Origin of the sequence: Sphingobium bisphenolivorans (assembly GCF_000412635.1) — a bacterium.
GTDB lineage: Bacteria > Pseudomonadota > Alphaproteobacteria > Sphingomonadales > Sphingomonadaceae > Sphingobium > Sphingobium bisphenolivorans.
The window spans coordinates 1-57,169 of sequence record NZ_ASTG01000008.1 but is presented as its reverse complement, the minus strand read 5'-3'; the positions used below and the strand labels follow the sequence as shown (position 1 = coordinate 57,169).

Below are 57,169 nucleotides of genomic sequence, written 5' to 3'. Positions count from 1 at the left end.
GCTCACCCCATGCCGATGACGTTTCTCTTGGGCTATCGGGCAGCTTCGCGGTTCTTCAAGCGCCAAAAGGCACTCCTGTCTGTGAACTGCAAGCCGCCCATCACGCGGTAGCCTGAGCGTTCGTAAATTTGCCCGGCGGCTACGCGCCACTCCCGGTCGTTCCCGCCTTGAAATGACGAGCCTGAAACCTGCCGCTCGTTCCGGCCCGATACAAGTGCCGGCATGGCAAGCAGGCCGCATTATTCCAACCGCATTGGCTCGCTGAATCTATCCACGCAGGACGGGCAAACGCTCCAAAGGCGGTGTTCCCCGGATCTGTCGTTACTCAGCCGCCTGCAATTCCGGCTGGAGGGCCGGATCATTTGCATGGGCCTCCCATTTATGAAGAGGAGGCTTTTTGACGGATTTTCTGGCCTTGGGAGATCGCGAGCCCAGCCAGACATGGCTGCTGATTGTGGCGATGCTGGTGAGGCCGCCGATCCAGTGAATGGTGCTGGCCCAGCCACGGATGATGTCATCGGGAATATAATAGAGCCCATAGCCGGTCAGCGCCATGAACAGCACGATCGCGGCCGTGGCATAGCCGCTCTTCCGGCTTCGCTTGCCCAAAAGGCCAAGACGCACATGGACCGGGAGCATCGCGCCGATCGACACCAGGAAAGCAAAGCAGGCAAATCCATGAATCATCAGCACCTTGGCTTGCCAGGGGCTGTGCTCAGGGCCGAACTCTCCCTCGATGCGGACGAAATATTCGAAGACCAGCCAGCAGATCCCGGCGGTCGCGAGTAGTGTGAAGCTCGTGTAAAGAGCCCGTTTTTGCCACATCGGAAGGCGGGTGGAAAATTGGGGTGCGCGCCTGCTCATGGTGCCGGATGCCTCGAATCATAGGGGATGATGCGCCCGTCGCGGAATATGCGAAGGGCCGTTGCGTCAGCCTGACGCAGGCAATGGCGAGCATGGGGACTGTCCGCCATAAGGATCTTTGTCAACGCGTCGGCGTCCATTGCGGAACTTGCCTCAACGCTGATCGATGCCAGCATGGGTGAAGCGCCCGCCAGATGCTTCGAACCGATAGCTGTGGCTTCACCATGGTCGGCGCTTGTGGCCAGGGCGGCATTGAGCAGCTCAACCGTGCCCAGCGGCAACCGCGATCCGGGAGCGGCAATGGTGATGCTCCAGGGCGACGAACCAAAGGCCCTGATGTCGCCTCCTGCATTGACGAGCCCGCAAGAGGCGCCCGCTGTGCGCATCGCGATGACCGCACGGTCCACGGCAAAGCCCTTGGCGATGCCTCCCAGATCAAGGCGAAGGGGACGCGCCAGACGCACGGATCGCTCGTCCAGCTCGACATCGCGCCAGTTCGCGTGGTGGTCGGCCGATGGCAGGCTGTCGTCTTGCGGCAGCAATCCGCGCGCTGCCATGAGCCTGCCCAGCGTCGGATCGAAGGAGCCTGCGCTTTCCTTTGCCCAGAACAGGGCCCGGTCGAGTACCGTCGCGGTCAGCGCGCTTATGGCAACCGGCTGTCGGTGAGCGAGCCGACTGATGGCGGCAAGTTCGCTGCTGTCATCATGCGCGCTCAGCAACTGTTGTACTTCAGCGATTGCCGCGAAACCTGCGGCAATCGCGTCCATGCAGGGCGCGCTGATCTCGACATAGGTCCCGAGCAGCGGCCGACAGCGCCGGACAAGCTTATCCCTGATGGGCAAGGACAACATTATAGGTCGCCAACAGACGCTTCACTCCGTCCGTGACATGCCGGCAGGAAAGCGTCGCTCCCGAGATATTCTTGATGTCCTTGTCGAGTTGCAGCGTGGCGCCATTGCGCTTGCCGGCGAACTGGGCGCGCCATTTGGGATTGCGGATCTGATCGCCATAGCTTTCCCGATAGTCCATGATCTCGACCGAACGCACGGCGCCCGAAGCGTCGAGCGCGACGGCGAAGGTGATATATTCATGCTTGCCGACCACCTGATCGACGATCAGCCAGCCACCGCGGGCGGACCGCCAGGCCTTCAGCTGGCGGTTGAGCGGTGATACGCCGCTGGCCTTACGGATCGCGACAACGTCCGTGTTGCTCAGCGTGCGGAACGCGGGCGTCAGCGTCTCGCCGGGGAACATCAGGGCCTGCGCCTGCTCGACGGTGAGATAGGTGGCCGCATGGGCCGGCGGCGCGACCAGCGCCACCGGAACCAGCGCCAGCAAAGATGCGCGGGGTGCCGACATCAAAACACCCTCCCGACCTTCAGGCGGATGCCATCCCACCTTGTATGTTCGTCGCCATAGATGCGGCCATTGACGATATTGTCGCGCTGCTCGTCATTATAGCCCTTGGCATGGATCTGGTAGAGCGCGGAGAGGGTGAAGAACCATTTCTGGTTCGCATAATGGATGTTCGGGCCTACGAAATGGGCCGTATGCTCCTGGCTGCCATGGCCGAGCGTGTAGCCGACAAATTCATTATGGTTGCGATATTCGAGGCCAAAGGACCAGTTCGGGCGGAAGCGGTAGGAAGCGCCCGCATCGAATTCCAGCTGGGTCGCCTTTTCGGTTTCCCCGTCCTGATGCTCACGCTCGAACTCGACAAAGGCGTTGGCGGCGAGCACCAGACGGTCATCGAGGAAATTCTTCTGCGCGATCACCTTCAATTCGATCGCTCGTTCGTGCGGGCCGATCTCCGGCTCGACATAGAAGGCGAGGCCGAAGGGCTTCTTATAGGGGCTCATCACCCGCCAGATCATCTCGGCCGATACGGTGTCGAAGCGGAACCGATTGTAAGGGCGCGCCGGATCATGGGCGGGCGGAATGTCCAGACCCTCGGTGGTTCCGGCGACGCTGTTCCGGTTCGCGGAGATGTAGCTGCTGTTCAGATAACCGGCGATCTGGAAATTGTCGGTGATGCCATGCTCGACCTCGGTGCGCAGCTTGACGTCATGGAAATGGCCATTGGCCTGTCCCTCGCGCAGGGTGACCCACTGTTCGATCTCGGTCTTGCCCTTGGGCATGACATCGGTCGTGTAAACATAGCCGAAGAGTGGTTCACCAGCCATGGCCGGGCCTGAAAAAGCCATGGCCCCGACCAAGGCAGCGGCACTTCCTATCCTCTTTCCCATCATATGCGACCCCTTTGATGCAAATGCTAACAGTTCTCATTTGCGCCGCTAACGCTTTGCTATAGAGTCGGTCCATCACGGAATGGCAACATTGGGAAATTGTATAGAAATGGTAATCCATGCGTCATCCCGATGGGGACATCCGTGCGGCGTCGGGGGCAGGCCATGAAAATGCTGCTGGTGGAGGATGATCGGCAACAACGCGACTATGTGGCGCGGGGCCTGCGGGAAATGGGGCATCAGGTTGCATGTTTCGGCGACGGGACGGAGGCGATCAGCGTGGTTCTGACGGGCGGTTTCGATGTGCTGATCTTCGACAGGATGCTACCCAGCCTGGACGGTCTTACCCTGTTGCGCATGATACGGTCACAGGGATGCCAGACGCCCACGCTACTGCTGACGGCCATGTCGGCCATCGAGGATCGAGTTGACGGGCTGGAGGCGGGAGCGGACGATTACCTCGTCAAACCCTTTGCCTTTGTGGAACTGGTCGCGCGCCTCAACGCGCTGGGCCGGCGTTCCCCATCCTGCGAAACCGTGACGATGCTGGAGGCGGGCGGCATCAGCATGAACCTGCTGCGCCGCGAGGTGCGCCGGGGCAACCGGACCATCGACCTTCAACCTCGCGAATATAGCCTGTTGGAGCAGTTGCTCCGCAACGCCGATCGGGTCGTGACGCGGACGATGCTGCTCGACCGAGTCTGGAATTTCGGCTTCGATCCGAAGACCAACATCGTCGAGACGCATATGAGCAGGCTGAGAGCCAAGCTCAACGAAGGTTTCGGCAATGATGCGATCCGAACCATTCGCGGCGCCGGCTATATGATCGACAGCAGTGCCTCCTAGGTTCATGCCCCGATCCATCAGGGGATTGTCATTGAGTGTGGCACTGGCGTCTGGGTTGATAGTCACACTGCTGGGTCTCGCCACCTACGTCTTCGTGCATGAGGAGATCGAACGCCAGATCAACCAGCGGATCAGGATCGAGGCCGATGTCCTGCTTGCCCATCACCGGCAGCACGGCTTTGCCGCGCTGGTCGATCTGGTCAATACCCTCGATCATCGTCCCGGGCCGGAAGATGAAAGCTATCTGGAGGGGGCCGACAGCAGGGGGCGAGATATGGGCTATATCGTGACCGATGCCTCCGGACGGCGCAGAGCGGGATCGCTGAAAGCCAGCGTGCCGCGGTCTGGATGGAGCGAGTTCGTTCCCTTTCGCGCTGCCGATGGGACGTCCGCCATGGCCCAGGCCATCAACACCCCGCTGCCCGGCGGCGGGCGCCTCGTTGTCGCGGCCGACCGGGCGATAGTCGATCAGATGGACCTTCAACTGCTTGCGCTGTTTCTTTGCGCCTTTGCACTGATATTGGCGGTGGGCACCGCAGCTGTGGTCGGCTTGGGCCGGCTTGTCGGGGCGCGTCTTTCGACCATGGAGGATTCGGCGGAAGCGATCATGGCCGGAGATCTGTCGCGCCGCATGCCCCACAATGGATCGGGCGAGGAATTTGATCGGCTGGCCATGATCCTGAACAGCATGCTCGATCGCATCCAGTCGCTGATGGATAATCTGAGGCAGGTGTCTTGTGACATAGCCCATGATCTGCGGACGCCGCTCAGCCGCCTGCGCGGGCGGTTGGAAGAGGTGGAGCGAACAGCCGCAGAGCCGTTGCAGCAGGAACGACTCATCCTGGCCATCAGGGAAGCCGATGATCTGCTCAATCTCTTCTCATCCATCCTTGCCATATCCGAGATTGAAGGCCGGTCGGTTCGCAGCCGCTTTCAGGCGGTGGATCTGGCCGAAACGATCAGGGAAATAGCGGAGGCATTTCGCCCGGCCTTCGATCAGGCAGGCAAGTCGCTCATGCTGGAGATTGCCCCGGCGACTATTCTCGGAGATCGGCAACTCATCCAGCGATGTCTAGCCAATCTACTGGACAATGTGCTGGCTCACACTTCGCCCGGCACGGCAGCGACGATTGCGATGGAAAAACGCGATAAAGGGATCGCGCTGCTCATCACCGACAATGGACCGGGCATTCCCGATGAGGATCGCGAACGGGTTTTTCGCCGCTTTGCGCGGCTTGACCGAAGCCGATCAACATCGGGCTACGGCCTAGGTCTCAATATGGTGGCGGCCATTGCCGTCGCCCACGATGCGCATGTCCGGATTCTGCCCACGGCTGCTGGCATGACCGTCGAAATCGTCTTTCCAGCCGGAGAGCGCAGAGCCTGAGATTTATCCGTTTAACTGTCTATCAATCGTCGTCGTCATCATCATGGTGGTGACGCCAATGCCGGTCATAATCGCGATACCCGCGATAGCCGCGTCTGTCATAATAACGCGGGTAGCCATCATAATAGTAATAATATGACCGATAATGAGGCCGATAATATCTCTCTCGGTAATAATAATCGTCGTCATAATAATGGCGCGACCGATCGGAAGCTATGGCCGCACCAATCGCGAGGCCGACAATCCCTGCGCTCAAGGCAACCGCCGTGTCATCGTCATAGTGACGGGAATAATAGCGATGATGGTCGCGCGCCTCGGCGGGCGTCGCGCTGATCGGCATGGACGCCGCTAGCACCAGGCCCAAGGCTGCATTGCGGAGGATTTTCATCTCCAGCCTCCTACTCCTTGCTCAGTCTACTTTCCGCGGAAGGGATCGTTTGTCATTCAAGCACAGGCGCGCTGAACTCGATCTGAACCCTGCCTGTGTTGCGGGGACGTGGATGGCCTGCGGCCCCACGCCCCCATATCCTCCCGCCACTGGAGGAAAATGCCGATATTATTCAGCAGCCGGAGTTCCGGTCGACCTCTCGGCCCAGCAATGCGCCCGCGCCCGCGCCGATGATGGTTCCCGGCGCGCGATCGCCATAACGATCGACCGAACGGCCCAGCAGCGCACCGGCCGCGCCACCGATCAACAAGCCCGTCGTCCCGCTGCCGCCACAGCGACGGCGCCGATCATCGCGATAATAGCGCCGTGGTTCGGAATAGCGCGGGCGACGATAGTCCCGTTCCTCATAATAGCTGCGGCGGTAACGGGGACGATCATCGTCGTCATCGTCGTCGCCTTCCTCATGATATTCTTCACGATACCAGCTGCGCCCGCCATCGTGGGCATGGGCCAGAGAAGGCAATCCGGCCAGCATCGAAGCGGCCAAGGATAGTGCCAACAGGGGCTTGCGTATCATTTTTATCTCCTCCTCAGACGACCCTTCGTCTCCACGGGAGAGGTTATTGCTGCAGATGTCTGGCGCGTTTCTGAACAGCAAAGTCAGCCATTGTTCAGCAAGACAGCTTGTTGACAGCTCGCAGGGTCGCAATTATGCGACCGCCTCGCAATATCATCTTTATCGCAAATTGTATCAGCAGGGGTTCTGAATGGTTCGGGAGAGGTCCATATTTCCGCGATTTTTGGCGGGTCGCTTGCATGCTGCCGTGGCGCTTGGCGCGGTGGCTCTGTCCTCGCAGGCCCATGCCGATGAAGCGGAGCGATCCGACATCATCGTCACGGCAGACCGCCTTGATTATACGCCGAAACAGGTCAGCGCGGTGAAGATCGACGCGCCGCTGAAGGATATTCCCCAGACCGTCGATGTCGTGACGGAAGCGGTCATGCGCGACCAGCGCGCCCTCTCCATGCAGGATGTGCTCAAGAATGTCCCCGGCGTCGGCTTCTCGCATGGCGATGGTCAGCGCGACCAGGTATCGATCCGTGGCTTTTCCGCCATCGCCGACCAGTTCGTGGACGGGCTGCGCGATGACGCGCTCTATTTCCGCGACCTTTCGAATATCGAGCGAGTGGAGGTCATCAAGGGGCCCGCGTCGGTCCTATTCGGCCGGGGGTCTTCGGGCGGCCTCATCAACCGTGTGACCAAGAAGCCGGGCGTCAATCTGGGCGAGATCGGCATCAGCTATGGCAGCTGGGACGACCGTCGCGCCGAAGCCGACATCGGCATCGCGCCCGAAGGCAGCATCGCAGCCTTTCGCCTGACCGGCGCCATCGAGCGCGCCGATGGTTTCCGCAGCCAGCAGTTCCTGCGCCGCGAGACGATTGCGCCGTCGGTATCGCTCAAGCTCAGCGATCGGACGCAATTGCTGGTCCAGGGCGACTATCTGCGCGACCGGCGCGTGACAGACTTCGGTATCCCCGCTTTTCAGGGGCGCCCGGTCGATGTGCCACGCTCCACTTATTATGGTTCGGCCAACGCACGGAAGGATGATTACAGCCAGTCGAAAGTCTATTCGGGCACGGTCACGCTGACCCACCGGATCGATGACGATACCAGTATCCGCAATGCCTTGCGCTATTATGACTATCGGCTCGACCGGCAGAACACGCTGGTCGGCTCGGTCAACGAGGTAGCGCGGACCGCGTCGCTCAACCGCTCGGCCCTGGATCGCAACGAACATGGCTGGTTCGATCAGTTGGAACTGATGCGTAAGGTGCGCTTCGCCGGCATGGAGCATCAACTGCTCTTCGGTGTCGAGGTCGGGCGGCAGATCAAGGATGTCGCGACCTATTCTCGCAACGGCATCGCGACCGTCGATCTGTTCAACCCGGTCCTGCCTGTCATCACGACCAACGGCAGCCTGACTGCCGACAATCGCGGCACCTTCGATACGCTGGGCTATTATGTGCAGGATCTGGTGTCGATCGGCGAACATCTGAAGGCGCTGGTCGGCGCACGCTATGACCGGTTCAAGCAGGCCACGGACGATCATCTGCCCGGCCGTTCCGACCTGTCCCGCACCGACACCAAGGGCAGCCCGCGCGCTGGTCTCGTCTGGCAGCCGACGGAGAGCCAGTCCTACTATGTCTCCTGGAGCCGTTCCTTTCAGCCGTCGGGCGAAGCCTTCTCCATTGCGGCCAACAATGCCGACATCGCGCCGGAAAAGACCGAGAACAAGGAAGCGGGCGCCAAGTTCAATTTCCTCGACGGCCGGATCGTAACCACCATTTCGGCGTTCAATCTGCGCCGTTCGGGGATCAAGGCTGCCAATCCTGCCGCTCCGACCGTGCTCATCCCTATCGGTGTACAGCGCACGCGCGGCATCGAACTGTCGGGCACGGTCAATCTGGAAAATGGCTGGCGGGCGATCCTGGGCTATGCCTATCTGGATGCCAAGATCGCGGACTCGGCCAATGCGGCGCTGATCGGCAAGCGCGCCACCATTACGCCACGCCATGCCGCCAATGCGTGGATTGCCAAGGATTTCAGTGACAGCTTCGGCCTGGGCGCGGGCGGCAACTATGTCAGCAACCGTTTCGCTGATCCGGCCAACACCGTGACGCTGCCGAGCTATTTCACGGCGGATGCGATGGCATGGTATCGGCTGGGTCCGATCACCGCGCAGGTCAACGTGACCAATATCTTCGATAAACATTATATTGTGTCGGGCCATGGCACGAGCGCCAACCTCAACCTGCCCGGTGCGCCACGTGCCGCCATGCTGACGCTGCGCTATAATTTCATGGGCGGGAGGGATTAGGCTCTCGGCGGCATTTCCGAAAAATAGGGCCGGCCATCTGGCCGGCCCAGTGAAGAAACTTGGAGATGCCAAGCCTCTCGGGTCGCACTCACCATTTCCTCCAACATGTCCAATTCGGATTGGATGAACTGGACATTAACTCTCATTTTCGAGCGGGCGCTGGCGGTGCTGCTGCTCGTCCTTTTGCATCCTGTCGTACCGACATGGACTATCTCGCCTGGTACGGGCAGCCATGCAGATGTTTTTTGTCTATGTGGGAGCGCCTTGGCGGAGATCGCTGGCTCACGACCATATCTGTCGTAGCTAAGCCTCGCGACAGCTCACTCTCCGGTTTCAATGGCGCGCGAAGACCCTCGTGCCGCCCGCGCCAAAGGCGGTGACGACATAGTGTTGGGGGGGCTGGCCCGGCACTTCCATTCCGGGAGAGCCAAGGGGCATTCCGGAGACAGCAAGACCGGACACACCCCTGGGGCGCTGAGCAAGGACGCGCTTCATGTCTGTGATCGGAACATGGCCTTCGAACACCATGCCGTCGATCACGGCGGTGTGGCAGGACACGAGCGTTGTCGGAACCCCACGCGCCTTCTGAAAAGCGCCTCTCGCCTGATCGTCGATCATGGTTACGCGGCGGCCGAACTGGGCCTGGACCTGCGCAGCCCATTTCTCGCAGCAGCCGCAGCCCGGATCGCGATGCACGATGATCGGCGTGGCCGCGCTGGCTGCGGTCGAAAGCAGCATCACTGTCGCTGCAATCAGCTGACGTTTCATAGTTCGAACTTTCCTTGCCTGATTCTCCATACGCGCATGATCACGCGACCCCTCAATCTGACACTTTTACGGGTTTGAATTTCTGACGAAACCTTTGGATATGGCCGTTGAAATCTGAACATCACTGGCACTTCGTCGCAGCGAGGGGCCAGACCGGCATCATCGACAATTGTGTAACCGCGCCAGTCATTAGGATATAGTGGATAGTCAGGGCTTGGGTGTCCCTCCATCACCATGGTTATTATGATGCCCGTGGCCGTGGTGCATGAAGAGATGCATTGCGGGGCAGGCCAGAAAGAGAAGATAGGGAGCCAGTCCAAAAATATGTCCCGAATGCTCGCGCGCCGCGTAGGACAGCAGTCCGGCCAGAACGGCAACCGCGAACATGACCGCCATATTGCTGGTTTTTGACATCATATCGCCTCTTGCACCAGCAAACAGCGTGAATCACATCAGCGCTGCAAAGGGAACGCGCATGAAATTATCTTCGCGCACGACAACCGACAGATTGGCGAAAAGGCGCAGCCAAGCGTCGCGGAATGCAAGGATGCGTGCATGTCTGCAAAGGCCGCGAAGCTGGCAGTAGCGCTAGTTATACCTTTCCGCACGAACCAGCGCGAGGCGATTGCCCTCTTGTGGCGAGCCATCGGCAATGAACTTGATGTCGGAAACCAGTACTGCAGTGTTTCGGAGATCATCCCATCGACTTTGCTCCTCCACGCCTGGGATCCGCCTTGCGACAGATCAAGAATGGCGCAAGGTTATTTTTCCCCAGATCTCGTGGTCTGGCGGTCGATGATCGGTTTCTCCCCTTTTTCCTTATAGATCGACATCGACCGGGATCGAACCTGTCCGTCGTTGCGTACATGCGTGTTCGTCATGGAACGGGCCCGTTCGTCTTCATCCCGTGCCGTCGCTACGGAGCGTTGACGCGCCATGTTATCGTTGAATTTAGCCCGGGAATCCGTCGTTGCGGTGCCGCCATCTGCCGCCGTCGCGTTGCCGCCACCCGATACGCCGACACTATTCGGATCAGTGTTGCCGGAGCCGTAAGTTCCTGCCGAAACATCCCCCGTGGAAGGCGTCGAGGACTGCGAGCCGGCCGTCGTAGTCTGCGACGATGCAGCGGTCGCGCTGACAAGAAGTGACGCTCCGATCAAAAATGCTGAAAATGGTTTCATTATTCTTTCCTTTCCGGCCGTTCGTCGATCATTATCCGGCATCCTTCCGGGCCATTTGTCACCTGCACAGAGCGGCGATTGCCGTCTGCTTCGGTTGAAGTGCTGGCAGAGGATGATGCTGCGGAATGACCGCCCGATGAAGAGGAGGCGTAGACATGCGAAGATGCGCGCTCGCCTGATGATAAGCTGCTGGCGGAGGCGCCCTGCCCAACCTCGCGGACGGTTGAGGTTTCGACATGACCATCAGCGAAGATATGGGTCTGAAGACAGGTTTCTCGCCCCGGTTGGATGCTTGAAGCAGCAGCGACTATCATAATGATTGGTGCCATGATGGCCTCTCTTGGGGAGGAGACCTCTCCTCCCCGACAATCAATATCAGCGGGAAGGGTTGACGGAGTCCGCCGTTGAATCGCCGTAAACCTCGCCCGTCGAACCGTTGCGGTCGGTCGATCCATAGGCGTCGATCGAAGTGGAGGTGCTTTGCGATCCGGTGCCGCTGGCGGAACCACCTGCCGATACGCCGCCGGTTGCTCGGTTGCGGTCGGTATAAATGGTTCCAGAGCCATAGGTCGACGCCGAGTTTGACGTGGCGGAACCACGGCGGTCTTCATGTTTATGGCGCCTTTTCTCCTGCTTGTCGCTAACGCGATCATTTGTTCCGGCGGTGGTCCCGCCGGCCACCGATCCGTCGCGCGTCGAAGCAGCGGTGCCGCCGCCGGCCGTCGTCTGTGCAATGGCGCTCGTTCCGAGCATGCCGGCAGCAGCCAGCGATGCGATGATAACTCCATGTCGCATGATCGTCTCTCCTATAGTCGTTGAACGTTTCCAAGTGCATTGCACATGGTGGGGACCTAACAGCGGTGAGACCAAAGAAGTTCAACGCCTTATCGCGCGTAGTGCATCGGTCTGACTTTTCTAAATCCAGGATGAACGGGTGCTATGGCGCAGTTCGCGTGCGCTTCGCTTGAGGACAGGGAAACGGAGTGCCGGACAGAAAAGGTCCGCACATGACAGCTCATCGGCACTCGGGCGTAGGAACAAGGGGTTGAAACGGATCGTTTAGCGCGCTGCAACGAATGGAGGATCAGATGGTGGATGTTCGGACAGACCGCGACGGTGACAGGGTTGTGGTGAAGCGTGGCGGCGGCGGCAGAACGATCGCCATCGTCTTGATCTTGGTGTTGGCTGTGGTCGGCATTCTGTTCGCAACCGGCTTCTGGAAAGCGGATGTGTCAGGCGGTGATATGCCTGAAGTGAGCGTAAAGGGCGGGGAAGTGCCTAAGGTCGATGTCGACTCCAAGGAGGTGGTCGTCGGCACTAAGAAGGAGCAGATTGACGTTCCTACGGTCGGGGTCAAGGATAACGGCGAAGACTGACCGTTGATCGAGGAGGGCATCCGCCGATCGCCTCTATTTCATTCGCTCGCTGTGAACGCGCGAATTGCAAGAATTCCAGACAGAGACCGAGGCCGTTGAGGCTTACAGCATCGCGGTTGAACATAGCCGCGATTGCGCCATCGTGCAGAAGAAGCTGGGCGCACTCTGAACATATCCGCTCAACCTTTCTTCTCTGGGCGAATGAACTAATTGTGAAATCAAGCATTTACCTCGTCGCAGATACCGCTGCATGACTTGATGACCTCGCCTAGATAGCCTAGGCGAGGTCATCCTTGTATCGATGGCCACATGTTAACTAACTGAGGTTACTCAATTTTTCTCCAAATGATTACTTTAGTTATATGGTCGAGCTAGCTGATCGATGGTTTAGTGGCTCTGCAGGTTCGCCTGCATTGCGACCCAAACTGGCCCCGCCTTCTCTGAGGCGGGGCTTTTTGCATTTCCGGTCGATTCAATTTGACGCCGATGGATGGACCTCGCGGTGCCTCAGCGGGGGAAGCGAGGCACCGCGAGCGCGGCCGCAAGGGCCCCTCTCCAGCAAGGAGACGGGGCGAGTTTGGGTCGCACTTCTCAGATGTGTATCGTGAGCGACGCATTCAATTGCCCGAAAGCAGTAGCCGAAAAAGGAACCGAAAAGAGAGTCAGGAGTATATCGGACGCTGCTTTCAGCAGCATTGCGACGCCGCCTCAACAAGCTTCGGTCTTTTGCCCCCCCCCGCGAATAGAAGCATGTTGAGGCGGCTCATCCATTTTCGGCATCGGTGCACTGCATGAGCAGCAACCCTGTGTAGTTGTGATGACCGGATCATCTCGCATCCGATCCAACAAAGCGTGACCTGCCATTCCATCTGTCGCGCAGCCTGCAACCTGGAGCTAGCAGCACGACATTCATCGGAGCATGGCAGCTTTCCTGAGTCCCTTGCCGCTAAGCCGCCATTCGGGAATCGGCCAAAGCCGGTCGCCCAGAGGTGTTTGGCTACCGCAGAAAGAAGGCGAACAAGGGGTCACGATCGCTCGGAAGGATTGCTGCCGAAAGGCCTGTTGACGATGGCCAGGACTTCTTGGGCTGCAAAGATCCGGTTGCGACTGTAGCCGGTCCGCTCCGACAAGATGCCTGCCTCCATCAGTTGGTTAATTGCGGAAAGGGCCTGCGGTCGCGATACTCCAAGTTTCTGAGCCAGCCGCTTCATAGTGACGACGGGATAGTCGCTAAGGAGGTCCAGTGCCCGCAGTGCAGCGGAGTTCGATCGGAACTTCCTTCGCCCGCGCCACTGTTCCTTCAAGGCATTCAACCCATCCCGCGTTGCGAAGAGTTCTTCCACCGTTCCAGTTATGGCATCGGACAGATAGCCAACGAGCGGTCCCCATTCGAGCCGTTGTTGAGCGATTTTGAGGCCCGAATAATAGCCGTCGCGGTTTGCGGCGATATAGGGTGCGAGATAGAGCGGCACCTGCCCTTCCGCTGCCATCATCATCGGCAGCAAAAGGCGGCCAACACGACCGTTGCCGTCTCGGAAGGGGTGTACCGCTTCGAAATGCGCATGGGCAATCGCCATGCGGGTGATCAGGCTCTGCGTCATCGCCTGCATGCCTTCGCAGCGCATATAGGCGGCCGTATCCTCAAGGCAGGCCCCCACCTGCCCAGGTGGCGCCGGATTATAGGTCGATGTCGAAATATGACCCGTACCGCCGATCCAGACCACGATATTGCGCAGCGCCCCTGCCGAATCAGGATATTCCGGGTCGTGCTGCATCGCCTCGTGGTGGAGTTCCTGGATCATCTGCACTGTAAAGATGTCGATGCCCTCGGCTGCAGCACGAGGCAGGAGGCGATCGAGGGTCAGCGCATAGTCCCGTACCTGACGGGCGGCGTCGCGCGCGTCGTCATCCTCTTCCTCGATTGTCAGGAGTTCGTCGAGCGTGCTGTTCGTGCCTTCAATGGCCGAGCTGTCGACTGCTTCGCGACGGCTCAGCGTACGGCTGATAATATAGGGGTCCGGCAGGCTCGCCGCGAGGGCTTCGGCACGTCCGAGCATAGCGAGCGCTCGTTCATGTGCGGGCTGCGCTGATCCCAGCGGCAGGGCTGATTCTGGAGGCGGAAGCGGCACGACACCATAGTGACTGGCATGAGGTTCAGGATAACGGACAAGCCGCTCGCGAACTGCATGCGCGAGATTGTTTCTGTTCATTAACCCTTACCATAAGACCTTAAAACATAGCCATAGTAAGTTTTAATGACAAAAACCTCAATAAGAGAAGGCGTGCAATGCGCTTAATAAGGGATTCACCCGGAAACTGCCTCAATGCCGGCACCTTTCACCTCCGACATATCCGGACGCATCACGGTCTTAGCCGCCAGGGACGTCTTCATCGTTCATCACAACATCCTTCCATCGGGAAGACTCTTATAATTTCCTTTGCCCTTTTAGACCAATAGCTGATCGTCCAGATATTGCCGAGTGACAAAAAGGTCCGCGACATTGCCCCAATGGCACCTAAACGCCTCCAGAGTGCGCGGCGCGGCCTAACATATTCATCACGCGATCTGCACCAGCCTTGCTGGAGACCGCACAAACGATTGGCGACTCGCCGCCTAGCATGGGATGGGGGTGGCGCATGAACTCATGCAAGTTCGATGCATCGGCGCAATTGGACGATGCAAATTCAAGAACCCGCAAAATTCGTTCCGCGACGATCTGTCGGCTGCCAACTTCATTTCCAACCGGAGGACCGAAATCAATCTCGTCCGGCAGTTTTCTGGGCCGATGTTGGCGATCAACTCATCGAGCAAATTCCGTTTTTCGTCAGCCATTGCGTCACTCCTCCATTCGTCCAACGTGCCTCAATGTCGCTGTTCATGCAGAAGCCGATCACTGCCCGGTAATCGCGACTTCCTCCAAAATGGCCTCGGTTAGCAGGGGCGAAGATCTGACAAGCTGCTGCAGTTCGCGTATCGCACCATCTTCTAGCCCATGCGCATATTCACCGTCTGCCCAAGGACGACCAACGTGGCCGGGAGAAGGTACGAAAAAACATATCGCACCGCTGTCGTTAGTCAAAATCTGCACACCATAATGTGCGAGCCTTTCCATAAGGAGACGGGCAAGCGTCTTATGCGTTTCTGCGCTTTGTCTAAAGTTGTTCACGTTCTGTTTACTCGTTGATTCTGAACCAATATCTTCTCCACTGGATCTGAATAGGCCGCGCGACAAATTTGGACGCAGCAGAATTCTTCCAGGCCGCTGTCCAGTGCTCGACATTCCTGTCTCACACGCCCGAGAGCAAAGCGGGCATGCAAACGAAAGGGCGCGCCGAAACCGCCGCGCCCTTCCTTTGCTAGTGCGTTGTGTCAGAAGCCGAAGCTAATGCCACCCCGAACCTGGCCGATCGAGTTGTGGCCACCGAAGCCATAACCGCCGGAGAGGAACAGGTTGACGCGCTTGTTGACCGAGGCATCGACGCCCAGTTCGATCAGGCCGTTACCGTCCGGATCAACACCCTTCAGGCGGAACGCATCGCCGCCGCCCAGATACTGGACCGTGCGGTCGCTGCCGATGTTGCCCTGGAAGCTGTACTGCACCTTGGCGTAGGGACGGTAGGCGATGCCATCGGCATCACCCAGCAGGGCTCCCGCCTTGACACCCAGCACCGGCGAGAAGACCGTCTTCGATGCGTCGTCGACACGCAGGCCGATGCCCGCGCCGCCTTCTTCGGTGAAGCCGTTCATCGACCAGCGACGCAGCGCCAGCTTACCGTAGGGCGTCACAACCAGGCTGCCGCCGGCAGCGAAGTCATAGCCCAGCTCGATGCTCGCATCCAGTTGCTTGCCCTTGAAGTCGCCCTTGATCGTGCGAGCCAGCAGGGTCAGGTCACGTTCGACTTCGAACTTCGAGAAGCCGTATGCGAACTGGAAGCTGCCGTAGAAGGGGCCGAAGCCCTGGGTCGCATAGGCACCGATCGTGTAGGTGCGAACCTGCGCTTCTTCCGGCGACCCCTGAGCGGTCACATCATGCTGGCCATAGCCAAAGCCGATGCCGAAGGCACCATCGTCCTGATAGGCGACGTCGATACCGAACGCACCACCATAGCTGTTGGTCTTGATCTTCGACGCGCCCGACTTGGTGCCGCCCGTCTTGGCGAAGTTCGCCGAGGGGTTGAACCAGAGCTGGGTGCCCAGCGCCTCACCATAGCTGCGACGAGCGGCCAGGCGGTTGACGGTGGTGTTGAAGACCGCGTTCTGATCGACAGCGGCAAGCGAACCGTAGATCTCAGCCGAGGAAAGCTCGTTGAAAACCTGCGCCGCCTGTGCGCTGTTCAGGCGCCAATCAAGCCCAGCAGCGATGTTGGCGATGTCCTGAGCATTGGCGATCTCCGTCACCGTCGCAAAGCCGTTGCCGCCAGCGGCGTCGGTCTTCACCCGGGCGATGACATCGGCCAGAGCGCTGTCAAGGCCCACTGCGGCCGAAGCCGCATTGGCATTGGTCGCGCCGGTGGCGTAGCTCTTGCGGGTCGCCTCGATCGATACCGTCTTGGCCGTCGCGTCATGCTTCAGGCCGAAGGTGACGAAGGGCGAAGCGAGCGATGAAGCGGCCGTCGCCGTGACATCCCCGGTGCCGGTGTAGGTGAAGAGCGTATAGCCGTCACCCGTCGAATAGAGGCTGTCCTTCGACACCGTCACCGCGACCTTGCCGGCCAGGTTCAGGTTGCCATCCACCGAGACCGAAGACGGGGTCGAGAAGACGCCGGCATTGGTCGGAGTGGTGAAGTAAGGGACGTTCACACCACCGGTGATCGGGCCCAACACCTCAGGCGAGGAACCGGCATTGCCGACCGACAGGTTGCCGAAACGAACCAGCGAGGGGTTGACACCCACTACCGTCGTGCCGCTGGCGCTCTGGTTGTAGTTGCCCTGCTGGTGGATTTCGATGCCCTTGATCGCTTCCGGACCCGGAGTGACGATGCTGTTACCGACGGTCTGAACGAAGGTCGGTGCACGACGCCCAAGGACAAGGGTGGCATCATTATTGATGTTGCCCTTGATGCCGAACACGGCGTCGTCCGAGCCCACGACATCCAGCTGAACTTCACCCGCCTTCACGTTGAAGTTGTTGACGTCGAGCGTCCAGGCAGCCGGGGTCGCGCCTTCCGCCGGGACATATTCGGCGCCAGTGACGACGAAAGTGCCGGTGCCGGTTTTGTTCAACTCGTTGACGCCCAGCACGCGGACGCCAGTCGGGGAGAACAGACCTTCAGCTTCTTCAGGCAATTGCGCCACGGGGCTGTAGTTCGTAACTGCCGGAGCCGTCGGCTTGAACTCGCTCGCGCCTAGGAAGCCGCTGCCGTTCAGGTTGACGGTGGTGTTGGTCAGGTAAGCGCCGCTGTCATCGCGCTGGGCGTCAATGTCGCCAAGCGTGATCGAGCCGTTGTTGAGGTTGACCGTCGCATTGATGTCAGCCGTCTTGACCGCTGCCTGCCCGTTCACCGTCAGGTTGAACGTCGCCGGGTCAACCAGCGAGGCATCGAGCGGCACCAACGGAGACAGCTGCGAGGCCAGGGCCGAGGTGACCTCATCCTGCGAGATGGTGGCACCTGTCACGACGAAGCCGCGCGACACGCCATTCTGGTCGATCGTATAGGTCTGGGAGGCCAGCACCGGATCGACGCTGACGTCGGTGGTGTTGATCGTCGCGTTGACCGTTGCCGAGCCACTGAACTGCGCTTCACCAAGGGTGGTCGTACCAGCGAGAACGCCATTGTTGGTAACCGCGCCAGTGAGGCCGGCGAGTTCGACATTACCCAGGGCCACACCGCTGTTGGTGAAGCTGGCATTGCCACCGACCGGCGAAGCATTGACCGTAGCAACGATCGTGCGCGAACCGGCATCCGTCGGATTCGTGTCGGTGATCGTGATGCTCGCTTCGGAGTCCAGAGCCGAAACACTGAACAGGTTTCCGCCCGAGCCCAGCACGCCGTTGTTGACGAGCGAAGCAGAGGTCAAGCCCTCAACTTCCACGTCGCCAATGGCAGTACCATCGTTGGTGACCGAAGCCGCGCCACCCACGGAACCGAAGCTGGTCGTGGATACCTGGCTGGCGGGCGTGAAGCCGTTAGCCGCGAAAGTGGTGACGGTCTCTTCCGAGATGCTTTCGCCAAGGCTGCTGGCGAACAGATTGCCACCGCTGCTGAGATCGGCATTGCCAACAACGCTGCCTGCACCAATGGCGATCGAGGCGCCGCCGATGCCCGAAGCGTTCACATCGCCTGCGACGCTCGGCACGCCCTTGCCTTGCAGCGCGGCCGCCGTGTCGACAACAACGCTAGCCGTACCGCCCACATCTTCCGAATTCTCGCGGAAGGTTGCAGTGGTCTGAGTGCCGATGCCACCATCAAGCGTGAACTCAGAAATATTTTCGGTGCTACCGATGGTGGTGCCGGCGAAAGCGCTTACCGAACCGCCTACGGTGCCCGTGATGGTGGCGGCGGCATTGCCGAAGCTCGCACCAACCGTGGCATCGCCGTCCACTCGTCCGGCATTGGCAAGCGTCGCGTTGCCTGCATTGGCAGCGGCTGTCGAGCTGGAGAGAGTGGAGCTGACAGCCGTGCCATCACCCGCAGCGTCTGTGGTGCTGGAGCTGGAAGAGGCGAATGACTGGTCGCCCGACACGAAGCTGTTGACGAAAACATCCTGTTCGACGGTCGCCGCCGAACCAATCGTCGCCGTGGCGGAAGTCACACCGTTGACGTCGACATTCCCGCCGACCAGGCTCGTTCCCTGGAGCGTGACCGAGGCGTCGCCGCCAGCCTGGCTCTGCGTGAACTCGAAACCGCTGGTCGAGCTGGAGCCCTGGAACACGCCGGCATCATAATTGTCGGTCGTTTCCGAGCTGAACTCAAAACCGCTGGTCAGGCCCTGGCTGGTCGAGGAGACGTTCCCCGACACCTTGCCACCGTTCAGAGCGACGCTGCTGCCAGCATTGCCGAAGGAAGTGACATTACCGTTCCGGCTGGAATCGCCAGGAGCCACCGTGCCGCTGATGTTCACCGTGCTCGTGCCGCCGGTGGCGACCGTCTGCTGCGTGTTGGTGCTGCTGCTGATGACGGAACCGGTGCCTGCGGCATCGCGCGAGTCGGTGACAACCGAGACGTTTTCGCCAGTGGTCGAGAAGCCCTGGGCGGTCGAAGAGAGATCGCCATAGACCGCTCCGCTCACCGTGGCCGTGCTGTTCCCCCCGGTGAACTGGCTGACGCTGCCGTCATTACCCGTGCCGAAGTTCAGTGAGCCGTTGATGCCGGCATAGGTCCCGTCGATATCGCCGCCGACCGTCTGCTGAGAGAAGCTCGACTGTGTCGTCGTGGTCGTGCCGGAAACCGTGGTGGTCGGGCCCGTCGAAGTGAACACCGTGTCCTGGCTCACCGCGTTGGTTTGACCGAGCACCTGACCGTTGTTGGCGATGGTGATCGCGCCCTGATCCGAACCGGCAAAGACATCGCCGCTGATGCGACCGGTGCTCGCGTTCGCGATGGAGATCGCGCCTTCTGTCGTGACGGCATCAACATCGCCCGCAATGTCGCCGTTGTTGACGATACCGACGGTGCCGGTCGAGGCCGAGCCGAACACATCATCGTCGACTGCACCATCATTGGTGATCTGCACCGTGCCCGCGCCGAGACCCTGGCCGTTCAGGCTGTCGACCTGGCCCGCGACGCCGTTGGCGAGCGTGACGCTGCCGAACGCGGAGCCGTTGATGCTGCCACCAACCAGATTGTTGTTGGTGACGGAAACTGCGCCGCCGAAGTTGGAGGCGCTGATGCTGCCTGCCACTTCGCCGTTGTTGGTCGCCGTGAAGCTGTTGGACGCACTGGCCGCGCCGACACCGCCGAAGCTCAGGCCGGTCACATTGCCATCATTGTTGACGATGACCGCGCCATCGCCCTCGCCTGCAGCAAAGCCGCCCGCAACGAAATCATAACCGATATTCGCGCCGCTGATGTCCGCGCCGTTCGCGATCGTTACCGTCAGATCAGGATTGGCCGGCGTCGTAATGGCCGTGGCAATGTCGGCGTTCACGGCCGCGCCGGTCCCTGCGCCGCTCGGTACGTTCACGGTGGCGGGAGCCGCCAACGCGCCACCGGCGTTTGCGAGCAATGCCGCCGCCGGTATGGAAGCTGACAACAGCAGCATCCGGTTGAACCTCGAATTCTTATTCATTCAAAACCCCTATTGCCTGCGCTTCTCAGGTGGATTGGGTGGTGAACGACGAGCAGCAGCGCTGTACGGACGCAATCGGCCGTGCATCGATACTGTTTGGAACGCCCCCAAACACCTGCCGTTGCGCAAATGTGCGCAACATTCGCAAACACCTATTCACTGAAAGCAAACCGCGCAAATCTTTTTTGCAGCGCAATGGCGTATAAAATGACAGAACTGGTCGTATGCAAGCTTGATCCGCTGCGCAGGTGCGCCATTTTGTAAAAGTTTGCGCAAATATGCGCTTGCTTATTTGCGCTATTATTATTTGCGCCGATGCGTCGGAAGCGCATAATGATGCAGGTGCGGCGGGAGGGCGCCCGGATCAACCGGCCGCCGTCGAATGTCGCGCTAAAAAAATGCGGGCGCAAACACATGTCTTTTGTCGATGAATGGGATCAGGATAGAGCCCGCAACCTGGTTGGCTGCCTGGTCAAGGAAACCGGGTTTTCAGCAAGCCAGATTGCACGCCGTTCTGGCCTGGCGCCCTCTACCCTAACCCGGATCTATCCTAATCCTACCGTCGGCTATTCGCTATCAGACCGAAGTGTCGCCAAGCTCAAGGCCACATTCCCAGACGCATTTTCCACCTGCGAAACTGGAGCGTTGCGGCTGCCATCTCCAGTATCCGAGATCACCGCTAAGGACGATCCCATCTTCGCCGGACTGCCGAAGAAACTCATTCCGGTCTACGCCGTCAGCCTGCACTTCCCCGAGGAAGGCGACACGGCCTTTGGCAATGAGCTTGAACTCTGGGAAGGGGATCTTTCGCGCCCTGCTGCCTATATGGCAGCACCGTTCGGATTGGGCGACGCCGAGCGCTACTTCGCAATCTATATCCCTGGCGAAGGAATGGAACCACGCTTCCGCGCCGGCGAACGTGTAATTCTCGATCGCATCAAACCCGCATCGATCAATGCGGACGTCGTAGTTCAGCTGCGAGAGGAGACGGGTCTCTCACTCTGGACCGTCGGTCGGTTGAGTGCACGAGACCGCAGCCTCATTGAGCTGATGCAATATCGCGACAGCGTGACGTCATCGATCCCACACAATAAGATCAAGCAAATTTACCCGATCATCGGGATGGTCGATGACGACGCATGATCGGCTGAAAGCGATCGACGTAGCTTCTAAGCGTCGGGATGCCCATTAGAACCGAGGGCCTGATCTGGGATCGTGATCAACTGGTGGTCCCAGCGCACATGGCCTTTTCTATTCCGGCCCACTCATGCTCATGTTTGCCGCCATGATTGTCCATGCCCGGCTTCGTCAAACATCCTTTCGGACTCGTGTAACTGTGGATGGTTCTGGCGGGCTGTTCGAACCAGGATATGTTGAAAGCCCAGTATGGGGGAAAAAATAGAGACTGGAATAGGGCAGATGATCATGGATCCACCATGCGAGCTTTTGCCAATCCCCCTCCTCCTGAAAGGCATCCCAGAAAGACGGAACGACGATACAGGCAGTCGCGCCCATCATGCCGTCCCGCCTTCGATCCCAGATATGACTGGCGTAATTGCTCTCATTCGAAGCGCAGCTGTAGCCGGCTTTGCCAGCCGCCTGCATTTCGGCGCCAAACCCATTCACCTCGGCCGACCGGAAAGCTGACCGAATAGCGATCCGGCCAAAATGATCCTGCAGCGGCTCCAGCAGATCCTGACACAAACGGCTGCCTGCCGCTATCGCAAGCTCCGGATCGTCCGGGACGTTCGCAAACCCATGGATCGATGCGATGTCCGAGAACAGAAAGTCGCGCATGAAAAACGACTTTGACAGCCTCTCCCTCCCGAACTCGCTCAGACTCGCGACGCTTACTGGCTTTTTCATGATGGCCCCCTTTGTAATTTGAGTGCCAGCCAAGCACGACATTTTCGGTCGCAAACCCTGGATGGATCGAATGAGGCAGCTTGCGCAATATGACGTAACCTCGCAATAGCGCGCACTCCTCAAGTCCGCCGGATGCTATGCGACCCCAATTCACCAACAAGGAAATTGCCCAACGCGTTTTTGCTCGAGCCGCTTGGGTTATGCATCAATCATGGGAAGAAAACTGGCGGCATTCACGCCTGTTGGATGAACCATTAATCCCCAATCACATTATCATGGCCGGTCGCTCACGGGCTGCGGCAGAACATCGTGAACATGTTGTTCCATTGGCGCTTATTCGCGACCAGTGCGAAAAGATGTTTTCTCTTGGAGCGAATGTAGCTGCCGTCACGAAATTGTTGGAACGGCATCTAAAAATAGTGATGATCTCCAAGGCTGAACGCCTGCGGCTCGACTTCGATCTTGGACTTAAGGTGAGCATGCCCAAAGGTTGGTCTTTTGACGATGAGAATGCGGACCCTTTTGCGAGATTGAAGGCTGCCGGGATCGAATGGGATCAGATCGAATCGAACGTCGCGTGAGGCTTACAGCTGCCTACAACGCGCTGGCGCTTGGCCATTGGGATGGCGCTTGCTCCGACTTCCCCATTGCTCAGGGCTCACCAAGCCTCGTGCAATCTCCTGACAGGATCACAAAGCACATCTTATAGACATTTTCAGAGATCCGCTTATATTTCGGACATCGGATAGTCCAGAGGAAGAAAGGAGATCACAGTGGCGCAAGCCTTGGCTAAGACCGCTCCTGCAAGGAAGCCGGATCTCTCCGGCTCTGGCCTCCGTACATTCTCGAACATCGCCGAGCGCTGGTCGCTAAGCGAACAACAGCAGATGAAGATTCTCGGCGTTGAAAGCCGCTCCACTCTTCACAGTTGGAAGTCGAAGGCGAAAGCGCGCCAACAGATCAAGCTCGGCCGCGATACGCTTGAGCGGATCAGCTACGTTCTGGGCATCTACAAGGCTATCAATATTCTTCTGCCGATCGCCGAGCGGGCTGACCGCTGGATGCACGCGCCCAACGACGCTCCCATCTTCGGCGGCAAAAGCGCGCTTGATCGGCTGACGTCCGGCAATGTGTCGGACCTCTTCATTGTCCGCCAGTATCTCGACGCAGAACGGGGCTAGGCATGACCAACGGTGCTGTGATGCCGCCTCTCGCGGACACGGATCAACGCGTGTATCGCCTGATCGCCTCGATTTATCCGACTATCCTTCTCTTCGAACAGGTGACCGAACCAGAGGATCTGGACGACATCTACGCCCTTGAGGCCATGACAAACGAGCGCCTACGCCAGGAGACCGGCGACATCTCACTGGTCCCCCTTGAAGATCGCGTCGTCGGACCCGGCTCCTCCCCCATCATGGCGGCCTTCACGCATCTCAATCGTGACGGCGCGCGCTTTTCCGATGCCAGCTTCGGCGCCTATTACGCCGGCTATGAACTATCGACCGCGATTGCAGAAACGAAGCACCACCGAGAAGCCTTCCTGCGCCGCACCAAGGAGGGGCCGATCGATATCGATATGCGCTGCTATGTCGCCCGGCTCCGCGCGGATCTTCATGACCTACGTCCCTGGCATGACGACCATCCCGAGCTTTTCCACCCAACCGACTATGGCGCGAGCCAAGCACTCGCGCGCGCCCTATGGGCAAAGCGTTCCATGGGGATCATCTATCCCAGCGTTCGTGCTGCCAGCGGCACTTGCGTCGCTGTCCTCCGGCCGATCTGCCTCTCCAATTGTCGCGAGAAAACCCATCTCACCTACCGATGGGACGGCAAGAGCATCACGGACGTGTACGAGAAGAAGGCTTTCACCCCAAAATGAATATAATCTGCGGCTGTGCCGAAAAGATAGCTGCCGCGATTCCATAGCGCCAAGCCGAGCTACGCTCATCCACCGAGTGTTAGACGCACTTTTCTGTTCCGCCCGTCGCGAAATATGCACCCAGCTTCATTTGGTGATGTGTTCCGTTAAGACTCTGGGAACCCATCAGCCGTAACTCACCTTTCTCTGGTAACAGCATGATAGACGGAGCTAAATTTTGTCATGAACAACGACGACGTATTCCACCGGCTGCCCGTCGGTTGCGTCTCAGAAGGTCACCACATCAATCTTCGCAATGATCCACTGGCCGATCCGAAAGGCGATAAGAACGAATTGGTTGCCCCATTGATCGTCCAGGACGTGTATGATGGACCGCCGCGAGCAGCCGACATAAACAGAGTTTATTCGATTGTTGAGGTGGCATCAGCGGGTAAGTCGACAAATGATGGAACAACGCTTCTGTTATCGGGTGGTCCTGAATGGAAAGCGGTGATGATTCACTTTCCTGACGACCAGTACGAGGTGTCCATTGATCCGAAAATGACATAATCTGATCGCAGACCTTGGATAGCGGGCACCTCGGTAAATGAGGCGCCCCTGCAGAACTGACACCAGACTGCGGATCACAAGCTACCCCGCAGTGATCTGCCCCCAGCTGGTTTTGCGCCCTTACTATTGCAAGCTCCCGATGCCGATTCGACCGGCGTCGGCCGGTAAGCGCTTCGCCGCTGTTGTAGAGTTGCCGAAGGAACGTCGCGTTCTTCCTATCCGAATCGGTTGCATCCTGAGCAATTTCGTTCCGCGACCCGAAGGCTTGGTTACCCAAGTTCTTCCACTGGGGCCGGCTAAGCCGGCCCCACTTTTTCGCATCACGCAGCCTCCCAGACCCGGTTTAGAATTTGCGCGGCCATCGCCGCTTTATCCTGCGGAAGGAACCGTCCATAATGCTTGGCGACCATGTCGGGTGTATCCTGGATGGCATAGCTTGCCTGTTCGTAGGAGCCCGTATGCTTAAGGATGTGGGTCGCTAGAACATCCCGTACATTGTGCGGCCCGTGCGGCAGCAAGCCCTTGATCGCGCCTCGTCCCGTATAAGGATTGAAGACGCCATAGCGCTGGATCACGAGCCTCCACGCCTCATAGAATGTGTTCTGGTTATATGAGGCATCCCGGCTGGTCGTCTTGACTGTTTTGACAAAAAAGGTGCCGGGGTCCGCCGCTCCGTTGAGCAGCGCAGGACGATGCCGCTCAATGTAGGCGCTGATATGCTCATATAGGCCGCCGAGATCGGGAAGGACCAGTCGGAAGGGCTTGCCAGCGAAGAACGATGAATGGGCATTTTTGAACGCAACGGCAGGCACGAACACTTCCCAGCCCTCGTCGCGCTCACTCCAGCGAATTTCGCCGCGCTTCAAAGCCTCGAGCTGCCGTTCTGAGCGCGGCAGATGCCCGCGTGGACAGACCATCAGTTGACGGAGGTTCTTCTGTCGCAATCCAAGATGTAGGCCAAGACGAATGAGGAGATAGGAGCGGGTGACTTCCGCCGCCGCACGAGGGTAACGCCGCGCGTCCGGACGAACCTTCAATATCTCGTCGGCAATCTTCAGATACTCCGCGACCGGGCTCGATGCCTCAAGGATCGGCAATATCGGCTCGAACGGATCACGATGGATTCGTGCTACCCGCTCTACTTCCTTCACACGGGCGCCTGCATGCGCATGGAGAAAATCGCAAGCGCCCGGCCAATCGGCGCGTACAGCGTCGACTTCCTCAGCCGATATGAGGCCTGCGACCGGGACAAGGCGTGAAGCGATTTCTGGGTGCTGGCGCAGCCAGCCAGTTTCGGAACGAACCAGCGCCATCGCATTGCGCAGCATGTCGCATTCCCAGCGTGTGAAGAAGCCGCGCCGCCGCTCGCGCCATTGAACATACCAGTCCCAAACGCGCGGAAAGATAAGCATGGCGAACGACATGTCCTTGAGCGGCACGCCATGCCCACATACAGCCCCTTTCGGCGAGGCCGCCAAGGCACCGAACATGAGACCAAAATGCTCAATTTTCTGGGCCGTAGTCTCCTCGTTCCAGACGCCGATGCGCTGAAAGCCGATATCGGTGAGGGTGGCGGTCTTAAAGCGGATGAGCTCAGTCAGTTCCGACACGAGTTGAGGCGGCGCGTTCACAACGCCAATATGGTCAGCCTCATCATCGAGATTGTAGGGTTCGTCGCTAGACAGCGAAGCTCTCTGCCGCTTGCCCGTCAGAGAAGGAAAGCGGATCGCATAACGCAGCTTCATGGCCTGGGCCTGAAAGCGGCGATAATCGGTAGCACCAGATATCACGACGTTCTGAACCCAATCCAGAATGTTCGCCTGCTCCTCAAGCGACCTTGCGTTGAAATCATCGGGCAGGTGCCAAGCCAGCCGCCGCTGCTCGGCTTTGGAGATGCCCTTCACCAGCAGACCTGAGGCGGCGCGCGCAGGATTTGGGAGCTTCGACTTGAAGTAGCCCAAAGGCAAATCGTAGCGCCGCTCGATACGTGTGAGCAGCTCTAGGCTGGCCGCGCTTTGGGGGGCGCGACGTCCCTCGGTCCACGATTGCAGAGTGGCGCGATCAAACTTCTCCTCAGGCCGGACGATAGATCGGTGGAGTTGATAATAGCTCTCGGAAAAGCGCCCCAGATGCAGGACGAGCGCTTCCCGAAATGAGGGAGGATCAACCCAATCTGTGAATTTTGGAACCGGGCGTTCGACGATTGGCAAAGGCTTGCGCCCCCGCTTCGACGAGGCAGATTTATCCGTGTCGCCGTTACTCCGGCGCGTTGTTTTTAGCATTGTAGAGAATTCCAGATTTGAGGGTCATGATCCAGCTTGAGCTGGGCACGCCTAGGATGCAGGCGCGCAAGCATGACGGCAGAGCCTCGATTTCAACGTACCCCGGATCAACGAGGCCCCGCCCCCATACACGAGCAGCACAGGAGACGCCGCCCAATGGGTGGATCGAGTGCGGGAACTACATGCTCACGGACCTACCCCCGATGGGCGTAGGCATGACTTACCGTGCCGATACCGTTCGCCGTTAGATGCTGAAACGGCCATTCGCCTAGATCAACGACCGATACCCGCCGTCATCCCACGCAACCTACCTTCCAGCCGCTGGCGTGACGCATGCAGCGCAGTCAATCGGTCGGCAGCATCCTCTTCGTCCAGGACTAAGGACTCGCGAACGGCTTCACCCGAGCGGAAGGTGAGCATCTTCAACACCAGATGCCACCGGCCGCGATGATCAACAGTGACCGTCGCCATTCCATGGCATAATAATGTCCGGAGCGATTGATGGACGCCCCATTCGGCAAGTGATTTGGCCACGCCCTTCCCCTCCATGGCAAAGGCACCATTTTCACTCACCAGTTCGCTCAACGCCGCAAAGCGCTGGCCCACGAGGTGCGGGAGGCTTACCGCGTCACCTCGCCCGGACACTCCCGATAATAATAGGAGCGCCTCGCTGACGGCTGCCTCGGCACGAGCAAATTCATCCATGGCGCGTCCCCGCCAAATATTGACGCTGCTCCAAAGGGACGGCCATGTGTCAGTCGCAGGTAGCGCCAAAGGGGTGATCGCATGCACGCCCCTGCGTTATTCATCATTTCTTTCAAAGCCGTTAGCTCTGATCGACGCCTGAGCTGATCAAGGCCGGCCTCACACCGAGATGCGTTTCTCCATAACGCTCCGCATGTCGAGATAATCCCGGTAATAGGCAAAATGGACGACCGCAAAAGCAGGTTTGCCACAGCGCAGGACGACGACCACATCATGCGTCGCCCTTGCGCAAATGGCGGCGGGGTGCTGCCGCAGCATGTATAAGTCGATATGTACGATCCGCCGCGGGTAGCCAACCGGGAGCTTTCGCCCCTTACGCAATCGGCTCCGCTCCAATCGCTTTTGAATCACCCATTGCTTCGATTTAACCGCCTTCGCCGCGAGCGGGCGATAAGACCTCCTCACGCCGCCTCTACTCCGTTAAAGGCCAGCCAGCTGGCAAGCGCCTCGGCGGCACCTGCGTCCGAGCAAGTGTCACGGGCATGGAGGCCAAAGCCATTAGCGGTCAGTCGCCGAGCCGGCACCAGGATGTGGACATGCGGCTCGTTTGCCGAGCCTGCCAGGAATGGCGCATGTAGGACGAGGACAGCGGCAAGCTGCAGTTCGCGCACAAAATAGCTCAGGGTCCAGGCGCGCACCAATTCCCAACCGGCATGGAGAGGCCGGTCGGCGTCGAGAATGATGTTGAACTGCGCATAGCCGTTGCGTTCGATGACCGGCTGGGTGGCATCATAGCGTTCGAGCAAATAGCGCAGATCCGCATATTCTCCAGGCGCGCTACCAGGGAGCAGAAGGTCATGCCGGGCCGCCTGATGGCCGGCAGGGTTAAGCTTACCGAGGACCGACGCAGCGATGCCGATGCTCGGCCCGTCCACCTTCCAATACCAACGCATATAGCGAAACTCTGGGTGAGCAGGCCAGTCCAGGTGGAAGCAAGACAATTCCTCTGGACCAGACTTCGATTTCTTCTGGGTCATGCCACATCCCTCCCGGTCGGCTGGAGCTCGGCCGATTTCGGATCGCCAAGTCGATAGAATGAATCGGGCAGCATCGGGGGATTGAGGAAGAGCCCCTGACTGTCCGCCCTGACGGTGGGGGATTGGTCTTCATGCGCGGGAACAAACCAAACCTGTCCTCCCAGAAGGGTTTGCCGATAATTCGATAGCCACTCGCCCTCGCCGTGGAAACGCAAATCGAAACTGCACTCGCAGGCATCGAAGCGAACGAGCAGGGTGTCCATGCCATAAAGGTCACCGATCTGGCCGAACAGTTGCTCCCCCAGAGGGCGGAACGCAGATGTGCCAAGAATCAGAAGGTTCGCCTCCTGAAGCAGGAGCGCTCCTCCCCTAAGAGCCGGATCGAAGTTGATGGGGCCACCGATTTCCCATGCGACCTTGATCATTGCGCGCTGGACCGCGTCACGGACGAACGGAATGGTCGGCGCACCCGTGCCGGGCTGCGCGTTCGTTGAGTCAAACATATCTATTATCTTCCTGTAAGGGGCGCGCTCCGCTGAGCCTGGACACGCATCACGCACAAAAATTTTCATCTCATCTGCTCAGTCACCTGAGCTCTTCTCAATCGTTTAAAACCGCTGCCGCAGGTGTCGGCAGCGTTCGTCCTCAATCGTCTTTGGGATACCGGAGGTTCAGCGATATCATTGGCCGCCCGAGCGGCTTTGTGAAACCGGCCCCGTGCTCAGCACAGAGGGTGGCAAAGAGATGGTTGCGAACCATCAGCTCACCGGCAGCGCCACAGTCTTGGCACATTCGGGTTGAACGCTGCTCAGCAGCTGCAATGAGCGGCGCTGCCGCTTGGTCAGGCCGATCAATATAGACCCTCAGCTCGCCGAACTTCTCCTTGGCCTGCGTCACTCTCACCGCAATGCCCGCCGACTCCAGATCGGACAGCAGCTGGCGAAACAGCGGTTGCCAGCCAATCGGAAGGCACGATTCCCAGCGCAAATTCTCTTCCTGGCTCATACGAAGTGTCCTCCGATTTCCGCGACCCAGCGAAGATCGGCGATCCGCAGGCCTGTCTGGACGGAGATCGGATCACCAAAGGGCGCTCCAGCTTCCTCCTTTACCCCAGTTGCCCTGATGCTGAAAAAGCAGGGATCGAGATCGCGATCCTGAGAATCGGCGATTACCCACAGCGGCGAATCAAAGTCGGCAGACCAGAGCCGCAGTCCCCTTCGGATGCGGACTTCACCTGCGCGGGCGAGGATCAGGGAGAGATAATATGTCTTCCGCCGTGAAGTGTCCCGGCCCGGCTCAAGGATAAGGATGTCCGTTCGTGTCTGCCGGACTGCCTCGAGCAATTTGCCGAATGAAATTTCGCGACGCCAGTGACCAAGGATGATTCCTGCGCGCTCGCTGTAACGATATCCGCTCAGGATCTGCGGGAGTAGCCCATCGCAGGGTTGAGTGGTCCAGCCCGCCATCTTGGCAAGCGCGCGCACGGCCTCTTCGCCGTCCGAGATCCGCTGCCGATCTTCTTCATTCACATAAACCATATCTGGTCTCTTCGACTTGGCGCGGAGGCGGCTGCCCTCCGGCGCCTGAGGAACATTTCACTTCTCAGCGACAGCCAAAATTCCTCACTCAACCTCTCAAACATTCTGCTCCTGCAGCCGCCTTGCGGGATTGATTCCAGCGACAGCGTCACCGGCCGCCTCTCCGAGCGATGAGGCGCAGCTTGGCGACACTTGGACAAGACGCCAAGGCCATGTTTTGGTTTGCCAAAAGTGTAACGACCGACATTGTCGTAGGCGCATTCATTAATGACATGACAAAGCATTTCATCTTACGGGCCAGCGATACCGGCGCTGGCGAGGTAGCTGCGGGTTGGGGGATAGTTGAGAATGAAGCTTATCTTCGGCCTTTCATGTGATGGCCCTTCCTTTCCGGATTTTCCGGGGCCGAATGAAGGCGTCTTCAATGCCGCCGTTGTAGGGCCTCAAGGCCTTATAGAGATGCTCGAAGTGCAGTTGGGCCTCACCGCTCCGCGCGTGGCACATGCTGTTCGAGTCTCGAGCTATGCTGCTAAACTGCGTGCCGCGCTGGCCACCGCCCCCGAACTTTTCTTCGCTCAGTCGTTCGCCCTTGATCCCTGGGCCACTGCCGCGTCCTTGCTTGAATGGCGAGATCAGCTGGTCGCTGGCGGCTGGTCTGGCGCCATCGTTGGCGCGGCGCGACTCGATGCTTTTGCGAAGATTGAAGGGGCAGGCCCCATGCTGCCGTTCGGCATCGCGGACCGCGCGCGTGGGCTCTGCGATGCGGTCAAAGCCCGTGCCGGCTTGCCGCTCGCCTCAATCGAACTGGTCGAACCGAGAGATTTGCTGCCACCTCTCTGGCAGGGCCTCATCGAAGCGCTCGAAACATCGGAGGTCAAAATCTCTCAGGTTTCGGCCTGTGAGACTGCCGCCAATGATCTGAGCCACGTGCAAGCGTTTCTCGCGGATGGATCGACCGCGACATTAGCAGGTGATGGGAGCTTTGTGATCGTGGAGGCGGACACCGCCCTGACGGCCGCCGAAGCAGCCGCAGAGTGGCTCGCCCATTGCTCAGAAGCTGAGCTGCATGGCACGGTCATCGTGAACCCCGACGGAGATACGGCACTCCTGGACGGCGCGCTGCAGGCTCGCGGTCTTCCGGCCCTCGGCTTGTCCGCCTCATCCCCTTGGCGTGGAGCATTACAGGTGCTGCCGCTCGCCTTTGCTGCTTCGTGGGGACCCTTCAACGCCAAGGCGATGCTGGATTTGCTCATGCTACCGCGCCCTCCGATCCCCCGAAGCGCGGCCCGCAAGCTCGCCTATGCACTTAGCCGGGAACCTGGCACGGGCGGTGCCGCGTGGCTCGACGCATGGGCATCTATCGAATCAGATCTCGCCGATCGAATGCCCGAAGAGCCGCAGGAAAAGCGCGACGCAAAACTCGCTGCGTGGAGGCAATGGACGTCCGGGACGTTATACCAGCGGCACGACGGGATGCCTGCGGAGGCAGCAAAGTCGATTGCATCTCGCGTCGCGCAATGGGCGCTTGAGACAAATGCGGGGAGCGCTGATCCGCTTTTCCTCACGCTGGTTGGTGCCGCAACGGCCCTGACGCAAGCGATCGATGTGCTTAATATCGACATTCTTTCGCCGCTGCTGCTCGGACGAATGATCGATCAGGTGCTCGCGGACGGCGCTCAAAATCCCAACCATGTCGCCACATCGGGAGGATTGCGTGCCGTGCGTCATCCGGGGGCGATCTGGGACCAAGCCAAGCATGTTCTTTGGTGGGATTTCAAAGGTCCCGGAGAACGCGTGGCGCCCCTCCCATGGAGCAGGGAGGAGATCGCCGTGCTAAAGGCTACCGGCTGCAACATCGAAGCACCGGCCGCGACGGCGGCGCGAATCGGGTGGAGCAACGCCAACGCCGTGCATCGCGCTGGCGAGCGCCTCATCCTTTTCTCACCGGCGCTTTCGGCTGGAGAAGAGACGACGAGTCATCCCCTCGCTCATCAGCTGAATCCATTGACGGCACCGGCTGGTGGCATGGTTCGATGGTCGGCAGAGCAGCTTCTGCAGGGACCAACTCATGAGCTAGCGGGACGCAGGCTTCTCCGAAAAGCCATCACTTCAACATGCCCGCCAATGCCGCGGGCACACTGGCCGCTGCCCGCATCCGTGGTCGTCAAACTCGACGATCGCGTCGAAAGTGCTACCAGCTTTGAGCACCTGGCGGATTGCCAAATGCGTTGGCTTCTTCTTGATGTCTTGCGCCTCTCCCGCGGCCGAGTTGCGGAGATACCGGGCACGAACCAGCTGCTTGGCAACCTCGCCCATGAACTCGCCAACCGCGTCTTCCCCGCAGATTCGGTGCCCGATCCAGACACAGTTTTTTCGCAAGCCAGCAATCTGTTTGATGAGTTGCTCAGTGCGATCGCTACACCGCTTCAGCAGCCCGAATATGCGGGCGAGCTGACAGCCGCCCGCGTCAAAGTCCCAGCTGCTCTGGCCCAGCTGGCACGGCTCCTGAAGGCGATGGACGCAAAGGTGATCGGCACGGAAATCGAACGCGAGAGAAAGTTCGTCGACGGCCCTCATGTAAAGGGCCGGATTGACATGCTGGTGGAGCACCCTGCTCACGGAACAGGCGTGATCGACCTGAAATGGTCGAGGAGCGTAAAACACCGCCGCAACGAGTTGGCCGAGGGACGCTCTATCCAACTCGCGACATATGGCGCGATAGCAAACCCCAACACTGCCGCGCACACTCCGGGCGCATTCTACATGCTGAACCAGCAGCAAATGATCGGTCTCAATGGCACATTCCTCGCCGAGGAAGTCGTTGAATCCAACCATAGTCTGCCAGATACATGGACCAATCTCGTTTCTACCTGGCAGGTATGGCGTGATCTAGCACGAAGCGGGACTGCAGTGGCAGCCGGCGTCCACGAGGCTGACACTCATATCCCTGCCGATCTTCCAATCGAACCTGGAACCGAACCATGTCGCTATTGCGAACTCACGGCTCTGTGTCGCGTGGGCGTGGAGGCCAACTGAAGATGACTGCCCCCAATATCACAACCGTTGTCGCCTCTGCAGGTGCCGGCAAAACGACGCGCATCGTTGGAAACATCGCTACGGAGGTTGCGTCCCGCGATCCCGAAACCATCGTGGCCACCACGTTCACCGTGAAGGCCGCTGACGAGTTGATTGAACGCTCGCGCGCCAAGTTGTTCGAATTGGGCATGCCGGACAAGGCAGCACGGCTGCTCGGCGCCCGCTTCGGAACAGTGAACGCCATTTGCGGTCAGATCGTGTCGGAGAACGCCATCGCGCTTGGACGATCACCTCGCGCCGAGGTTATTCCCGAAAGCAGCGTGTCGCGAATCTTTGTGATCGCCGCCGATACGGCGATTGAACGTCACGCGCCCGCGTTGAACGAACTGGCCGAAGTCATGGGGTTCTTCGAGCCTAAGCGAGCCGCTGATGCCGGGCGAAGTGATTGGCGGGCGACCGTCAGACGCTTGATCGAGCTCGCTCGAGCGAATGGAATTTCATCCGCCGAACTAGAGATTTCTGCGGAACGATCCGTGGAGACATTTCTTGAATTGCTCCCGGCGGCTTCGACCCGCAGCAGTGAAGAGTTCGATGCCGATTTGCGAGCGGCCGTAAGGTCGGCAGTAACTGCGGTGCCCGCTGAGTTTAGCGCTACCGCCAAACCGCATGTGGCGTTGGTCCGTCAGATCGATGCCGAAATCCGTCGAGGCGGACGGATCTCCTGGCCGAATTGGGTCCGCCTGTCGAAGGTCAGCTGCGCCAAGAAGGACGGTCAGGCATTCATCGATGCGCTTGAGGCCGTTGCACAAGCGGCTGATCGACACCCTGAACACCCGCGGCTTCGCGAGGACTGCACTCGGTTCATCAGATCAGTCTTCGCCTGCGCAGGCGAAGCGCTCGCAGCGTTCCAAGCTTATAAGGCAGAGCGCGGATTATTGGACTTCACTGATCAAGAAGCGCTCGCACTCGAAGTCCTTCGTGACCCGACGATGTCCGCTGGGCTCGGTGAGCGCATTGGTCGATTGTTTGTCGATGAATTTCAGGATTCCAGCCCGCTACAGGTGGCCATCTTCACAGCCATGTCAGGCCTGGTCGATGCATGCACCTGGGTCGGAGATCCAAAGCAGGCCATTTATGGCTTCCGCAATGCTGACAGTGCCCTGACCCAGGCTGCGTTCGCTGGTGTCGCCGCATCATCCAACGAACCACAAGATGTGCTGGCAACCTCCTATCGCAGCCGCGAGGGCATCATAAACCTTGTCAATGCTGCCTTCCCACCCGCCTTGGGCGCAATGGGCCTGAAAGCTGAGGAACATGCCTTTACCGGGACGGGTCGCAGCGAAGACGGCTTCACGCAAGCCCCGCTGGCGGTGTGGTGGCTCGAAGGCAAGCTTGAGCTCCAATATGCCGCACTCGCCGCCGAAATCCGCGATCTGGTGAAATCCGACGCCCCCTGGGAAGTCGCGGCGCAGCCAAAGGGCGTGCGGGCGCTCCGCGCGGGAGACATAGCCATCCTGTGTCGCAGCAAGGCGGACATCGCGAAAGTATCGGCTGCGCTCAGCCAACAAGGCATCAAGGCCGCAGTCGAGCGTGAGGGCCTTGCGCAAACGTCGCATGTCCAACTTGTCATGGCGGCATTTCGTTGGGTCGCAGATCCCACCGATCGTCTTGCGCTTGCTGAACTGGCTCGTTTCTTCGCCGACGATCCGGAATCGGACTCTTGGCTTGAGGCACTCGGCGCAGAAAATTCGTTAGAGGCGATGCTCGCCGCCGTGCCTATATCCTCAGATCTTTCCGCGATCCGTAAGGGCATTCTCTCGTTGACGCCGGCAGATCTCGTCGATGCGATCATCCTTCTCCCAGAGCTTTATCGTCGTGTAGAAAGTTGGGGTGACGTCGCGGCCCGGGTAGACGATCTCGAAGCCCTTCGAGGTTTCGCGCGGAGCTACGAGGAAAGCTGCGCAAGCGAAGGATCCCCTGCAACACCTTCCGGCCTGGCGCTCGCTTTGGCTGCGGAAAACCCAGCGCGGCCACGCAGCCTGCAGGACAATGCCGTCAAGGTCATGACCTACCATGGTGCGAAGGGGCTTGAATGGCCCGTCGTCATCCTGACTGGACTGGGCAAGGAACCAGAGCCGAGGCTTTTCGAGCCAACAGCCGAAGCCGACGGTGAGATAGATTGGCAGAATCCACTCACTGGGCGCTGGATCCGCTACTGGCCTTGGCCCTATGCCAGCCAAAAGAAGGACGTATATCTCGATGCTTCAGCGCCCAGTTCGACGCTGGGGCAAAAAGCCGCGATTCGCACAAGGGATGAAGAGGCCCGCCTTCTTTATGTCGGCATGACACGCGCTCGCGATCATCTCGTATTTGCGCCTCCGGCTAAGGGCACACTCCATTGGTTGAAGGTCCTCGACGGGGACGGATTAGAGCATTTCTCTTTACCGGGTGTCGGCGGCAATGGGATTCGCGCTGGGACGGAGACTTTTCCAGCCAGGATCGCAACGTTGGTGAGCGACGAAGGCATCGACGCCCAGCCCCCGGTCGTGTCATTCGGACGCATCGCGCGACCAATGATGCGCCGGGCACCGCTTCATCGCCGCCCGAGCGAGGCATCAAGCAGCGAAACCTTCACAATCGTGCAGAAGGCGACAATTGGACCGCGCTTGCCGTTTACGGGCACCCCGGACATGGCCCTGCTCGGAGAAGCCGTGCACGCCATCATTGCCGCAGATCAACCCCAAGATCCGCTGGATCGTCGCTTGGCTCAAGCACAGGCGATCCTCGATCGCTGGGGGGTACATCAGGTTGCCGCGAAGGATGTTCTGGCAGCCAACGAGCGGCTGCTCAGCGAAATCTCCAGCCGTTGGCCCAATGCCACGATTCACCGCGAGACCCCGATTGCAGCACGCATTGGAGATCAGGTGATTACCGGACGCATCGATCTGCTGGTTGAACATGACGACGGCTTCGCCATCATCGACCACAAATCCTTTCCCGGCGCTCCGGACAGCTGGGACGCTCGATCCATTGGGCACGGCCCGCAAATCCAACTTTATGCTGACGCGCTGAATGAGGCGCGGCCTGGTGCCACATGCGAGCTCTTCATCCATATGCCCATTGTCGGAGGATTTCTGCGCATTGCACGCACCGGGGCCGAACTGACGCTGACACAGGAGGCCGCAGCGGTCGGCGGCTAAGCACGGACAACCGCCCATCGTGCCGCCTACCAGCGCCTTAATCGCTGGTAGGCAGGTCGGTCATGTCATGAGCATGCGCTTGCGCCACGCCCACGCTGAGAATGAGTTAGGCAGCTTTTGCCACCTCAAAATCGGTGGTGTCGATCCACCCGGCAGCGAGTTCGGCCTGTTGCTGGGCATAATCTTTAGCGGTGTCGGGCACGGCGACGCCGTTGGAACGCATCCAGATCCAAATATTGGCGACAGCATTTTCGCTTAATGCCCTGTCCTGCCTGTTTACGACCATGACGGACAGGTTGGGCAAGCCATTGTCTGCGCAATAAAGGCCAACATGGCCGAGATAGCGTCCGAGAACTCCGATATCGGCCTGACGCAGCGGCCTTCCGGTGAGCTCAGTCCATAACGCCCCATAGGTCGTCCTACGATCATCTGATTCGCGACACAGGGCCAGTATGCGCCCTACAATGCCGGCCGGTGAATGGCCCTCACATGGATAGCGACTGATCTTTTCGCGCAGGACGGTCGCAAGCGGCACGATCCCTCCGTCCGTTTTACCCAGCCGCTCATAATTGGCGCGCAGGCTGTCGAGCGCCTCGTCGGTCAGATGTGCAATGGCGGGATCCGCATAAGGAAAGAGTGCACACAATTGCGCAAGTCGCGCTGAATGCTGCTCCTTCTCGCGCGGTTCGGCGCTGCCGCTCCTCGAACGCTTCAGCGCGTCGCGTAGGGCATTGATCTCGTTCCTGGTCATAACGGGTCTAGTTCCTCCTCAACTGGCTGTATCTTGACGCGCCAATGTCTCAAATGACTCGTAGCCCGCATAGGGCAGACAGATTAAGACGGGCTAAAAGCATTTTCTCCTACGTCTATCAGGTCAAGAATGCTGCTTCTTCAACCTTGCCTTCATCATCGTATCGAAGTGCAAGCTGCACTTGTCCAGATTTTGTCATCAAGCCATGAACAAAATCATCCAGCTTTGAAATTAGATGTTTGTAATCATTGACAATTGAGTAAGCAGAGAAATGACTTTCATGTGCCAACCTATTTATTTCAGAATTTCTAAAAGATATTAGCTCATCACTGTTGGCTATTGAGGATCCGATGAGACTCTGAGTTTTGGACGTGATTTCGTCTCTAAAACGATCAACTACTCGCAACCAGTCTTCAGTGCCACCTTTTGGCCGAGTGAATTTGGCGGCAGTGGGGTCGAGATAGGTAACTATCACGTGCGCTGCGGCAGAAAGTTGAAGATACATCTCGTATCTGGCGATCAGTGGCCAAGATCTTGCAACATGATCCTTTATTACTGTATAAGTATATTTTGTTCCAATCTTATCTTTGCTTTCAATCGCAGAGATATTTTTGACTAAACTTTCCATATCGCTTTGAACAAGGTCAAGCCACACGAAAGATTCTCGCATTAAACTTTCGAGCGCGTGGGATTTCTCACTCGAAATCATGCTTGGATCGGATAAGTTCTGGAGATGAGCGAGCATGTCCTGGAGATAATTGAGAGAGCCGACGATGTCGGCTCGATCTTGATTTTCGATATGATCTCGAAGGTCGGAGATGCTCTTTCTGATGCCCCCAAGGCTGCGCTCAATATCGGCCAGGTGTGCTTGCGAGACAGCGATGCTGACCAGCATGAATGCGCCACCAGCAAGCTGGGCGACCTGCCCCGATTGAACTAGCCTGCCTTTCTCTACGACCGGCTTAAGGCCATTTGGTAGGGCTTTTACCGCATCAGCAAGAACCTCACCGCTCTTGGTGGTCATCAGCGTATAGGTTCCATCTTTCAGGCCCCGAGTTACCTCGGGCGAAAAAACTAGGCGGATCGTCTTCCCAGGTAGCCGGGCGCTACCACTCAGAAGATCGGTCGCCATTTGACCCAAGCGGCCGATATTCTTTTCTGCATTTTCGACCTTATGTATCGAAAATGGCAAAGTAGATACTTCCTCAGCTTTCAATAATATATTGCCATGGTCGTCAGACACTATTATCGCAGACGGCGAATTTAAATCATTGGATCGGTTTGATGTAATATGAATTTGTTTAATTTCAGGATCGATCGGGAGTGAATTTATTGCGCGAAGTCTTCTAACTTCGTAAGCATAGTAGGTCGCAATGACACAGGCTGCGGATAGCAGTGCTAGGAGAATGCCGGTCGCCATAAGTCCCCACAGAACGAAAACACGTGCAAATCAGTACGGAAATTTTGCTGTTCCACAACGCAAATCGGCTCGCTTAGCGGGCGATCGGAATCTCCCCTATTTGGCTTGTCCAGACCGGGCTTTTCTGGGACCGCTTGGTGTCGAAAGACCGAGCGCCGCATCCTTGGGTGGCTAGGACAATGGTATTGCCGGCGGTGAGGACTCGGATCTAATCCGGGCCGCTGCGCGATTGTTGGGGTTCAGCCGGGTGGTCCTGACCTTCAGGCACGAATTGGTGAGGGGCTGGATTGATGCCCTTCCGGCGTCAATCCGATCCTCGAAATGAAGCGACTTAACCGGATGTTTGCCCCCATCCGTAGCTATGATGTGCCCTCACTTGCTAAAAACAGGCCCTTCCGCGACCAATATTTCCGAAAATTCGAGGTACGGTTCACGCTGCACACGCTCCATGCTAGCGCGCAAATATCTTGATAACGGAATGGGGGTATGATGCACTGGCTAGACCGCAGAACGCCGGAGTCACGCAAATCGTTCGATGCCCGGTCCGCCGGCGATGTCGACTATGGCCGCGTGGTCCACTCAGCCTCCTTCCGGCGACTGCAGGGCAAGACCCAGATTCTCAATCTTGGCGATAGCGATTTTTATCGCACCCGGCTCACGCACTCCTTGGAAGTGGCGCAGATTGCTGGCGGCTTGGTCAAGCAGCTCGTGCACAATCTTCCTGGCCACCCTGCGCTGGCCTACCTACCAGAACATGCTCTCATACAAGCCATTGCCTGCACCCATGATCTGGGCCATCCCCCATTTGGGCATGGCGGCGAAGTCGCTCTAAATTACTGCATGCGGGATCATGGCGGCTTCGAAGGGAACGGCCAGACGCTCCGCATCCTGTCGAGATTGGAGAAATTCTCGGAGTCCGCCGGTTCGAACCTAACCCGCGAAACGCTGTTGGGTGTTCTCAAATACCCTGTTGCTTTCAGCCAGGTGGCGAACCCAGATCTCCGACCGGGGATGCTTCCCGACACCAGCGGCACGCCGCTGCTAGACCGCAATACTTCCGAGCCCCCGAAATGCTATCTGGACTGTGAGCAGGACGTCGTCGACTGGATCCTCTCCCCGCTCTCCAAGGGTGATCAGGATGCCTTTCGGCAGTTTGACCTCCGGCCAGAAAAGCACGCAAAGGCGCGCCACAAGGCGTTCGCCTGCTCGATCATGGACCTTGCGGACGATATCAGTTTTGGCATCCACGACCTGGAGGATGCACTCGCCCTCAAGCTGATAGATGAGCAGCAATTTCATAGACACGTGCCTGCATCGGCATGTCAGGGTCTACTCGACTACCTAAACAGCCAATACCGCGGCCAATATGGCAATGACGTGTATGGCGGCCTGCTCAACCGCCTATTTGGCGATGGCAACGACCGCAAGCATCAGATCAACCGGATTCTCAATTTCGTCATTCCGAGCATTCAGATCCGTGAGGAAGCCGAGTTTGAGGAGCCAAGGCTCAGGTATCGAGCCGAGGTACCCAAACCCGTGGCGGACTTCTTGGCCGCCGTGACGAACCTGGTTTACGAAGAGGTGATCTGTAGCCCGAGCGTCCAGCATCTGGAGTTCAAAGGACAAATGATGGTGATCGCCGTTTTTGAGGTGATGAAGTCCGAACCAAAGCGATTTCTTCCCAACGACATCTACGTCAAATTCGGCGCATCTGCCGATCCTATGAGGGTCATCTGTGATTATGTTTCAGGCATGACCGACGCCCATCTCTTGCGGACCTACGAGCGGCTCTTTGCCCCTCGGATGGGATCGGTGTTCGACAAACTCTGAGACTCGATAACGGAGGAATGAATGACGCGCCTCGATATTTACGACCGCTTTTGACGCATAAGAAATTTAGCAGGCTCCCATCAACAGCAGGGAGCAAGTGTGCCGGAGCGTGAGAATAGCCTTTTAGCCTGGGTGGGAACGGGCATCGTCTTCGCATTAATGATGCAAGTGGCCCCATTCCGCTGGGCCGTTTACGCGCTTACTGCCTGGCTCGGCTTCCTGTTCGTACAAGATTGGTGGAGCGAACATGAGTTGCCGGCAGGCTCTCCTGATGCAGAATGGCAGATCGAGGCACAGGATCTCCAATCGAATGCCAGCGACCAGCAACTTCGCTACTCCGTGCAGGGATGGTTTCAAAATCGCGGAAACGAGGCGCTCGAAAGCGCGCTGCTGGTCGGTCGCCTTTACGAATGTGATTTGCCCGAAGAACCGATTGATCGATGCACCCCCGTCAGCGAAAGTCATGACAATCTGACGCTTGATCTGAAGCCGGGTTTCCGTACGCACTTCACGGCTTACCCACAATTCAGCGGCGCAGGAGGCCCCAATCCGCGGGTAGTTTGGAACATTCGGAGCATCATCGCCGATAACGACTGGAAGCTGGATCCGTGAGGCTGATTCGCAGCATGGCCATCTTCGCAGCAACCATGGAAGCGAGCTGATGACCAACGATCAAATCGCGCTGGGCGCGGCCATGATGTTGCTGAGACGACATGGAGACCAAGCACCCACCAAGGTAGCAGCGCGGATTGGCGAACTTGCCGTCGAAGGAGACTGGGAGGGACTAACCTTCTGGAAGACAGTCGCATCCAAAATGGATCAGATATTGCGTGCGGGGTCGGTTCAATAATGGCCGCGCGCCTTTGAGATAACGAACTTCAACCACAGCGCCGACCGCTTGACATCTCGGTCGGCGCCATACAACAGATTCACTGGCCTTGGGGAAGGTCAAATATGGGGGTATTTCAATGAGATTCATGTCTGCGGCGCTCGCCTGCGCCATCGCCTCGTCGACGCTTGCTCATGCTCAGGTCCAGTCGCCTGCGCTGGCTGTTGGCCCCGCAGCCAACAATATTCTTCGCACGGGCACGGAGATCCAACTCAAGATGGAAGAGCCGCTGACGACTGAAGGCAAGAAATTGCGTGTGGGTCAGCATTTCAGGCTCTCGGTGATTGAGCCCGTATCTGTAGGTGGTCAGATCGTCATTCCGGTCGGTTCGCCTGCTGTCGGGGAGATAACCGAAGTCCGTAACAAAGGGATGTGGGGTAAATCCGGCCATCTGACCGCCTCTCTCCTCAATGTGAGCGTAAACGGCCGCCAAATCCGGCTTACCGGTACCTTTGACGACAAGGGCGTTACCGGCACGGCAGGGGTCGTCGCCGCCGTTGCCTTTGTTCCGGTGGTGGGCTTCTTCACCACGGGAACTAGCGCCAAAATCGCTGCTGGATCGCAGGTGAAGGGTTTTATCGGCGAAGATGTGCCTTTGGTTTTCGCCGAAGCCAAGCCGGCTGAACCTGTGATCGTTCCTGTCGCAGCAGGCACTTCTATTGCTGCCGCTGTTGAGACGGCTCCGGCGGCTGCCCCTTCCACGAAATGATCCGACTTTAGCACGGAGCTTAAATTCTATGCGTTTCGTTCTGATTGCTGCCCTTTCGGTGGCTATTGCATCGCCTGCCCTTGCCCAACCAACCCAGGCTCAGCCGCTCGTGAATGAGGAAGTCGGCGTCCCCGTTTTCCCCTACGATATCACCGATCGCCCCTATGAGGTGCTGGGTGAGGTCAAGGCTGGGGTCCGCAAGGCAACCGTCTTCAGCAAATCGCCTTCGCAGGACAAAATCTACAAAGAGCTGTGGGAACGTGCACAAAAGCTGGGTGCTGATGCCGTGATCAAAGCGCAATATGGTGATGCTCATGTGTCGGCATTCAGCTGGGGCAAAGCGAACGCGACTGGCACGGCGGTCCGCTTCTTGCCAGCTGGCAGCACCAGTGCGGCAGCAGCACCTGCTGGCTCCCACTAACTTGATGTTACGCGCAGCCTTTATCGCAGGCGCTCTTCTGACCAGCAGTCAGGTAATGGCTGCTCAGGACGCTGCCGCTTCGGAAAACACCATCGCCCCTGCCCCTTCATCCACTCCTCGCTGGGTGAAGGGTACAGATGTTGAACTGATGGTGGTTCGCGAAGTGAACAGCCGGTCTGCCAAGGCCGGCGAGCGTTTCAGGCTGCGCGTTAATTCACCCGTCACCGTGAACGGAGCAATCGCCATCCCGATCGGGGCTTTCGCCTGGGGAGAGATTGTTTCCGTCTCAGGTACGAGCGCGGCAGGAGGCAAAGGACAGCTAAGCCTCCGCTTGCTTCATCTCGACACCCAGTGGGGGCCGGTCGCGTTGACCGGCACGAAAGGTACCGAAGGCGCCTCAAACACCGGCGGGGTCATTTTGGGCGTGTTGGGCTTTGGCATTATCGGCCTGCTGAACAAGGGCGGTAATGCAACCTTCAAGGCCGGCGATATCATTCATGGGTATATCGCCGATGGTGAGGAGCCACCTCCCGCGCCTCTCCTAATTCCTAAACAAGATGGGTCGCATTCATGAAAATGGTGCGGCTCGAATTGTGATTTAGGCATTCGAGATAGCGAGGCTCGACTATATGTCTTTTCGTTACCCAACCTCTAGTCCGCTGCATCCTGAAGCGCTCAAGCAGAAGCAGCGAAGCCTTCGCGAGGGCTTCGCTATGCCTCTCACCCTTCGAGTTCACCGAGCACTTTCTTGGCTCCGCAGGGCAGAAGCCGACGAGGGTGACGAGGACGTACGCTTCATCCTGCTGTGGATCGGTTTCAACGCGGCGTATGCCGGTGACGTTGGTTTAGCGCTGGGTGGCGAGAGTCAGCGCGAGCGCGACGCCTTCGCGCGCTTTTTCTCCACTCTAGTCAGTTTCGATGGCAAGCATCGGATTTATGACATGGTCTGGCAGCGCTTCAGCCAGGAAATAAGGCTGCTGCTGGACAACCGCTACGTATTCGCGCCTTTTTGGCATCATCATAATCATATTGCTGGTTTTGAGGACTGGCGCGGAATGTTGGAACGTGAGCGTGACGCAACGGCTAACGCGCTTCGTCGCCATGACACGGCGACCCTCCTGTCGATCCTCTTTGGACGCCTGTACGTCCTGCGAAATCAGCTGGTCCATGGCGGCGCGACCTGGAACAGCGATGTGAATCGGACGCAAGTTCGAGATGGCTCAGCTCTGCTGGGGTGCCTGCTGCCGCTGTTTATCGACTTGATGATGGACAATGCAGATCATGAATGGCCGATGCCGCACTATCCGGTGGTCGATTAGGCAGCAGTGTCCTGATCATCTGAGCCGTGATCGCCATATTATTGGTGCGGCTGCACCGTCGCTACAATGCGTCGCGGGACGTTCTGCTTGCAATATGGGTGCGGACAATATTCCAACTGTTACGCAGCTGCAGGCGGCGGCTGTCGATTTCCTCCCGCGCGCGCTGCGCGATCCGTTCAAGGTCAACCACCAGCTCATCAGCAAGGCAGCGTCGCTCTGAGGGGGCGGCGTCCTTCATCAGTGCCGCTGCGGTTGACACAGCTTCCGGAACCGTGCGGGAGATGAATGTAGAACAGTCAACGACGCTCCATTCGACTGATTCCTCGGTTGCCAACTCCAGCACCCGAGCACAGCTACGCCGAGCTAAAGAAAGACGCTGCGCGTATTCTGGCGCAAGTTCTCCAGCGATTTTCCAGGCTTCAGCGATACGTGGATCCGCCTCGGGCTCGAAAGCTTCCTCGACGACCGCAGGAGCCATCGTCGACTCCTCTTCGATCGCCAGCAGCTGCCGATCAGCAAGTCCCTCACGGCGTCCGAATTTTCTCAGGCACAGGACTAAAACCATGATCGCAACGCCAGATACGACAATTCCGAACCAATCACCCACGAGAGCAATGGGCAGCACAACGAAGGCAACAAGGCCAGCCAATGCCGCCGCCAATGCGGCGCCCGCAACTTTTGCGAGGATAAAAGCGGCATTGACGATGCCTTGCAGTGCCCTCCGCAGCACCTTCCCAATAAAACATATCAGAAAGAAAGCCATGAGCAAAGCAAGCGCGATAAAAATCAGCCGGACCAACTTACAAAATCCCAAATAAATCGTCTGATGCAACCATGCGCGCTCCGTTTTCGTCTGGCGCACTCACCAAACCGGACACTTCTAAATCGTCCATAATTCGGCGCGCATATGCATATTGAATTCCCAATTCCCTGGCTAATCGGCTTGTTGAACCAGAACGTGAATTTCTGATTAGATCACGCGCCATTTCAATGCGATTAGCATGCATCTCCGCACCGTCGCCTTTCATATCAGCCGAACAGGCCAATGAGCCGTCTCACGCCTGATGCGAGCATCATACCCGTGCCGAGCAGGACAAGACCTCCGATGACAATCGCTTCTAGAGCCACCAGATAGGGGAAGGGCGAACCATCGGCCTCACTATCCCGCTCATCCCAGCGACGCGACATCACCTGCACTCCCGCGCCAGTTCAAGCCCATTGTCCCACTTTCTCATGTAGACCGCTTGCCCTCGGCCAATCTGCTCACAGGCAACATTGACCCCGTTCACATAGATGTGGGCGAGGGTACGACCATAACGGTCGTATCCCACGCGGCGGATGCTGATGGGACCGTTCATAAGATTCTGCAGGCTCCGCTTACTCGCCTGCCCGTCTCCCGGAGCACATGCGCGCCCCTCCGGGCATCCATGGATTTCAGGCGCGTCGATACCGACTAGACGCACGCGTTCTCCATCCAAACGGATGGTATCGCCATCGACGACGGTTACAGCAGCCGCCAGCAAGAAAATTCCGATCATCCTGGATTCCGTTCAGCGATTTTCATCGACGGCCCGGCAGTAGCGAACTTACCGGACCACCAAATGGAGGACAAAGCCTTTGGGGACCTTTGCTAGTGGTCGCACCCTCCTAGCGGTTGATGCTTACTGGCTTGACTTGATGTTCTTCGCCAACACGGAAATCGCGCCGCCGATCAGCAGGCCTGCTCCAACTGTGACGAAGGGCACGACCGCAGCGATAGCGGCACCAGCCGCAGCGCCGGTGATGGCGGTTCGTCCCATCTCGGTGTCCCAAGCCTTCTTCACCCCATCGACAGTCTTCTCGCCGATTTTCTGGCCGACCTTCGCGGCGCTGGTTCCCGCCTCTTTCAGCGTATCTCGATCAATCTTCATGATATTTCCCCTTTGGTGCTTTCACCACCCGATCGTAGCCGCTGGGTCAAGATAGTTCGGCCTCGCGAAGACCTCGAGGAGGTAAGTACGACCACATCTGTCAGATTCGGTCGCAATAGCTCTCGCCAACTTCAAGCTGGCGCCATGAAGATGGACCGAAAGGATAAGAATGGACCAAAGAGACGCTGCTAATCTGCCTCGCACCAGTGCGAGCCATCCGTTGAAGATCGCGTTCGTCCCAACCGGCACTCGCGGCGGCAGAATAGGGATCACATTCTGCCCGGGCAAAAAGCAGCAAGATGCGCTGACGGGCGCATGGAACCGCGACCTCTGCGCAGACCTGGACGCCATTCAAGCCAGTGGCGCTGCCGCGGTAGTCTCTCTGATCGAAGCCGAAGAATTCCTTAGCCTTGGCGTGGAACGGCTCGGCGAGGAAGTACGCACGCGTCACATGGACTGGTTTCATCTGCCCATCGCTGACGTAAGCATTCCCTCCCCGGCATTCGAGCAGGCATGGGCCGCCATTGGAACCAATCTGCGCTCCCGTCTACGCCAGGGCTTCGATATCGTGCTCCATTGCAAGGGCGGCTTGGGGCGCGCTGGAATGATAACCGCGCGCCTACTGGCCGAACTGGGGACCGAGCCGAAGGCTGCCATAAAGCAGGTGCGGGCGGCTCGCCCCGGAGCGATCGAGACTCACGACCAACTCACCTATGTTCAGCGAAGGGCCACAGTCGAAGAGGCTCGTCCCGCCAAGACCTCCGCAGCGGTCCGTTCTCGCGGCCGAGGCGCTTTGATCGGTTTGGCTGTAGGCGACGCCCTCGGAACGACATTGGAGTTTGCGCGCAGGGACAGCTATCCCCTTCTAACCGACATGATCGGTGGCGGCCCGTTCGGCTTGAGACCTGGCGAATGGACGGACGACACGTCAATGGCCCTCGCCTTGGCGGAAAGCCTTCTATCCTGCAATGGTATCGATGAAGCTGACCTCATGAAGCGTTTCGTCGCTTGGCGGGATAAGGGATCTTATTCGTCAAACGGACATTGCTTCGACATAGGCATGACCGTCAGCGCAGCATTGGCTCGCTGGGAGCAATCGGGAGATCCCATCGCCGGATCGACTGATCCCGCCACCGCAGGGAACGGCAGCTTGATGCGCCTCGCGCCAGTAGCTCTACGATATCATGACGCCATCCCAGCGCTCGATGACGCGGCAGCACGTCAGAGCCGGACCACGCACGCGGCGCCTGAGGCAGTGGAGGCTTGCGTCATCTATGCGCGAATGATCGCGAGCGCGATTTCCGGTAGCACCCTGGACGAGGTTCTCAACATCAGCGTCGAGGGCCTGACCGCGAATATCACCGACATCGTTGGTGGCTCCTGGCGAGGTAAGCCAAGGCAAGATATTCGCGCATCGGGCTATGTCGCGCATTCGCTGGACGCCGCACTCTGGTGCATCGGTCGAACCGGCAGTTTCGCAGAAGCCGTCCTGACTGCCGCCAATCTCGGAGAGGATGCCGACACGACCGCTGCAATCACCGGCCAGCTCGCCGGCGCCCTCTATGGTGAAGCCGGCATCCCACAAGCATGGCGGGAGCGGATCGTCGGTTATGAGCGAATTGGCGATATGGCCGACCAACTCTTATCTCGGTAAGCCGTAGAAGCGCGCCCTTTCACTCTGGGCAGCCTAGCCTGCGCCCCATCCCGGCATCGGGAACCTCGATTTCCTTCATTAGGCTCTTGAAAGAGCGGCGAAAGCGGTCGTAGTTGGGCACGAATGGGGGGTAGTGCAGCATGACCGATCGTATGGCCAAATTGGACCGATTATTGGCGCTCGTACACGCGCTATCAGAATCGACCGAGGGCCTGACACTCGACGAAATGGCTGAAACACTGGGGGTCAACCGAAGAACCGCCGAGCGGATGCGCGACGTCATCGCGCGGCACTTCGACCTTGAGGAAGTAACCGAGGATCGCCGTAAGCGCTTTCTCATCAGAGACAGCCTTCGGCGCGTTTACACTCGTCCAACTGCAGCTGAAGTTGCAGCACTTACGGCCGAGGCTGATGGGCGACGAGGGGCTGGCCAAACAGTTCGCGCCGACCAACTGGCGAGCCTCCTCGCCAAGGTAAAGGGCGCCTTTGACGACCGCGAGAAACGCCGCATTGACCCTGATCTGGAGGCTCTCACCCGGCTTCAGCGGACGATGGTCACCGCCGGCCCCGTCGCTACCGTGCCACCTGAGACGATTGCGGTCGTCCAAGCGGCGATATTATCCGGTTGCTGCCTTGAATTCAGCTATGCTGCGGTACAGCAGCAAGAACCGCGCTGGCGACGGGTGATACCCTTTGGCATTGTTCACGGCCCTCTGTCCTATCTGGTAGGAAAGATGCCCGATCGAGAAAACGACCCGGTTTATTATCGACTGGATCGTATGATCGAACCCCGCCTCAGCGAAAGGCTCGGGTGTGCCCCGGATGACTGGGACATTGATGCCTGGCTGGCCGATAGTTTCGGGGTCTGGCGAGACGAAAAGCAAGACGTCGTGCTTCGCGTTCATGCATCTGCGACCTCACGGGCTCGCGAATGGCGGTTCCACCGCAACCAGCGGATAGAAGAACTCGAAAACGGAGACCTCATTATCCGCTTCACGAGCGGCGGGATGCGAGAGCTGGCAGAGCATCTATTCACCTGGGGCAATGAACTCATCATAGAGCAGCCTGCCGCGCTCATTGAGATGATGCGCCAGCGCATCACGGCTGCGCTGACGATGCTGCCGCCGGAAGCCGCCTCGCCTAACGCGACCACTTTTGTCGCACCTACAATGCATGGTTGATGGCATGACGATCAACTCATCGATTTTCCGCCTGACCCTTGCCCGCCTCTCCGTCAAGGTGACGGCATGAGTGTAGCGCCCCCCACCTTTGGACTTTCCAAGTCCAGGATCACGTATTTCGAGCAGTGCCCGAAGCGACTGTGGTTATCGGTGCATCGCCCCGACCTCGCCGAAACCGATGAAGGCGCCGAAGCGCGCTTCGCTGCCGGACATGAGGTTGGCGCCGCCGCCTGCTCGCTCTTGCCGGGCGGTGTCATGGTCGAGGCTGAACCCGATCTTTCCGCGGCGCTTGCCACAACCAAAGCCCTGCTCGAGAGCGGTCACGAGGATCCGATCTTCGAAGCCACGTTTCAGCATGATGGCGTTCTGGTGAGAGTGGATATTCTCGAGCCAAACGGTATCGGTGGCTGGCACATGGCTGAGGTCAAAAGTTCGACCAAGCCCAAGGATTATCACGTAAATGACCTAGCCACTCAAGTTTGGGTCGCCCGCGAAGCCGGCGTGTCAGTCGACAGCGCAGCGATCCGCCATCTGGACACCGACTTCGTCCTCAAAAGCGATGGATCGCTGGAGGGCCTGTTCTTCGACAGCGATCTGACTTCCAACATCAAGGACCAGGTCGAAACACGGGCCGAGGTTGTAGCCGCTGCGCGTGAAACGCTCGCCGGTGAGGAACCAAGCATCCTCCCTGGATCACATTGCAACGGCCTGCCATGCAATTTCGCGGCATATTGCGAGGCAGCACTTCCGCTAGGTCCGGAATGGCCGGTGACCGTGCTTCCATATGGCGGCGGCAATCATTGGCTGAGTCGCGGGGTTGAAGATCTTTTCGACATTGACCCCGCGGTGCTGACTAACCCAACCCATCAACGGGTTTACCAGGCTACCGTGACAGGCGAACCCGATCATAACGTTGAGGGCGCCCGCACCGCCATGGCGGATTGGGCTTTCCCTCGGACGTGGTTGGACTTTGAGACGATCGCATTCGCTGTGTTTCGGCATGCAAAAGGTGCCCACCTGACTCGGTGATCGGCGCCTAATCGGGGACCACCCCCGGGTCATCTATTGTCGCTGCTAATTAAGGCGGGCGATGAGGCGGAGGATGACGACGGTGGAGACGATTGGTCGGATCAGGCGTGCGTATTTCGTGCAAAAGCAGTCGGTGCGGGAGATTGCCCGGCGGCTGCATGTTTCGAGGAAGACAGTCAGGAAGGCGATCGACGCCGAGGACGGCAGGTTCAGCTACGATCGGGTGGTTCAGCCGAAGCCAAAGCTCGGCGGCCACATTGCCGAACTCGAGCGGTTACTCGCTGAGAACGAGCGCAAGCCCCGGCGTGAACGGCTGACGCTGATCCGGCTGTTCGAGGCGTTGCGGACACAGGGATATGAAGGCGGCTATGACGCGGTTCGCCGTCATGCCCGTTGCTGGCAACGCGAGGAAGCGGGGCGGACCGCGACCGCGTTCGTGCCGCTGAGCTTCGAGCCGGGCGAGGCTTACCAGTTCGATTGGAGCCACGAGGTCGTGGTGTTGGCGGGCGCGACGACGACCGTGAAGGTTGCGCATGTCCGGCTGTGCCATAGCCGGATGTTTTTCGTCCGAGCCTATCCGCGCGAGACGCAGGAGATGGTGTTCGACGCCCATGCCCGAGCCTTCGCCTTCTTCGGCGGCGTCTGCACGCGCGGGATTTACGACAACATGACCACCGCCGTGGATGCGGTGTTCCTGGGCAAGGAACGCAAGTTCAACCGCCGGTTCCTGCAGATGTGCAACCATTACCTGGTCGAACCTGTTGCGTGTACGCCGGCGGCGGGCTGGGAGAAGGGACAGGTTGAGAACCAGGTCGGCGTGGTGCGCGAGCGCTTCTTCACGCCACGGCTGCGCTTTGCCAGTTACGAGGAGTTGAACGCCTGGCTGCTGGACCGCTGCCTGGAACATGCCAATGCCAATCGGCATCCCGAACTTCGGGACCGTACCATCGCCGACGTGTTCGAGGACGAGAAGCCAGCGCTGATGCGCATGCCGACCGTCCCGTTCGACGGTTTCCACGCTGTCACCGCCACGGTCTCCAAGACGCTGCTCGTGCGGTTCGATTACAATAAATACTCGGCAGCGGCACGCGCGCTCGGACGACCGGTCGAGGTTCACGCCTATGCCGACCGCATCGTCATCCGCCAGGGCGACGATATCGTCGCCGATCATGATCGGCGCTTCGGCCGTGAGCAGACGGCATACGATGCCTGGCACTATGTGCCGGTTCTGGCGAAGAAGCCGGGCGCGCTCAGGAACGGGGCGCCGTTCAAACAGCTTGCGCTGCCGCCAGCGCTGGAGCGCTTGCGCGGCAAGTTGAAGGGGAGTGACGACGGCGATCGTCAGATGGTGAAGATCCTGACGGCAGCGATGGTCGATGGCCTCGACGCGCTGGAAGCCGCCGCCGCCGAAGCGTTGGCCCAGGGGGTCACGAGCGCCGATGTTGTGCTCAACATCCTGGCACGGTCCCGATCGGCGCCGATGGAGCCCAGCATCGCCACGCCCGAGCATCTACAACTCAAGATCGAGCCGGTCGCCGATGCAGGCCGGTACGATCGGCTTCTGCCGGTGCGGAGGGCGGCATGATGATGGAGCGCCATGAGATCATCGGCTTGATGACCGAACTGAAGCTCGCCGGCATGCGCCACGCTTATGATGAGGTCATCACCGACGCCCTCAAACGCCAGCATCCCATCCAGCATGTCGTTGGCGACCTGCTGAAGGCCGAGGTGGCCGAGAAGCATGCCCGTTCAATCAAGTACCAGATGACCGCCTCGAAGCTGCCGCTCGCCCGCGAGCTCGACGGCTTCGAGTTTACCGGCACGCCGATCAACGAAGGCTTGGTTCGCGATCTTGCCACGGGCGGCTTCCTCGCCAGCCAGCGCAACGTCGTGTTGGTCGGCGGCACCGGTTCAGGAAAGACCCACCTGAGCATCGCCATCGCCCGTAACTGCATCCGCGGCGGCGCCCGCATCCGCTTCTACAACACGACGGATCTGGTGAACCTGCTCGAACTGGAAACCCACCAGGACCGGACCGGCAAGCTTGCGGAGCATCTCTCCCGGCTCGACCTGCTGATCCTCGACGAACTTGGCTACCTACCCTTTGCTCGCACCGGCGGCCAGTTGCTGTTCCATCTCATCAGCCGCCTCTACGAGCGCACTTCGATTATCGTCACCACCAACCTCGCCTTCGGCGAATGGCCAACCGTGTTCGGCGATGCGAAAATGACCACGGCCCTGCTCGACCGACTGACGCATCATTGCGACATCATCGAGACCGGCAACGAGAGTTGGCGCTTCAAGAACCGCAGCTGAACCCGGTCACCCCAGCAAAAAGGCCATTTACGCCGTGGCGGGACGTCTCCGGGCTACGCCCTCCGCCGTCCCGCCACGGCGTATGCGCGCACTATCTACCCGGTCCCCTATTGCACGCCGATCCCGGTCCCCAGTTCCGCGCCGATTGACACCCGGAGCGATTGGGAGAGAAATCGCACAACGACAGGCGTCGCCGCTCAGACCTTGCGCGATATCGAGCAGAAATTGAGCAGCCTACTGGAACGCAAATCGCACGTTACCGAAACCCGGGATCGCCTCGCAAAATCAATTGATGTGAGATTTAGCGGCACCGCAGATTGGCGGCAGCTGGCTGACCCCTTAGACTGGCTTGATGAACAAGCCGACGCCTGGCGTACGCATTTTGCGGACCATTCTCGGATCATCGAAGCCATTCCTGGCTTGGAGAAAGCGGTCGCTGAGGCTCGTGCAGATACCGCAGCCGCCATCGTCCGTTTCGACGAAATCGAGTCCCAGGCCAAAGCCTGGGAGCAAGGGCAGATACAGCTAACAAACGCTCGGAGCGGCCTACTTGGCGGCGACGCTGTGGAGGCCGTCGTTGCCCGAAACGAAATGACGCTGTCGCAGTGTCGCCAGGCCTTGGAAACTGCCCGAACTGCGGCGGCTCTCGGTCGCGAAAATCAGGCGGCTTCAACGGCCCGCAAAGAGGCTGCCGATCAGGAAGCCAAACGCGTGGTCCAAGATCATCTCGATCGCCAAGGTCGATTTCACGGGCGGCTCGCTGAGCTTGCCATCGAGGAAGAGGCTGTCGCCGGCGCAGCGCGGGAAGGACAGACGGCAATCGACAAGGAGGTTGAAGCGCTTGCCGCAATCGACCAAGCCTGCGAAAATGCTGCTGCCCTATTGGCGCAGCGACAGGAGGACCTTGTCCGCCACGATCAGACCGATCCACCTGCCCTCTCTGGCGACGCCCTTGCTCAGGCAGTCAGCGAAGCCAAGCAAGCTGACGAGGCCGCTCAGAAGGCGCTCCAGGATGCCCAGTTCATCCTCCGTCGGGACGATGAGGTGCGGACACAGACCACAAAGCTTCGTGCCGAGCTGGAACGCGAGCGCACAGCGGCGCGGGTGTGGCTCGCCCTTGATGAACTTATCGGCGACGCGACCGGCGCCCGGTTCCGTCGTTTCGCCCAAGGGCTAACCCTTGATCGGCTGCTTGCGCACGCAAATTCCAGGCTTACGGATCTCAAGCCCCGCTATGAGCTCCAACGCGCTCCTAGTGGCGACATGCTTATCCAGGTCGTCGACCATGACATGGCTGGCGAAATCCGCGGTGTGCATAACCTTTCAGGCGGAGAACGCTTCCTGATCAGCCTGGCCTTGGCGCTCGGGCTTGCCGAGATGTCCACCGGCCGCGGCCTCAAGATCGAAAGCCTGTTCATTGATGAGGGATTTGGCGCTCTGGATGGCGCCAGCCTCGGCCAAGCCCTGTCAGTCCTGGAGCATCTTCATGCTACGGGCCGTCGGGTCGGCGTGATCAGCCATGTCGAGGAAATCAAAGAACGGATACCTGTGAAGATCGAGGTGACGCCCGTCGCCCGAGGCCGCAGCGAACTATCGGTGATTAGTGGTTAGGGTAACCCGAATTAAGTCCCGCACACTCCAATGCATTCCCGGGTGACGGGACGGCAGGGAAATGGTTGAAAATCCGCGATTTCAAACTTAGTGGCAGCGTCTTGAACGCCCCTCGCCAAACAGAAATTTCCAAGGAAGGTATTCGCTCAATGCAGCTTAACCCGCAACATGTGACAATCGATGAATTGCTCAGCGGAAGGCTGTTCAGGATACCGGATTATCAACGCGCATATTCATGGCAAGCCAAGCAGCGTGCCGACCTATTCAATGATATTGAAGAAGTCGCGCAGTCTGGCTTTGACCATTTCATGGCAACGGTGGTGGGCCTTGGACGCGAATCCTGCAACATCGGGTCTAAACGGTATAAAGTCGTTGATCTAGTTGACGGGCAGCAGCGTATCACCACCATCGTCATCCTCCTAAAGGCGATCGAGCAAGCCCTGGATAATGAACATACCGACCGCGACAAGCGCGATTTGGGCGAACTACTCGTTAAGGATGACGAACATTCTGTCGTCCTATTGCAGACTAATCACGACAGCAGCGACGTGTTTCTTCAGTATGTGCGGACCGGACGCGCTGCGGACACAAGAGCCCCAACCGCATCAGATCAAAACGTCATAGATGCAATCGCTGAGTGCAAGGCTTTCGTCGCGAACTGGGCAGAAAGTCGGCCGTTGGTGGAGCTCCTCTCTACCATCAGGAACAAGCTCTCCCTGATCTACCATGAAATCGCGGACGAAGCGGTGGTTTACCGCGTCTTCGAGGTTCTCAATAGCCGTGGCCTCGACGTGAAGTGGGTAGACAAAACAAAAAGCCGACTCATGGCTCTGATCTACGAACACGTGCCTGATAGCGTGCGTCAGGAGGGCTTGCATGAGATGCATACCATCTGGAAAGACGTCTATCGTACGTTAGGGTTGGACTTACGTCTCGGGGATGAAGCACTTGCCTTCGCTGGCACATGGAAGCTTCCGACATCGCCGCGGCGGGTGCTCAGCGAAGAAGACGCGTCTATCGAAATCGCTAACGCCGCGGGCAACGCTATTCGTACGATCATGGACGCAGCTCGATGGCTGCGCCGTGTTGTCAACAAGGTTGTCTCATTGGACAATGACCAGCGCCGTTCGGCCGTCGCCCGCGTGCGGCAGGCCCGTTTCGTGGCCGTCGCTATCCTCTTGCGTGGCTTTGAGGAAGAAATCGAACGAGATCTGCTCGCAGCTTGGGAACGCGTCACTTTTCGGATCTACACGCTAGGTGGTGCAGACACGAGAAAGCGTGTCGGGGAATATGTCGAGCTTGGATATGAGATCATCAACGCCCTACTTGAGCCCACTGCGATTAAGCAGCGACTGTTAGACATCGGCCATGGTTATTCGATCGATGAGGTGATCGAAGAAGACGGCAGCACCTGGGAAGAGTGGTATGGTGGATGGTCAGCCGAAGTGCGCTACCTACTATTCCGCTACGAGGAGCACCTAGCCAGGGAAAAGGGCGAGCATGTCGATCCTCTGGCTTGGGAAAAGATCTGGGCAACTGATCCTGCGAAATCGATTGAGCACATTACGCCGCGGAGTAGTAAGGAGCCGTGGGTGCATCACCTCGGCAATCTCACTATGCTGCCCCCGAGAACGAATTCGAAACTCAGCGACAAGCCCCCTGCTGAGAAGGCTGCTACCTATGTTGAAGGAGGCGTTAAGGCGACAGCGGCAGTGGGGCGTGAGCTTTTGCAGGGCATAGTGTGGGATGAAGAAGCTGCGAAACGCAGAGCTGCTGATATTGAGAAATTCGTTCGCGTTGAGTGGGGCGAGTAAACAGCTGGAGTGATTTCGGCGTTTGTTGTGATTGTGGATGCAGCGACAGCGATGTCAGGTATCGCCGGCTCGGCCACTCAGAACGGTTTCGGGAGGTTCAACGGATTTCGTTGCCTCCCGAAGCGCCTAAGGCCAGAGCCATTGTCCGTGGCTCGCCACGATCATCGTGAGCGCCCTGATCGTTGGGCTGACCACGCCCGCTGAAGGTCGATGTCAGAGTCAGTCTCGTTCTCGGGCTGGGCATTCTGTTGGATCGGCAGGCGGGATGACGCTGATCGCTCTACAACGGCTTTCTTCGTAGTTGATCGGCAAACGGACGTTTCGAGAATCACTGGGTCCTTAGCCTTGATGACTGATTTTTCAGGCGCGTTCTGTGCCATAAACGCCGCGTAGCTCAGCAAGCGCGGTAGCCGGAGCTTGCCTATCTCTGCCCGATGCTCGTCGTCCATCGCTTTTAGCTGAGGCAACCGGACATTCTTAGTGAATGCCACGCTGAACAGCCGTCGTTGAGAGGGGAGAAGACGTGCGGCTTGTTCCTTGCGCTTTTTCGTCAGCTGCTGCGACAATGCCTTCCGCTTTGCACGGTGCTCACGTTTGCGTTTCTCACGCTCAAGGCGCGTAAGCCGGCGGGCTTCGAAATGCTGAGCGCGGTAAAGCTCGAATTCTGTCCGATCTGGCTTAACCTCTTCGACCTTCACCTCCGGGCAGATGCGCAGATAATCGGCATTCTCCGGCCACCATCGCTCAAACGAAATCGCGTCTGGAGGCCGCCGCTTTTCAATCTGAAGTAAGCCATACCTGCGCTGCGCGGTATCCAGATCCGAGGCTTTTATCCGGTTGTTGCCGCTGTGCAGATCATAGAGCGTCAGCCCGACGATCTTGGCAGATGCCGTTTTGCTTTTTCGTAGGGCAGCTTCGAACCCGACACCGATGGCAGCAAGGGCTCGTCCAGCTGCGTCCCAGCTTCGCATATCCAGCGCTGCGCGAATCGCGTCCGCCCTTTCGAGAAGAGACTGCTCTCCAGTTCTGTTCGCACGATGTTCATGCGCAGCCTTGCTACGACGCGAGGGACCGACCTCCCGCGCCCCATCCATCTCAAGATGGGTACGCAGTTGGCGGAGGTTGAGTCGCTTCTCTATAAGGCGGCAAAGATCCTGCAACCGATAGAGTGCGAACTGATTGAAGGAACGCTTGACGACATTCGCCGCGGGCAACTGCTCGACCTGCTCCTTTTTGAGTGCAAAGGAAGGCTCCCCTTTCGCTCGTGCATGTGGGGCAAGAAACAGCTGCTTCTCAGGTGTTTTAAGCGTTAGTGGCGACACGGTGCAGATCATGAGGTGGATATGGTCATAGCCTTTGTCACGATGACGAACGGCAATCAGCTGGTGGCCGCCAAGGTTAAACTCCGCGAGCACAGCGTCGATTATCTGCTTCCAAGTTTCGTCGGAAAGCCGGCCGTCGCAGATGGCTGCAGATAGCGAAATGTGCATCACGACCGCTTTAGCCCGAGGCGCCTGTTCAGCGACCAGGGCCATTTCGGCCGAAGCGTTTTGCAGCGATGAGACTTCCCGCAGCTCCAGAATCTCGTGATCGCGGTCTTTGATAAGGTAGATCTCTAGGCCGGCGAAATTTCGCCCCCAGCTGATTGCGGGGATCACGACGCCAGCATCCGGCGGATTGCGTCGAGCAAACCGGCATATGCGGATTGCAGCTCATCGAGGAGCTCGACTGAACGCGCGGTATTCGCATGACGCGCGATCTGATTGATGTTCTGGCCGATGCGCCGAACATCATGAACAAGGCTGCGGGAAGGGATCAACTGCGGGTGCGATTGCCGCACGAGGCGGCGGAGCACCTCGGCAGCGGAGACATCCGAATGTTTTGCGATCTCCTGCAGGAGATCGTATTCGGTAGGGGACCAGCGGGTCGGAAGCACGACCGTGCGCACGCGAACCTCGCTGCCTGAGCGATGGGTCATTTCATTTCTCCAGAAACAAGGGTTTCGTACGGTCACGGAGGGAGGGGTCCAGGGGAGGGCAACGCTCCTCCCCGGCC

The 57,169-nt window shown here is 58.8% G+C and carries 55 protein-coding genes; 25 read left to right on the top strand and 30 right to left on the bottom strand.

All coding sequences use genetic code 11. From position 1 onward, the window contains the following. Nucleotides 1-321: 321 nt before the first annotated feature. From L858_RS0107865 to L858_RS0107850, 4 genes are read right to left on the bottom strand one after another with little or no spacing between them, the layout of a single operon-like run. Complete coding sequence (locus tag L858_RS0107865) at nt 322-864, bottom strand: hypothetical protein (RefSeq protein WP_152639795.1); 543 nt, start codon at nt 862-864, stop codon at nt 322-324. Further along, on the bottom strand, nt 861-1,715 hold the full coding sequence (locus L858_RS20970; RefSeq protein WP_022682603.1) for an FAD:protein FMN transferase: 855 nt from the start codon (nt 1,713-1,715) through the stop codon (nt 861-863). The genes L858_RS0107865 and L858_RS20970 overlap by 4 nt, the downstream gene beginning before the upstream one ends. Beyond that, nucleotides 1,690-2,223 (bottom strand): FMN-binding protein, encoded by a 534-nt coding sequence (locus tag L858_RS0107855; RefSeq protein WP_022682602.1) that lies wholly within the window; start codon nt 2,221-2,223, stop codon nt 1,690-1,692. The genes L858_RS20970 and L858_RS0107855 overlap by 26 nt, the downstream gene beginning before the upstream one ends. Further along, nucleotides 2,223-3,047 carry a DUF6662 family protein gene (locus tag L858_RS0107850; protein ID WP_193742853.1) on the bottom strand — a complete coding sequence of 275 codons (825 nt, stop codon included), beginning with the start codon at nt 3,045-3,047 and terminating at the stop codon, nt 2,223-2,225. Before L858_RS0107850 ends, L858_RS0107855 begins: the two co-directional genes overlap by 1 nt. Before the next feature lie 228 nt (nt 3,048-3,275). Between L858_RS0107850 and L858_RS0107845 the strand changes: the two genes are divergently transcribed. Beyond that, a complete protein-coding gene (locus L858_RS0107845) occupies nt 3,276-3,956 on the top strand; it encodes a response regulator transcription factor (RefSeq protein WP_028055933.1) in 681 nt (226 codons plus the stop codon). Nucleotides 3,957-3,993: 37 nt separating this feature from the next. After that, nucleotides 3,994-5,343, top strand: a complete 1,350-nt coding sequence (locus L858_RS0107840; RefSeq protein ID WP_238564943.1) for a sensor histidine kinase — start codon at nt 3,994-3,996, stop codon at nt 5,341-5,343. 22 nt (nt 5,344-5,365) lie between these two features. On the opposite strand, the gene L858_RS19865 is transcribed toward L858_RS0107840, so the two are convergent. Next, nucleotides 5,366-5,731: a hypothetical protein gene (locus L858_RS19865; protein ID WP_022682598.1), complete on the bottom strand. Its 366-nt coding sequence runs from the start codon at nt 5,729-5,731 to the stop codon at nt 5,366-5,368. Nucleotides 5,732-5,903: 172 nt separating this feature from the next. Beyond that, nucleotides 5,904-6,308 (bottom strand): glycine zipper 2TM domain-containing protein, encoded by a 405-nt coding sequence (locus tag L858_RS0107830; RefSeq protein WP_022682597.1) that lies wholly within the window; start codon nt 6,306-6,308, stop codon nt 5,904-5,906. 235 nt (nt 6,309-6,543) lie between these two features. Between L858_RS0107830 and L858_RS0107820 the strand changes: the two genes are divergently transcribed. Continuing rightward, nucleotides 6,544-8,610, top strand: coding sequence for a TonB-dependent receptor (locus L858_RS0107820; RefSeq protein WP_238564942.1), 2,067 nt, complete (start codon nt 6,544-6,546; stop codon nt 8,608-8,610). A gap of 333 nt (nt 8,611-8,943) precedes the next feature. Here L858_RS0107820 and L858_RS0107815 read toward each other — a convergent pair whose 3' ends face one another. The 5 genes from L858_RS0107815 to L858_RS0107800 form a co-directional block, all read right to left on the bottom strand. Further along, nucleotides 8,944-9,378, bottom strand: coding sequence for a DUF411 domain-containing protein (locus tag L858_RS0107815; RefSeq protein WP_022682595.1), 435 nt, complete (start codon nt 9,376-9,378; stop codon nt 8,944-8,946). 207 nt (nt 9,379-9,585) lie between these two features. Continuing rightward, entirely contained in the window at nt 9,586-9,795 is a 210-nt protein-coding gene (locus L858_RS19860; RefSeq protein ID WP_022682594.1) for a DUF2933 domain-containing protein, read from the bottom strand. A 344-nt stretch (nt 9,796-10,139) separates the two neighbouring features. Next, nucleotides 10,140-10,559, bottom strand: a complete 420-nt coding sequence (locus tag L858_RS21660; RefSeq protein ID WP_152639794.1) for a hypothetical protein — start codon at nt 10,557-10,559, stop codon at nt 10,140-10,142. Then, the gene (locus L858_RS21655; RefSeq protein ID WP_152639793.1) at nt 10,559-10,888 is read right to left on the bottom strand and encodes a hypothetical protein; all 330 of its coding nucleotides are present in this window, start codon (nt 10,886-10,888) and stop codon (nt 10,559-10,561) included. Before L858_RS21655 ends, L858_RS21660 begins: the two co-directional genes overlap by 1 nt. A gap of 46 nt (nt 10,889-10,934) precedes the next feature. After that, nucleotides 10,935-11,354: a hypothetical protein gene (locus L858_RS0107800; protein WP_022682592.1), complete on the bottom strand. Its 420-nt coding sequence runs from the start codon at nt 11,352-11,354 to the stop codon at nt 10,935-10,937. A gap of 293 nt (nt 11,355-11,647) precedes the next feature. On the opposite strand from L858_RS0107800, the gene L858_RS0107795 reads away from it, so the two are divergent. Beyond that, nucleotides 11,648-11,935: a hypothetical protein gene (locus tag L858_RS0107795; RefSeq protein ID WP_028055929.1), complete on the top strand. Its 288-nt coding sequence runs from the start codon at nt 11,648-11,650 to the stop codon at nt 11,933-11,935. A 1,025-nt stretch (nt 11,936-12,960) separates the two neighbouring features. Here L858_RS0107795 and L858_RS20965 read toward each other — a convergent pair. From L858_RS20965 to L858_RS0107785, 3 genes are all read right to left on the bottom strand, one after another. Then, nucleotides 12,961-14,145 carry a Fic family protein gene (locus L858_RS20965; RefSeq protein ID WP_028055928.1) on the bottom strand — a complete coding sequence of 395 codons (1,185 nt, stop codon included), beginning with the start codon at nt 14,143-14,145 and terminating at the stop codon, nt 12,961-12,963. Between the two features lie 306 nt (nt 14,146-14,451). Further along, a complete protein-coding gene (locus L858_RS22540; RefSeq protein ID WP_081440621.1) occupies nt 14,452-14,586 on the bottom strand; it encodes an antitoxin Xre/MbcA/ParS toxin-binding domain-containing protein in 135 nt (44 codons plus the stop codon). Nucleotides 14,587-15,305: 719 nt separating this feature from the next. After that, on the bottom strand, nt 15,306-20,165 hold the full coding sequence (locus L858_RS0107785) for an autotransporter domain-containing protein (RefSeq protein WP_193742852.1): 4,860 nt from the start codon (nt 20,163-20,165) through the stop codon (nt 15,306-15,308). Nucleotides 20,166-20,498: 333 nt separating this feature from the next. Between L858_RS0107785 and L858_RS22235 the strand changes: the two genes are divergently transcribed. After that, nucleotides 20,499-21,308 carry a hypothetical protein gene (locus L858_RS22235; RefSeq protein ID WP_022682589.1) on the top strand — a complete coding sequence of 270 codons (810 nt, stop codon included), beginning with the start codon at nt 20,499-20,501 and terminating at the stop codon, nt 21,306-21,308. A 165-nt stretch (nt 21,309-21,473) separates the two neighbouring features. Here L858_RS22235 and L858_RS19850 read toward each other — a convergent pair whose 3' ends face one another. After that, nucleotides 21,474-22,031 (bottom strand): hypothetical protein, encoded by a 558-nt coding sequence (locus tag L858_RS19850; RefSeq protein WP_238564941.1) that lies wholly within the window; start codon nt 22,029-22,031, stop codon nt 21,474-21,476. Nucleotides 22,032-22,168: 137 nt separating this feature from the next. On the opposite strand from L858_RS19850, the gene L858_RS21650 reads away from it, so the two are divergent. The 4 genes from L858_RS21650 to L858_RS21645 all read left to right on the top strand — a co-directional run bounded on the left by L858_RS21650 (nt 22,169) and on the right by L858_RS21645 (nt 24,462). Beyond that, nucleotides 22,169-22,612, top strand: coding sequence for a hypothetical protein (locus L858_RS21650; RefSeq protein ID WP_152639792.1), 444 nt, complete (start codon nt 22,169-22,171; stop codon nt 22,610-22,612). Between the two features lie 192 nt (nt 22,613-22,804). Beyond that, the gene (locus L858_RS0107765; RefSeq protein ID WP_022682587.1) at nt 22,805-23,212 is read left to right on the top strand and encodes an MbcA/ParS/Xre antitoxin family protein; all 408 of its coding nucleotides are present in this window, start codon (nt 22,805-22,807) and stop codon (nt 23,210-23,212) included. A gap of 20 nt (nt 23,213-23,232) precedes the next feature. Further along, nucleotides 23,233-23,913: an RES family NAD+ phosphorylase gene (locus tag L858_RS0107760; RefSeq protein ID WP_022682586.1), complete on the top strand. Its 681-nt coding sequence runs from the start codon at nt 23,233-23,235 to the stop codon at nt 23,911-23,913. 222 nt (nt 23,914-24,135) lie between these two features. Beyond that, entirely contained in the window at nt 24,136-24,462 is a 327-nt protein-coding gene (locus L858_RS21645; protein WP_152639791.1) for a hypothetical protein, read from the top strand. Nucleotides 24,463-24,782: 320 nt separating this feature from the next. Here L858_RS21645 and L858_RS0107755 read toward each other — a convergent pair whose 3' ends face one another. The 6 genes from L858_RS0107755 to L858_RS0107725 all read right to left on the bottom strand — a co-directional run bounded on the left by L858_RS0107755 (nt 24,783) and on the right by L858_RS0107725 (nt 30,024). Continuing rightward, nucleotides 24,783-26,744, bottom strand: a complete 1,962-nt coding sequence (locus tag L858_RS0107755; protein WP_028055926.1) for a hypothetical protein — start codon at nt 26,742-26,744, stop codon at nt 24,783-24,785. Between the two features lie 273 nt (nt 26,745-27,017). After that, a complete protein-coding gene (locus tag L858_RS19845; protein ID WP_051132619.1) occupies nt 27,018-27,449 on the bottom strand; it encodes a hypothetical protein in 432 nt (143 codons plus the stop codon). Between the two features lie 461 nt (nt 27,450-27,910). Continuing rightward, nucleotides 27,911-28,486, bottom strand: a complete 576-nt coding sequence (locus tag L858_RS0107740; protein ID WP_022682582.1) for a hypothetical protein — start codon at nt 28,484-28,486, stop codon at nt 27,911-27,913. Then, a complete protein-coding gene (locus tag L858_RS20960) occupies nt 28,483-28,989 on the bottom strand; it encodes a hypothetical protein (protein ID WP_022682581.1) in 507 nt (168 codons plus the stop codon). The genes L858_RS0107740 and L858_RS20960 overlap by 4 nt, the downstream gene beginning before the upstream one ends. A 142-nt stretch (nt 28,990-29,131) precedes the next feature. Beyond that, nucleotides 29,132-29,491: a hypothetical protein gene (locus L858_RS0107730; RefSeq protein WP_022682580.1), complete on the bottom strand. Its 360-nt coding sequence runs from the start codon at nt 29,489-29,491 to the stop codon at nt 29,132-29,134. Further along, nucleotides 29,488-30,024 carry a hypothetical protein gene (locus L858_RS0107725; protein ID WP_022682579.1) on the bottom strand — a complete coding sequence of 179 codons (537 nt, stop codon included), beginning with the start codon at nt 30,022-30,024 and terminating at the stop codon, nt 29,488-29,490. The genes L858_RS0107730 and L858_RS0107725 overlap by 4 nt, the downstream gene beginning before the upstream one ends. A 348-nt stretch (nt 30,025-30,372) precedes the next feature. Between L858_RS0107725 and L858_RS0107720 the strand changes: the two genes are divergently transcribed. Both L858_RS0107720 and L858_RS0107715 read left to right on the top strand, forming a co-directional pair. Next, a complete protein-coding gene (locus tag L858_RS0107720; protein ID WP_028055925.1) occupies nt 30,373-33,060 on the top strand; it encodes a PD-(D/E)XK nuclease family protein in 2,688 nt (895 codons plus the stop codon). A 2-nt stretch (nt 33,061-33,062) separates the two neighbouring features. After that, nucleotides 33,063-36,260 (top strand): UvrD-helicase domain-containing protein, encoded by a 3,198-nt coding sequence (locus L858_RS0107715; protein WP_022682576.1) that lies wholly within the window; start codon nt 33,063-33,065, stop codon nt 36,258-36,260. A gap of 106 nt (nt 36,261-36,366) precedes the next feature. Here the strand turns inward: L858_RS0107715 and L858_RS0107710 are convergent, their stop codons facing one another. Beyond that, the gene (locus L858_RS0107710) at nt 36,367-37,011 is read right to left on the bottom strand and encodes a hypothetical protein (RefSeq protein ID WP_022682575.1); all 645 of its coding nucleotides are present in this window, start codon (nt 37,009-37,011) and stop codon (nt 36,367-36,369) included. A 118-nt stretch (nt 37,012-37,129) separates the two neighbouring features. After that, nucleotides 37,130-38,431 (bottom strand): hypothetical protein, encoded by a 1,302-nt coding sequence (locus L858_RS21640; protein ID WP_152639789.1) that lies wholly within the window; start codon nt 38,429-38,431, stop codon nt 37,130-37,132. A 486-nt stretch (nt 38,432-38,917) separates the two neighbouring features. Between L858_RS21640 and L858_RS0107700 the strand changes: the two genes are divergently transcribed. The 7 genes from L858_RS0107700 (at nt 38,918) to L858_RS0107670 (ending at nt 43,599) form a co-directional block, all read left to right on the top strand. Then, the gene (locus tag L858_RS0107700) at nt 38,918-40,261 is read left to right on the top strand and encodes an anti-phage deoxyguanosine triphosphatase (RefSeq protein ID WP_022682573.1); all 1,344 of its coding nucleotides are present in this window, start codon (nt 38,918-38,920) and stop codon (nt 40,259-40,261) included. Nucleotides 40,262-40,360: 99 nt separating this feature from the next. Further along, nucleotides 40,361-40,873, top strand: a complete 513-nt coding sequence (locus L858_RS0107695) for a hypothetical protein (protein WP_022682572.1) — start codon at nt 40,361-40,363, stop codon at nt 40,871-40,873. Between the two features lie 49 nt (nt 40,874-40,922). Next, nucleotides 40,923-41,111 (top strand): DUF6961 family protein, encoded by a 189-nt coding sequence (locus L858_RS0107690; protein WP_022682571.1) that lies wholly within the window; start codon nt 40,923-40,925, stop codon nt 41,109-41,111. A 127-nt stretch (nt 41,112-41,238) separates the two neighbouring features. Beyond that, nucleotides 41,239-41,859 carry a hypothetical protein gene (locus tag L858_RS0107685; RefSeq protein WP_420801826.1) on the top strand — a complete coding sequence of 207 codons (621 nt, stop codon included), beginning with the start codon at nt 41,239-41,241 and terminating at the stop codon, nt 41,857-41,859. Between the two features lie 28 nt (nt 41,860-41,887). Continuing rightward, nucleotides 41,888-42,280, top strand: coding sequence for a heavy metal-binding domain-containing protein (locus L858_RS0107680; protein ID WP_022682569.1), 393 nt, complete (start codon nt 41,888-41,890; stop codon nt 42,278-42,280). A 55-nt stretch (nt 42,281-42,335) separates the two neighbouring features. Next, on the top strand, nt 42,336-42,854 hold the full coding sequence (locus L858_RS0107675) for a hypothetical protein (RefSeq protein WP_152639788.1): 519 nt from the start codon (nt 42,336-42,338) through the stop codon (nt 42,852-42,854). A 55-nt stretch (nt 42,855-42,909) separates the two neighbouring features. Beyond that, nucleotides 42,910-43,599 carry a HEPN domain-containing protein gene (locus L858_RS0107670; RefSeq protein WP_028055922.1) on the top strand — a complete coding sequence of 230 codons (690 nt, stop codon included), beginning with the start codon at nt 42,910-42,912 and terminating at the stop codon, nt 43,597-43,599. 61 nt (nt 43,600-43,660) lie between these two features. Here the strand turns inward: L858_RS0107670 and L858_RS0107665 are convergent, their stop codons facing one another. From L858_RS0107665 to L858_RS0107650, 5 genes are all read right to left on the bottom strand, one after another. Then, nucleotides 43,661-44,431: a hypothetical protein gene (locus tag L858_RS0107665; RefSeq protein ID WP_028055921.1), complete on the bottom strand. Its 771-nt coding sequence runs from the start codon at nt 44,429-44,431 to the stop codon at nt 43,661-43,663. Next, nucleotides 44,400-44,585 carry a DNA translocase FtsK gene (locus L858_RS22535; protein ID WP_420801827.1) on the bottom strand — a complete coding sequence of 62 codons (186 nt, stop codon included), beginning with the start codon at nt 44,583-44,585 and terminating at the stop codon, nt 44,400-44,402. The genes L858_RS0107665 and L858_RS22535 overlap by 32 nt, the downstream gene beginning before the upstream one ends. Nucleotides 44,586-44,628: 43 nt before the next feature. After that, entirely contained in the window at nt 44,629-44,787 is a 159-nt protein-coding gene (locus L858_RS21945) for a hypothetical protein (RefSeq protein WP_193742851.1), read from the bottom strand. Continuing rightward, nucleotides 44,787-45,137 carry a thermonuclease family protein gene (locus tag L858_RS0107655; RefSeq protein ID WP_022682564.1) on the bottom strand — a complete coding sequence of 117 codons (351 nt, stop codon included), beginning with the start codon at nt 45,135-45,137 and terminating at the stop codon, nt 44,787-44,789. Before L858_RS0107655 ends, L858_RS21945 begins: the two co-directional genes overlap by 1 nt. A gap of 123 nt (nt 45,138-45,260) precedes the next feature. Further along, entirely contained in the window at nt 45,261-45,509 is a 249-nt protein-coding gene (locus L858_RS0107650) for a hypothetical protein (RefSeq protein WP_022682563.1), read from the bottom strand. Between the two features lie 169 nt (nt 45,510-45,678). Here L858_RS0107650 and L858_RS0107645 point away from each other — a divergent pair, with 169 nt between their 5' ends. The 7 genes from L858_RS0107645 (at nt 45,679) to L858_RS0107615 (ending at nt 55,114) form a co-directional block, all read left to right on the top strand. Continuing rightward, nucleotides 45,679-47,163, top strand: a complete 1,485-nt coding sequence (locus tag L858_RS0107645; protein ID WP_022682562.1) for an ADP-ribosylglycohydrolase family protein — start codon at nt 45,679-45,681, stop codon at nt 47,161-47,163. Nucleotides 47,164-47,303: 140 nt separating this feature from the next. Then, a complete protein-coding gene (locus tag L858_RS0107640; RefSeq protein ID WP_037504470.1) occupies nt 47,304-48,344 on the top strand; it encodes a helix-turn-helix transcriptional regulator in 1,041 nt (346 codons plus the stop codon). Between the two features lie 66 nt (nt 48,345-48,410). Then, a complete protein-coding gene (locus L858_RS19835) occupies nt 48,411-49,373 on the top strand; it encodes a PD-(D/E)XK nuclease family protein (protein WP_238564939.1) in 963 nt (320 codons plus the stop codon). A gap of 73 nt (nt 49,374-49,446) precedes the next feature. Continuing rightward, the gene (gene istA / locus L858_RS0107630; protein WP_028055920.1) at nt 49,447-50,958 is read left to right on the top strand and encodes an IS21 family transposase; all 1,512 of its coding nucleotides are present in this window, start codon (nt 49,447-49,449) and stop codon (nt 50,956-50,958) included. Beyond that, complete coding sequence (gene istB / locus L858_RS0107625; RefSeq protein WP_274518600.1) at nt 50,958-51,689, top strand: IS21-like element helper ATPase IstB; 732 nt, start codon at nt 50,958-50,960, stop codon at nt 51,687-51,689. Before istA ends, istB begins: the two co-directional genes overlap by 1 nt. Before the next feature lie 204 nt (nt 51,690-51,893). Then, nucleotides 51,894-53,300, top strand: coding sequence for an SbcC/MukB-like Walker B domain-containing protein (locus tag L858_RS0107620; RefSeq protein ID WP_028055918.1), 1,407 nt, complete (start codon nt 51,894-51,896; stop codon nt 53,298-53,300). A 65-nt stretch (nt 53,301-53,365) separates the two neighbouring features. Beyond that, nucleotides 53,366-55,114, top strand: a complete 1,749-nt coding sequence (locus tag L858_RS0107615) for a DUF262 domain-containing protein (RefSeq protein WP_202951357.1) — start codon at nt 53,366-53,368, stop codon at nt 55,112-55,114. A 161-nt stretch (nt 55,115-55,275) separates the two neighbouring features. Here L858_RS0107615 and L858_RS0107610 read toward each other — a convergent pair whose 3' ends face one another. Together L858_RS0107610 and L858_RS0107605 are read right to left on the bottom strand one after the other, a co-directional pair. Further along, entirely contained in the window at nt 55,276-56,772 is a 1,497-nt protein-coding gene (locus L858_RS0107610) for a relaxase/mobilization nuclease domain-containing protein (RefSeq protein ID WP_022682558.1), read from the bottom strand. Further along, the gene (locus tag L858_RS0107605) at nt 56,769-57,092 is read right to left on the bottom strand and encodes a plasmid mobilization protein (RefSeq protein ID WP_022682557.1); all 324 of its coding nucleotides are present in this window, start codon (nt 57,090-57,092) and stop codon (nt 56,769-56,771) included. The genes L858_RS0107610 and L858_RS0107605 overlap by 4 nt, the downstream gene beginning before the upstream one ends. Nucleotides 57,093-57,169: the final 77 nt, after the last annotated feature.

Coding starts and splice junctions, on each gene's coding strand:
- L858_RS22535 (WP_420801827.1), bottom strand. CDS start 44,585: ATGGCGCGTGATCTAATCAGAAATTCACGTTCTGGTTCAACAAGCCGA.
- istA (WP_028055920.1), top strand. CDS start 49,447: ATGACGACGGTGGAGACGATTGGTCGGATCAGGCGTGCGTATTTCGTG.
- L858_RS22235 (WP_022682589.1), top strand. CDS start 20,499: ATGATGCAGGTGCGGCGGGAGGGCGCCCGGATCAACCGGCCGCCGTCG.
- L858_RS0107645 (WP_022682562.1), top strand. CDS start 45,679: ATGGACCAAAGAGACGCTGCTAATCTGCCTCGCACCAGTGCGAGCCAT.
- istB (WP_274518600.1), top strand. CDS start 50,958: ATGATGGAGCGCCATGAGATCATCGGCTTGATGACCGAACTGAAGCTC.
- L858_RS0107640 (WP_037504470.1), top strand. CDS start 47,304: ATGACCGATCGTATGGCCAAATTGGACCGATTATTGGCGCTCGTACAC.
- L858_RS0107700 (WP_022682573.1), top strand. CDS start 38,918: ATGATGCACTGGCTAGACCGCAGAACGCCGGAGTCACGCAAATCGTTC.
- L858_RS21650 (WP_152639792.1), top strand. CDS start 22,169: ATGCGACCCCAATTCACCAACAAGGAAATTGCCCAACGCGTTTTTGCT.
- L858_RS0107725 (WP_022682579.1), bottom strand. CDS start 30,024: ATGGTTTATGTGAATGAAGAAGATCGGCAGCGGATCTCGGACGGCGAA.
- L858_RS20970 (WP_022682603.1), bottom strand. CDS start 1,715: ATGTTGTCCTTGCCCATCAGGGATAAGCTTGTCCGGCGCTGTCGGCCG.
- L858_RS0107655 (WP_022682564.1), bottom strand. CDS start 45,137: ATGATCGGAATTTTCTTGCTGGCGGCTGCTGTAACCGTCGTCGATGGC.
- L858_RS0107830 (WP_022682597.1), bottom strand. CDS start 6,308: ATGATACGCAAGCCCCTGTTGGCACTATCCTTGGCCGCTTCGATGCTG.
- L858_RS21945 (WP_193742851.1), bottom strand. CDS start 44,787: ATGTCGCGTCGCTGGGATGAGCGGGATAGTGAGGCCGATGGTTCGCCC.
- L858_RS0107675 (WP_152639788.1), top strand. CDS start 42,336: ATGGCTGCTCAGGACGCTGCCGCTTCGGAAAACACCATCGCCCCTGCC.
- L858_RS19845 (WP_051132619.1), bottom strand. CDS start 27,449: ATGGATGAATTTGCTCGTGCCGAGGCAGCCGTCAGCGAGGCGCTCCTA.
- L858_RS0107710 (WP_022682575.1), bottom strand. CDS start 37,011: ATGACCAGGAACGAGATCAATGCCCTACGCGACGCGCTGAAGCGTTCG.
- L858_RS19835 (WP_238564939.1), top strand. CDS start 48,411: ATGAGTGTAGCGCCCCCCACCTTTGGACTTTCCAAGTCCAGGATCACG.
- L858_RS19865 (WP_022682598.1), bottom strand. CDS start 5,731: ATGAAAATCCTCCGCAATGCAGCCTTGGGCCTGGTGCTAGCGGCGTCC.
- L858_RS0107795 (WP_028055929.1), top strand. CDS start 11,648: ATGGTGGATGTTCGGACAGACCGCGACGGTGACAGGGTTGTGGTGAAG.
- L858_RS21645 (WP_152639791.1), top strand. CDS start 24,136: ATGAACAACGACGACGTATTCCACCGGCTGCCCGTCGGTTGCGTCTCA.
- L858_RS0107715 (WP_022682576.1), top strand. CDS start 33,063: ATGACTGCCCCCAATATCACAACCGTTGTCGCCTCTGCAGGTGCCGGC.
- L858_RS0107720 (WP_028055925.1), top strand. CDS start 30,373: ATGAAGCTTATCTTCGGCCTTTCATGTGATGGCCCTTCCTTTCCGGAT.
- L858_RS0107865 (WP_152639795.1), bottom strand. CDS start 864: ATGAGCAGGCGCGCACCCCAATTTTCCACCCGCCTTCCGATGTGGCAA.
- L858_RS0107685 (WP_420801826.1), top strand. CDS start 41,239: ATGTCTGCGGCGCTCGCCTGCGCCATCGCCTCGTCGACGCTTGCTCAT.
- L858_RS21655 (WP_152639793.1), bottom strand. CDS start 10,888: ATGGCACCAATCATTATGATAGTCGCTGCTGCTTCAAGCATCCAACCG.
- L858_RS21660 (WP_152639794.1), bottom strand. CDS start 10,559: ATGAAACCATTTTCAGCATTTTTGATCGGAGCGTCACTTCTTGTCAGC.
- L858_RS0107845 (WP_028055933.1), top strand. CDS start 3,276: ATGAAAATGCTGCTGGTGGAGGATGATCGGCAACAACGCGACTATGTG.
- L858_RS0107650 (WP_022682563.1), bottom strand. CDS start 45,509: ATGAAGATTGATCGAGATACGCTGAAAGAGGCGGGAACCAGCGCCGCG.
- L858_RS0107670 (WP_028055922.1), top strand. CDS start 42,910: ATGTCTTTTCGTTACCCAACCTCTAGTCCGCTGCATCCTGAAGCGCTC.
- L858_RS0107755 (WP_028055926.1), bottom strand. CDS start 26,744: ATGCTAAAAACAACGCGCCGGAGTAACGGCGACACGGATAAATCTGCC.
- L858_RS0107760 (WP_022682586.1), top strand. CDS start 23,233: ATGCCGCCTCTCGCGGACACGGATCAACGCGTGTATCGCCTGATCGCC.
- L858_RS0107730 (WP_022682580.1), bottom strand. CDS start 29,491: ATGAGCCAGGAAGAGAATTTGCGCTGGGAATCGTGCCTTCCGATTGGC.
- L858_RS0107605 (WP_022682557.1), bottom strand. CDS start 57,092: ATGACCCATCGCTCAGGCAGCGAGGTTCGCGTGCGCACGGTCGTGCTT.
- L858_RS0107740 (WP_022682582.1), bottom strand. CDS start 28,486: ATGACCCAGAAGAAATCGAAGTCTGGTCCAGAGGAATTGTCTTGCTTC.
- L858_RS0107800 (WP_022682592.1), bottom strand. CDS start 11,354: ATGCGACATGGAGTTATCATCGCATCGCTGGCTGCTGCCGGCATGCTC.
- L858_RS20965 (WP_028055928.1), bottom strand. CDS start 14,145: ATGAACAGAAACAATCTCGCGCATGCAGTTCGCGAGCGGCTTGTCCGT.
- L858_RS0107785 (WP_193742852.1), bottom strand. CDS start 20,165: ATGAATAAGAATTCGAGGTTCAACCGGATGCTGCTGTTGTCAGCTTCC.
- L858_RS0107690 (WP_022682571.1), top strand. CDS start 40,923: ATGACCAACGATCAAATCGCGCTGGGCGCGGCCATGATGTTGCTGAGA.
- L858_RS19860 (WP_022682594.1), bottom strand. CDS start 9,795: ATGATGTCAAAAACCAGCAATATGGCGGTCATGTTCGCGGTTGCCGTT.
- L858_RS0107815 (WP_022682595.1), bottom strand. CDS start 9,378: ATGAAACGTCAGCTGATTGCAGCGACAGTGATGCTGCTTTCGACCGCA.
- L858_RS19850 (WP_238564941.1), bottom strand. CDS start 22,031: ATGAAAAAGCCAGTAAGCGTCGCGAGTCTGAGCGAGTTCGGGAGGGAG.
- L858_RS0107855 (WP_022682602.1), bottom strand. CDS start 2,223: ATGTCGGCACCCCGCGCATCTTTGCTGGCGCTGGTTCCGGTGGCGCTG.
- L858_RS0107850 (WP_193742853.1), bottom strand. CDS start 3,047: ATGGCTGGTGAACCACTCTTCGGCTATGTTTACACGACCGATGTCATG.
- L858_RS20960 (WP_022682581.1), bottom strand. CDS start 28,989: ATGTTTGACTCAACGAACGCGCAGCCCGGCACGGGTGCGCCGACCATT.
- L858_RS0107680 (WP_022682569.1), top strand. CDS start 41,888: ATGCGTTTCGTTCTGATTGCTGCCCTTTCGGTGGCTATTGCATCGCCT.
- L858_RS21640 (WP_152639789.1), bottom strand. CDS start 38,431: ATGGCGACCGGCATTCTCCTAGCACTGCTATCCGCAGCCTGTGTCATT.